We start from the raw sequence: 57671 nt of genomic DNA, 5'->3' as shown, positions 1-57671 counted from the left end.
CGGACCGACCACCGCCGTCGAACCCATCGCGGTCACCGGTCGGCCGATCCCGCCAGCCGCGTCACCGTGGAGGTGAGCCGGTCGAGATAACGGCGGGTGGCGCCGTCCCGGTCGATGACGGTGAGGAAGTCGCCGACGTCGAAGGCGTCGTCCACCGCGGGCTCTCCGCACACCCGCGCGCCGAGCCGCAGATAGCCGCGCAGCAGCGGCGGCAGCGCGGTTCCCGGGTGCGGCGCGATGTCGTCGAGCGCGATGCCGTCGACGCAGGGAGCCGTCAGCGGTTCAGTACGCCACCGCGCAAGATAGCTGGCGAGGAGTTGATCACGCACCGAACGCAATTCGGCGCCTCGCGCGGCTCCGAGGGTGCCGCGCAACGGAACCGACACCGAACCCATCACGTACCGCAGCCCGGTCAGGTCGAGGTAGCGCAGCACCGACGCCCACATCAGCGCCGTCACCGATCCACTGCGGTGCGCCGAATCCACGCACGCCCGGCCCATCTCGACTGTCCGCGCGGCGATCGGTGCCAGCCCTGCGACGTCGAACTCGGTGGCCGAGTACCAGCCGCCTGCGGCGACCGCCCGCACCGGTGTGAGCAGCCGCGCACAGCCGATCACGCCGTCGACGTCGTGACGAACGATCAGGTGCTGGGCGAAGTCGTCGAACCGGTCGGCGTCACGACCGCTGTCGTGGTCGCCGATGTGGTCGGAGAACCCCGGTTCCTCGCTGAAGACCCGGTACCGCAAGCGCTGGGCGGCGACGATGTCGTCCGGGTCCCCGGACAGCAGCACTCGCACCGGGCCCGCACCGAGCATCGGGATCGGCGTGTCGGCGGGCGCCGCCCCGATCGTGGTCATGACGTGCGTAGTTGTCATACCCGAATACAAGACCCGTGGCACGACGGCGCGGCGACGCACGCCTGTCGCGTCGGGGCGCGGCGGATGAACGTCTGCCGAGCGACTTCAGCCGACGATCATGTCCCGGAAACGGGAAAGTCCCCCACTCCGCGGTTGCGGGGCGGGGGACTTCACCGATCAGATCACTTGCGGGCGTTGACGGCCTCGGTGAGCTGCGGGGCGACGTTGAACAGGTCGCCGACCACACCGAAGTCGGAGATCTCGAAGATCGGGGCCTCTTCGTCCTTGTTGACGGCCACGATGGTCTTGGAGGTCTGCATGCCGGCGCGGTGCTGGATGGCGCCCGAGATGCCCAGGGCGATGTACAGCTGCGGCGACACGGTCTTGCCGGTCTGACCGACCTGGAACTGGCCCGGGTAGTAGCCGGAGTCCACGGCGGCACGCGAGGCGCCGACGGCGGCACCGAGCGAGTCGGCGAGGGCCTCGACGACGGAGAACTTCTCCGCCGAACCCACACCACGGCCACCGGAGACGACGATCGACGCCTCGGTCAGGTCCGGACGGTCGCCGCCCACGTTCGGCTCGGCCTTGACGATCTTGACGGCGTTCTCGGCCTGCTCGGGAACGTCGACGTTGACGACCTCGCCGGCACCGGCCTGCGCGACGGCGTCGACGGCACCCGGACGCAGCGAGAACACGGGAACCTCACCCTTGGCCTGCGCCTCGACGGTGAACGAGCCACCGAAGATCGAGTGCACACCCACGCCGCCTTCCTTGACGGCGATGACGTCGGCCAGCACACCCGAACCCAGGCGCACCGCGAGACGGCCGGCGATCTCCTTGCCGTCGGTGCTGCTGGCCACGATGATAGCGGCGGGCGAGGCCTGCTCGGCGATCGACGACAGGACGTCGACCTTCGGGCTGATCAGGAAGCCGGTGATCGCGTCGGACTCGGCGACGTAGATCTTCTCGGCGCCTGCCTCCTTGAGGGCGTCGACGACGCCCGCGGCGGCACCGGGGGCGGCAGCCACGACGGCCGACGGGCTGCCCAGTTCACGGGCGGCGGTGATGAGCTCGCCGGTGGCCTTCTTCAGGCCGCCCTCGGCGTCGAGCTCGGCGAGAACGAGTACTTCTGCCATGATTTCTTAACTCCTGGAATGAATGTCGTCGGTGTGGTCTGGATGAATACCGGTCGAGAAGAACTAGATGATCTTCTGCGAGACCAGGAATTCGACGACCTTGGTGCCGCCGTCGCCTTCGTCGACGACGCGCTCGCCGGCCTGCTTCGGAGGCTTCGGGGTGGACGAGAGGATCTCCGAACCGGCGTTCGCGGCGCCGACCTCATCGGCCTCCACCTCGATCTCGGCGAGGGTGACGACCGCGATTTCCTTCTTCTTGGCCGCCATGATGCCCTTGAAGGACGGGAAGCGGGCCTCGTTGATCTTCTCGTTGACGCTGACGATGGCAGGCAGCTCGCCCTCAAGGGTGAAGATGCCCTCGTCGGTCTCACGCTCACCGGTGACGCTCTCACCCTCGACCTTCAGCGACCGCAGCGAGGTCAGGTGCGGGAGTTCCAGGTATTCGGCGATCATGGCCGGAACAGCGCCGACGCGGCCGTCGGTGGCCTCGTTGCCGGCGATGACGAGCTCGACACCTTCGACGGTGCCCAGCGCGCGGGCCAGGGCGTAGGCGGTCTGGACGGCATCCGAGCCGTGCAGCGCGTCGTCCTGGATGTGGATGGCCTTGTCGGCACCCATCGACAGAGCCTTGCGGATCGCGTCGGTGGCGCTCGCGGGGCCCGCGGTCAGCACGGTGACCTCGCCGCCGTTGGCCTCTTTGATCTGCAGAGCGGCCTCGACGGCCTTCTCGTTGATCTCGTCGATCACGGGATCGATCGAGCGATCCAGCGAGAAGTCATCGCTGAGCTTGCGCTCGGAACCGCTGTCGGGAACCTGCTTGATCAGAACCACAATGTTTGTCATGGGTCTACGTCGACCTCCTGCGTCGGTGTCAGCAACTTACCGACGAGTAAGTTGCGTTTGGTCTCACCTACTTTAACGTGCTGGTCCAGCACACTGAACACCGACTTCGTCACACACGAGCGATTCGGCGATGTCTCGATACCGTATGGGGTTCGATAGGTTGGCCGGTCATACCTTAGTCTCGGTCAGGTGACCCTTCACAACGAATCGGCGGCACAGGCGGCGATCGAGCCGGAAACGCAGCTCGCGCTCACCGGCGAGCGCACCGTTCCCGGTATCGCCGAGGAGAACTACTGGTTCCGCCGGCACGAGATCGCCTACACCTCGATTCTCGCTGACTGCCGCGATAAGACGGTGCTGGAGGCCGGTTCCGGTGAGGGCTACGGCGCCGCGCTGCTGGCGACGGTCGCCGAATCCGTGACCTGCGTCGACTACGACACCTCCGCCGTCGAGCACACCCGCCGCCGCTACCCCGAGCTGATCGTGCACCAGGGCAACCTGATCGAGCTGCCGATCGCCGACGCGTCCGTCGACGTGGTGGTGAACTTCCAGGTCATCGAGCACCTGTGGGATCAGCCGCAGTTCATCGCCGAATGCCTGCGCGTGCTGCGGCCCGGCGGCAGGCTGCTGATCTCCACCCCCAACCGGATCACCTTCTCCCCCGGCCGCGACACCCCGCTCAACCCGTTCCACACCCGTGAACTCAACGCGGCTGAACTCACCGAACTGCTGGTCGACGGCGGTTTCGAGGTCGACACGATGTTCGGCGTGTACCACGGCGCAGCGATCCGCGAGCTCGACGCGAAGTGGGGCGGGTCGATCATCGACGCCCAGATCGAACGGTCGCTGGCCGGAGTGCCGTGGCCCGACGAGCTGGCCGCCGACGTCGCAGCGATCGCCACCGACGACTTCGACGTCCTGGACACCACGCGGGGCACCGGCGACATCGACGCCAGCCTCGACCTGTTCGCGGTGGCGGTGCGGCCCTGAGTACCGCACCCGCGAACACCACCGCCGAACAGGTTCCGGGCCAGTTCACCCTGGTGTTGCATTCGCATCTGCCGTGGCTGGCCAACCACGGCCGCTGGCCTGTCGGCGAGGAATGGCTGTACCAGTCCTGGGCGTCGTCGTATCTGACGGTGTTCGAGGTGCTGCGTGGCCTGGCCGCCGACGGCTACCGCGACCAGATGTCGCTCGGCATCACCCCGGTGCTCGCCGCCCAGCTCGACGACCCGCACTGCCTGTCGTCGATGTACGAGTGGCTCGCCGACTGGCAGCTGCGGTCGATGGAGGCCGCCGTCTCCCGCGACACGGACCGCCGCGCACTAGGGCACCGCGAGTTCCGGGCGTCGGCGCACGCCATGCGCGAGTTCGAGACACACTGGCGGCACGGCGGCAGCCCGCAGCTCCGCTCGCTCATCGACTCCGGCGTCATCGAACTCCTCGGTGGTCCGCTCGCGCACCCGTTCCAGCCGCTGCTCGATCCTCGGCTGCGCCGGTTCTCGCTGCGCGAGGGACTGGCCGACGCGCATGCCCGCTGGCGGTACGACCCGGCCGGCATCTGGGCACCCGAGTGCGCGTTCACCCCGGGCATGGAACGGGAGTACGCGGCGGCCGGTGTCGGGCATTTCATGGTCGACGGCCCGAGTCTGCACGGTGACACCGCCCTCGGCCGCCCGGTCGGCGACACCGTCGTGGTGGCGTTCGGCCGCGACCTGTCGGTCAGCTACCGGGTGTGGTCGCCCAAGTCCGGATATCCGGGTCACGCCGTGTACCGCGACTTTCACACCTACGACCACGAGACCGGCCTCAAACCGTCCCGGGTCACCGGACGCACGGTGCCGTCGGATCAGAAGAGGCCGTACGACCCGGCGCGCGTCGAGGCGGTGCTCGACAAACATGTCGACGATTTCGTCGGTCACGTCCGGGACCGGCTGATCGCCGAATCCGATCGCATCGGCCGGCCCGCACTCGTGGTGGCCGCCTTCGACACCGAGTTGTTCGGGCATTGGTGGCACGAGGGCCCGATGTGGCTCGACAAGGTGCTGCGCCGGCTGCCCGAAGTGGGCGTGAAGGTCGGTACCCTCGCCGGCGCCCGCCGCGACGGCTTCGTCGGGGAGCCGGTGGATCTGCCCGCCTCGTCGTGGGGTTCGGGCAAGGACTGGCGGGTGTGGAACGGCCCGCAGGTACAGCATCTGGTGCAGCTCAACGCCGAGGTCGTGGAGACCGCGCTGGAGACCGTCGACAAGCGACTGGCCGGTGCCGGCACCCGGGATCGGGTGGCCGATCAGATCGTCCGCGAAACGCTGATGACGGTGCAGTCGGACTGGCCGTTCATGGTGTCCAAGGACACCGCCGCCGCCTACGCCGTGGACCGCGCCCACAAACACGCCCACGCCACCCGCGAGATCTGCGACGCCGCGGCGCGTGGCCGCGAGGAGCAGGCCACACAGCTGGCCGCCAACTGGGCCAGGGCCGACAATCTGTTCGCCGGGATCGACGCTCGCCGGCTCGTCGCGGAATCGCTACTGTCGGGCGGGCCACTCGATCACGAACCGCTGATCGGGGATGCCGACGCCACCGCCGGCACGGACATTGATGGGGGGACTGCCACATGCGGATGTTGATGGTGTCGTGGGAGTATCCGCCGGTGATCGTCGGTGGGCTGGGCCGTCACGTCCACCACCTGGCGATCGACCTGGCCAAGCTGGGCCACGACGTCACCGTCATCACCCGCAGACCGTCGGGCACCGACTCCCTCACACATCCCACCAGCGACGAACGCGCCGACGGGGTGCGGGTGATCGCCGTCGCCGAGGACCCGCACGAGTTCCGATTCGGCACCGACATGATGTCGTGGACGCTGGCGATGGGCCATTCGTTCGTCCGTTCCGGTCTGCGCATTCTCGCCGGCGACCCGGAGACCGCCTGGTTGCCTGATGTGGTGCACGCCCACGACTGGCTGGTCGCCCATCCCGCGATCACGCTCGCCGAGTTCTTCGACGTGCCGCTGGTGGCCACCATCCACGCCACCGAGGCCGGCAGGCACAGCGGCTGGGTCAGCGGCTCCACCAACCGGCAGGTCCATTCGGTGGAATGGTGGCTGGCCAATGAGGCCGACGCCCTCATCACCTGCTCGGAGTCCATGCGCGACGAGGTGAACCGGCTGTTCGGGCCGGAGGAGATCCAGGTCATCCACAACGGCATCGACGTCGACACCTGGCCGTTCGCGCCGCGCCCGCCGACGTCGGGCCCGGCCGAACTGCTGTTCGCCGGGCGGCTCGAATACGAGAAGGGCGTGCAGGACCTGCTGGCCGCGCTGCCGCGGGTACGCCGCACCCATCCCGGCACCACCCTCACCATCGCGGGCACGGGTACCCAGCTCGAGTGGCTGATGGAGACCGCGCGCAAGCACAAGGTGACCCGGTCGGTGCGGTTCGTCGGCGCCCTCGACCACAACGCCTTGGTTACCGCGATGCAGCGGTGCGCCGCGATCGTCCTGCCCAGCCGCTACGAACCGTTCGGCATCGTCGCCCTCGAAGCCGCCGCCTGCGGCATCCCGCTGGTCGTCTCGACGGCGGGGGGCCTCGGCGAGGCCGTCGACGACGGCGTCACCGGCTTCACCTTCGAACCGGCCGACGTCGCGGGCATCGCGTCCGCGATCCGCACAACCCTCGACGACCCGACCGCCGCCGCCACCCGCGCCCGCCGCGCCCGCGACCGCCTCACCGAGGACTTCTCCTGGCGCGAGGTGGCCGAACGCACCGAAGGCGTCTACCTGGCCGCCAAACGCCGCGTCCGCCACGCCTACGGCCGCCCCACGATCATCGAACGCCCTCTCCCCGAACGCGATCCGGGGAAATAGGCTCCACTCGACGCCTACCCGCGACCCATGGACACTCGCGTAGTCCGGCATTGAGCCATAACGGCCCCGAAACCGTGCTGTCGTCATCCACGACAGGACAGATAGGCGCTGTAGTCTGCGGGCATGCGTAGTCCCATCTTTGACCAGAAATTCCAGGAGATCCGGTCCACCGAACGCTGGACGTTGCAGTCCGAGCGGATGCTGCGGGTGGGGTTCGGGCCCGACGCCCTCGCCGCCAAGGGCGCGATGGTGGCCTATCACGGCGTGATGGACTTCAAACACGAGGGCGCGGGCAGCGTGTCGAACTTCCTGAAGCGCGCCGTCACCAACGAGGGCGGCGGACTGATGCGGGTCAGCGGTCAGGGTGAGGTGTTCTTCGCCCGCAACGCCGCGCACGTGTTCACGATGGACCTCGAAGGCGACGCCATCACCATCAACACGTCCAGCCTGCTGGCGTTCGACGCGTCGCTGCAGTGGAAGATCACCACCATCGGCAATGCCGGCATGCTGGCCGGCGGACTGTTCAACCTGCAACTCGCCGGCCACGGCACCGTCGGCGTGACCAGCGAGGGTCCGCCGCTGATCCTGGACTGCACCCACCAGCCCACCTACGTCGACCCGCAGGCCGCGATCTGCTGGTCGGCCAACCTGACCCCCACCATCAAGAACGACTTCAAGATGGGTGCCCTCATCGGCCGCGGCTCGGGCGAGTCGTTCCAGCTCGCCTTCCACGGCCCGGGTTTCGTGGTCATCCAGCCCAGCGAGGGCAGGCCCGTCGTCGGCGCCTGACTGGTCACCCGGCCGGTCCCGAACCGGCCGCGGTTCCCGCTACCCTTCCGAGGCCGCCTTTGCCTCGGCGGCGGCCTTCTTGCGTTCGATGTCGGCGAGGGCGCGTTCGAGTTCGGCGCGCTGCTCGGCGTTGGCGTCCCAGGCGTCCTTGCGGTTCTTGACCACCTTGGCGGGGGCGCCGACGGCGATCGCGTAGTCCGGGATGACGCCCTTGACCACCGAATGCGCGCCGAGGACGCAGCCGCGGCCGACGATGGTGTTGCGCAGGATCGATACTTTGGTGGCCACCCAGGTGTCGGGGCCGATGCGGACCGGACCCTTCACGATGCCCTGATCCTTGATGGGGGTGTTGATGTCGTCGGTGACGTGGTCGAAGTCGCAGATGTAGCACCAGTCGGCGATGAGCGATGATCCGCCGAACTCGATGTCGATGTAGGCGTTGACGACGTTGTTGCAGCCGAACACCGCCTTGTCGCCGATGCGCAGGCTGCCCTCGTGGCAGCGGATCGAGTTGCCGTCGCCGATGTGTACCCAGCGGCCGATCTCCATCCGCGACATCTCGGGCGTCGCGTGGATCTCGACGTCCTTGCCGAGGAACACCATGCCGCGCAGCACCACGTGCGGGTTGGCGAGCCGGAACCGGGCCAGCCGGTAGTACCGCACCAGATACCAGGGTGTGTACGCCTTGTTGCGCAGCACCCAGCGCAGCGAGTCGAGGGTCAGGAACCGTACTTGGGCAGGGTCGCGGCGCCGCCCGGCCTTCCAGCGGGACCGGTAGGAGGCATTCCACATGGTGGTCATGAGGACAAACACTAACGGAGCGCGAAATCGCACACGATAGGCTCTTGAGGTTGGGTGCGAGCAGCACCCGGTGTCCGAGGTATGAGGTGATGGGAGCGGGATGGCTGCGAGAGTCCGGCGGCGGCGAATCGGAACAGGGTTCGCACTGTTGACGGCAGTCGTCACGCTGGTGGTGTCGGCCTGCTCCGACGGGCACACCGACGTCCGGTCGGTGTCGGCGTGGGGCTGGTCGAGCTACGGCGGCAACTCGTACAACTCCAACTTCGCCTCCCCGCAGATCCCCGACGACCTCGAACTGCGCTGGTCGCGCCCCACGGGTGGGCCGATCACGGCGCCGCTGTCGATCTCCGGCAACGGCAACATCGGGATCACCGCGACCACGGACAACGGCTGCAATCTGTTCATCTTCGACCCGCGTCAGGGCCGCAAGAACTACTGCAAACGCCTGCAGGACGGGGCCGCCACCAACACGCTGCTCGTCGACCAGTACGACCAGCCGTATGTCGGCGAGAAGGGCCTGTTCATCGCGTTCAACGCGGGCGGCGCGATCCGCTGGCGCGTCCCGACGATCGGGGTGCCGCGCTCGGCCCGCTTCGCCGACCGCGGTGTGGTGCTGGTGGCCACCACGCAGGGTCAGGTGTTGCTGCTCAATTCGCAGACCGGCGACCAGGTGGCCCCCGAGCTACGGCTGCGCGACGACGCCAACCTCGACGACCCCGGGTTCGGGTACGGCGATTGCGTCACCGACGGCCCGCAGTGCCCGGTTCCGGCACCGCCCGCGGTCGACGCCGGCCGCAGTCGCGCCTACCTCAACGTGTGGCCCGGTGGAGCACGCGAGTCGAAGCTCGTCGCGCTCGACTACGGCAAGCAGAACGGCGAACGCACCATCCGCGAGGCGTGGTCGGCGCCGGTGTCCGGCGGGATGATCGGACCACCCACCCTCTCCGCCGACGGCAACCGCGTCTACGCCGTCTCCAAGTCAGGCACGCTGCATGCCGTCGACACCGTCACCGGCAAGGACGTGTGGACGTACGAACTCGGCGAACACGGCTTCGCCACCCTCAGCGTCTCCCCCGGCGGATTCATCATCCCCACCGGTTCGGTCGGCGCTCCGCTGACGCTCCTGCGCGACACCGGCAATGCCGCCGAGCAGGTGTGGCAGCGCAAAGACCTGGCCGTCGTCAGCCTCTCGACGCTCACCGCGCAGGGCACCGCCTGGACCGTCGTCCGCGATCCGGGCAGGGATTCGCTGTCGCTGACCGAGGTGGCCGTCGACGACGGCAAGACCCTGAAGACGATCCCGATGCCGGGATCGACGGGCTTCGCCACCGGAGTCGCGGTGTCGGCGACGGGGCAGGTCGCCACCGCCACCCACATCGGCGAGGTCTACCTGTTCGACTCCGCCGCGAACCGCTACTGACCGGGCGTCAGCCGCTCGGTATCGGCACCGAGCGCAGGCGCGGGCCCGGTGCGGTAGTGCTCGCCGTCGAAGGCTGCGGGCAGCCCGGCCGCCAGATACTCGCCGATGCCCGGTTGATCGAGGACGGCGAACAGCGGATTGCCGGTCAGGTCGTTCACGGCGACCTCGGTGAAGTCGCGGTAGCGCTCCGACAGCACCGACGACGACGCCAGCGCCTGCTCGGCTTCGTCGGTGGTGTGGCGGGCGAACCAGGCCGCGAACAGCGGTGTGAGCACCCCGCGATGCAGGTACCGGTCACCGTCCTTGGCGAAGTCTGCGCCCAGGGATTTCTCGACGGCGGCGACCGCTTCGGTGGTCCCGGTGAGCGTCACCAGGTCCCGGAAGTGCCGTGGGGTGAGCGCCACCAGCATGAACCGCCCGCCGTCGGAGGTGACGAAGTCGGTGCCGTAGGTGCCGTACACGTCGTTGCCGGTGGCCGGGCGGGACTCGCCCTTGACCTGTGGTTCGGTCAGGTAGCCGAGTGTTCCGGCGATCGCGAGCGCGGTGTCCTCCAACGGCAGCGTGATCCGCGCCCCCTCCCCGGTCTGTTCGCGGCGACGGACCGCCGCGGTGATCGCGAGCGCCGCGTACAGGCCGCAGATCACGTCCCAGGCGGGCAGCACGTGATTGACCACCCCGGCGGGCTTGCCGTCACCATCGAGCGGTCCGGTGATCGAGGGAAAGCCGATGCCCGCGTTGACCGTATAGTCGACGCCCGGTGATCCGTCGGTGCGGCCGAGCAACTCCAGGGTGATCACATCGGGTCGCAGCGCGGCCAGGGTGTCGTGGCTCATCCAGGACCGGCCTCCGGCGTTGGTCACGAGAATGCCGCCGCCGGAACCGGATCCGGTCACCAGATCCCGCACCAGCTGCTGGCCCTCCGGCGAGCGCAGGTCGGCGGTCACCGATTTCTTGCCCCGGTTGAGTCCGGTCCAGTAGATGGAGTGCCCGTCGTCGGTGATGGGCCAGCGGTTGACGTCGGCGGCGCCGCCGACCGGGTCGACACGGATCACCTCGGCGCCGAGCTGGGCCAGGGTCATCCCGCACAGGGGTGAGGCGACAAAGCTGGAGACCTCCACCACGCGCAGCCCGTCAAGGGGACGCCCACTCATGCCATCACCGCCCGGAATCGCCAGTCCAGCACATCTCTTGTGCTGCCGTCGGATTCGCGCGCGAACACACGCGAGCGCAATGTCAGGACACCGCCGGATTCGCCGGCGACAGCGTCCTCGACGTGGAGTTCGCTGAACAGGGTGTCCCCCTCGTGGACGGGTCCGGTGTGATCGCACGAATCCCACGACGCGACGGTGACCAGATTCGGCAGGGCTCGGGTGGCCTGCGCGAGCGCGAGGCCGATGGTGTGGCCGCCGTAGACGAGACGCTTTCCGGCGATGTGCTGATCATGGTGTGTGGCAGCGATATTCAGCGTCAGGCGGGCCAGTTCCGGCGCACTGGACACCACATCACCGCTCGACAGGTACACATTCCCGGAGAGGTCGGTGCTGAAATGTTGTCCCGGTACCAGTTCCCGGTACCGTGCCAGGTCCCACGGCGGCAGCACGGGTTCGGGAGCATCGGCCGGGCCGACGGTCGTGAGGTCGTCCGCGTGCACCGTGCGGCCAGGGCCGGCGTCGGCCGACAGCGGGATCATCGCGCAGCGGTAGAAGTCGAGCACCACCGCCCCGTTCTGGTCGACGGTGACCATGTGCAGTGCGGCCAGGCCGGTGGGCGCCCGGCCGGGTTTGGCCGAGTTCTCCTTCAGCCCGACGACCTCCGCCGTGGTGGTGAGGGTGTCGCCGATCAGCGGATACCGCAGGAAGCGCAGGCCCCGGTAGAACAGATTCGCCTTCACATGATGGGTGACCAGCGTCGACTGCCCGATCGCGACATCGCAGACAAGACCGGGATGGGCGGGCGTACCGCCGCCGGTGACCTGCTGCGACAGTGCGGCATCGAGCGGCATCCGGAGGCGGTCCCCGAGGATCGCCTGGTGGGCCGCGGCCAGGCCGTCGGTCAGCGTGATCGACGGCGCACCGTCGAAGATCTGCCCGCGTGACAGGTCGTCGAAGTACGGCCCGCCTACCTGGATTGTCTTCTCACTCATCGTCTTCCATTCGATCGAATCGCCGTGCCGACGCCTCGTTTCGAGGCTCCAAGACTGCACCTCGACCGACGAGGGGCCGGGTTGCCACAAATGTACGGCCAATAGCGGCCGGCGTGGTAGCCACTGCTTGACAGATGGCCGAATCCGGCAACAATATGGCCGTACAAATCGAATGCGGCGTGAGGTGTCAGGTGAACGCAACGGAAGATCTCAACCCCGAGGAAGCACTGCTCGTCGAGACGGTGCGCGCGTTCATCGACCGCGACGTCAAACCCACCGTGCAGCAGGTCGAGCACGACAACCTCTACCCCGCGGCGTGGATCGAGCAGATGAAACAGCTCGGCATCTACGGCCTCGCGGTGCCCGAGGAGTACGGGGGCACACCGGTGTCGATGCCGTGCTACGCGCAGGTCACCCAGGAGCTGTCCCGGGGCTGGATGAGCCTGGCCGGGGCGATGGGCGGGCACACGGTGGTGGCCAAGCTACTCACCCTGTTCGGCACCGCCGAGCAGAAGCGAAAATACCTGCCGCGCATGGCCACCGGCGAGCTGCGCGCGACGATGGCACTGACCGAGCCGGGTGGCGGCTCGGACCTGCAGGCCATGTCGACGGTCGCCCGCGCCGACGGCGACGACCTGGTGATCAACGGGTCGAAGATGTGGATCTCCAACGCCCGCCGTTCCGGCCTCATCGCCCTGCTGTGCAAGACGGACCCGAAGGCGCAGCCACGGCATCGGGGTATCTCGATCGTGCTCGCCGAACACGGCCCCGGCCTGACCGTGTCCCGCGATCTGCCGAAGCTCGGCTACAAGGGTGTGGAGTCGTGCGAGTTGTCCTTCGACGACTACCGGGTGCCCGCAGCGGCGATCCTGGGCACCACCCCGGGAAAGGGCTTCGCGCAGATGATGAAAGGCCTGGAAACGGGCCGTATCCAGGTGGCCTGCCGCGCGCTCGGTGTGGCGACGGCAGCGCTGGAGGACTCGCTGCGGTACGTCCAGGTGCGCGAATCGTTCGGGCAGCCCATCTGGAAGCACCAGTCCGTCGGCAACTATCTGGCCGACATGGCCACCAAACTCAGCGCCGCTCGGCAGCTCACCTGGCATGCGGCACGCCGTTACGACAGCGGCGAACGCTGCGACATGGAAGCCGGTATGGCCAAGCTGTTCGCCTCCGAGGTGGCGATGGAGATCGCCCTCAACGCCGTCCGGATCCACGGCGGCTACGGCTATTCGACGGAGTTCGACGTCGAACGCTATTTCCGGGACGCTCCGCTGATGATCGTCGGTGAGGGCACCAACGAAATCCAGCGCACCGTGATCGCCGGGCAGCTGGTCGCCCGCGGCGGTATCTGAGGCTTCCCCGGTGAACGCACCGGAACCGTCCGAACCCGCGTACCGGTCGCTCGCCGCCGAATTGCGCGGCCGGATCGCGGCCGGACAGTATCCGGAGGGAGTGCGGCTGCCCACCGAGGCCGAGCTGGCCACCGAGTTCGGGTTGAGCCGGCAGACGGTGCGCCGGGCCTTCCTGGAGTTGGTCGGTGACGGTTCGGTGTACCGGATTCCCGGGCGCGGCACCTTCGCCCACGAGAACGCGGGACGCTATCTGCGCCAACTCGGTTCGATCGAGGATCTGATGAACCTGTCCGCCGACACCGAGATGCGGGTCGTCGAACCCCCTTCGCGCCGAGTCGATCTCGAGGCTGCGGGCCGGCTGCAGCTCGATACCGACGTCGTCTGGCGGATGCTGTTCACCCGATCCCACGACACCGTCCCCTTCGTGCTGACTACGGTGTGGTGGCCCGAACCCGTCGCCGAAGTGATCGCGGGACGGCCGGAGGTCGCCGCCGGTGCGGTCAGCGAACACACGATGATCGGCCTGCTCGAACCGCATCTGGCCGACCCGATCTCCGAATGTGTCCAGTCCATCACCGCCGCCACCGCCGACGACCGGGTCGCGACGGTGCTCGGCTGCCCGCCGGGGCACGCGGTGCTGCGGGTGGACCGGCTGTACAAGAACACCCACGGCCAGGGCGTCGAACTCGCGATCAGCTATTTTCTGCCCGAGCACTACACGTATCGGGTCACCCTCCGCAGGTCCGGACACAGCCCGACGTAGTCAGATTCACCCTGGATTCGGGCCGCGCACGCCAGGCTCACAGATGAAGCCGACACCTTTGCGGCCGATTCTGGTGAGCACCAACGACAACGACCGCGATCCCTTGGGCTTGAGACGTTTGCGCAGCACGTCGGGATCGACGTCCAGACCGCGGACCAGGATTTCGAGGGTGCCGCAGTCGAGTGCGTGCAGCGCCTTGCGTAATGCCTTGTCCGACACCGTGACCTGCTCGATGATGCGGAACCCCCGCCCGGCCTCCGGAACGGAATCACCGGTGAGGTAGGCGATCTGCGGGTCGAGCTGCCACAGCCCGTGCCGGTGCGCGCAATGCCGTACCAGCCCGGCCCGCACGATCGCGCCGTCCGGGTCGACGATCCACTCCCCCGGCTCGGCGGCCAGAACGTCGTCGGCTTCGTCGTCGGTGATCTCGTACCGCGACACCATGCCGTCGCCGTTGCGCAGGACGGTGGCCCGACGTAGCGCTCGCGTGCCCGGGCCCGACCACAGGCAGGTTTCCCGTACACCGCCGTCGAGGGAGGTCACCTGCACTTCGCCGTCGAAGCCGAACTCGTCGCGCAGGCTCTGATAGTCCAGTCCCGGAGCGCATTTCACGATCAGCGGGCGTCCGGCGTACACGGTGAACAGGTCCAGCAGCGGCGGGGTGAGCTGGTCGAGTCGGAACACCCGCCCCGACCCGGTGCGTCGCGCCGGGTCGGCGATGATCACATCCGCCGACGACGTGGGTGTGAGCGCATCGGCCCGCAGCAGCACCGTGGGCGCCGACAGCTCGACAGTCGTAGCATTGTGCCGGGCCATGGCGACCCGCACCGGGTCGATGTCGCTGCCGATCACCCCCGCGACACCGAGCCGCAGCGACAGCTCCATGACCTCGGCCCCGATCGAGCAGGTGACGTCGTGCACCACCGAATCGGGGTACCGCCGGATGATCTCCACGGCGCGCGTCTGCGCCACCGGCCACGCCGTCGCCTGCTGCACACCATCGTCGGTCAACAGCAGTTCGTCGGGGTGGCGCAGTTTGGCGCGCGCCTTACGCCGGCAGGTCACCGTCTCGATGAGTGCGGCGTCGAAAGGTGCGTAGCGGCCCCGCAATTCGCCGATATCGGCAATCATCGACGACCGGCTCAGTTCCAGATCCGACGCCGCCGCCAGCGCGCCACGGCCGGCGCCCGAACGCAGGAAGGCGACGTCGTCGGGGGTGAATGAATAGCCCAACGCGCCGCCTTTTCCGTGATCGAACGTCAGGCGTCTGACGGTTCGCCCGGCTTCACACCGGTCACCACCACGTTGTAGAAGAATTTCTGGGGAACGACCTTGCGCAGGACGTTCTCGTCCAGCCAGGTCATCTTCTTCCAGCCACCGAACGCGAAACCGGCCCAGCCCCAACCGAGTTTGTCGGCGGGCACGGCCGCCTCGAAGGTGCGCACGGGCCAGCCGAGCATGGCCGCGGCCAGCTCCTCGGTGGCCGTCTTGACCTCGGTTGCGCCGGCGCTGCGGGCGATGCCGGCGAGATCGTCGGGATCGAAGGTGTGGATGTCCACCACCGCCTCCAGGGCCGCGGCGCGCGAGGACTCGTCGAGCTCCTCCTGCGGACGTCGCCACGACTGCAGCGGGCCGAACTTGGTGATGTTGGTGGTGGCCCACCAGGTGGCGCGGCTCATCCAGCGGGCGTAGAAGTCACCGATGGTGGACGGTTCACCGGCGAACACGAACCGGCCGCCCGGCTTGAGCACCCGCAGTACCTCGCGCAGCGACAGCTCCACGTCCGGGATGTGGTGCAGCACAGCGTGTCCGACGACCAGGTCGAAGGTGTTGTCCTCGTAGGGGATCTTCTCGGCGTCGGCGACACGGCCGTCGACGTCCAGACCCAGGTTCTCGGCGTTGCGCAGCGCGACCTTGACCATGCCCGGAGACAGGTCAGTGACCGAACCCTTCTCAGCCACCCCGGACTGCATCAGGTTGAGCAAGAAAAACCCTGTGCCACAACCCAGTTCCATCGCCCGGCCGTACGGCAGCGGCGCGTCGGTTATTGCCGCATCGAAACGACCACGGGCATAATCGATGCAGCGCTCGTCGAAGCTGATCGACCACTTCTCGTCGTACGTTTCGGCTTCCCAGTCGTGGTAGAGCACCTGGGCGAGCTTGGTGTCCTTGAGCGCCGCCTGCACCTGCTCCTCGGTGGCGTGCGGATTGGGTTCGGGATCGATGGTGGGTTCGGTCGTCATCGTCTCAGCTTTCTTCATGGGTACTACGGAGTGTGTGGTGCCGGTCCCGGTAACCGGAATTGTCAGCGGCCGACGAACTCGGCCTTGCCGGGCCCGTTCTCGATGAACGAGGCCATACCGATGGACCGGTCCTCGGTGGTGAACAGGGTGGTGAACTGCTGTTCCTCGATCTTCAGGCCCGTCGCGAGGTCGGCTTCCAGGCCCTGGTCGATGGCGGCCTTCGCCGCCGCGAGCGCCACCGATGCGGCACCCGCGAACTGACCGGCCCACGTCAGGGCGGCGCTGTACACGTCGTCGGGTGCCACCACCTCATCGACCAGGCCGATCGCGAGGGCTTCCTTCGCGTCGACGAAGCGGCCGGTGTAGATCATGTCCTTGGCCCGCGACGGCCCGATCAGCCGGGCGAGCCGCTGGGTGCCGCCGCCACCGGGAATGATGCCGAGCAGGATCTCCGGCAGGCCCAGCTTGACGTTGTCGCCGGCGATACGACGGTCGGCGCTCAGCGCCACCTCCAGGCCACCGCCGAGTGCGTAACCGGTGATCGCGGCGACCGTCGGCTTGGGGATGGCCGCGACCGACCCGAGGTCGGCCTGCAACGGACCGGCGACCTTGACCATCTCGGCGTAGTCGAGGTCGTTCATCTCCTTGATGTCGGCACCGGCGGCCAGCACCTTCGGCCCGCCGTAGACGACGACGGCCTTGATATCGTCGCGCACCGTCGCCTCACGCGCCGCGGCGGCCAGCTCCGCCTGCACCTGCCGGTTCAGCGCATTCATCGGCGGACGGCTCAGCGCGATCGTGCCCACGCCGGGATGATCCGCAGAGGTTTCGAGGGTGACAAACTCGGCCATGGACACCGAGGCTACCGTTCCGGCGCCGTCAGGCAACCCTCGGGTTAGCCCACACTTGCCTTATCGAATGGCTTACGGGATCCGTCGGCACGGTTGACTCACTCACCTGCCGTGACCGCACCGGGCCACTACAGTGGGCCAGGTGGGCACACAGGCCGCTGATGCCGTCGAACTCGCGGTGGGCGAACGCACCGTCCGGCTGTCGAGTCCCGGGCGCGTCTACTTCTCCGAACGCGGCGATACCAAACTCGACCTCGCCCACTACTACCTGTCCGTCGGCGACGGCATCGTGCGGGCGCTGCGCGAACGGCCCTGCATGCTGCACCGCTTCCCCAAAGGCGTAGACGGCAAGAAGGTGCACCAGAAACGCATCCCCGCCGGCGCCCCGGACTGGCTGGAGACCGTGCAGTTGTGGTTCCCGCGGTACGGGCGCACCGCCGACGAACTGTGCGTCACCGAACTCGCATCCGTGATCTGGGCGGTGCAGATGTCGACGGTCGAGTTCCACCCGTGGAACTCCCGCCGCGCCGACCCCGAGGTCCCCGACGAATGGCGCATCGACCTCGACCCGATGCCCGGCTGCGACTGGGCCCGCATCCGCCGCGTCGCGCACGTCGTCGGCGAGGTTCTCGACGACCTCGGCATGCGCGGCTTCCCCAAGACCTCCGGCGGCCGCGGCATGCACATCTATGTCCGCATCTGCCCCGAGTGGGGTTTCGCCGACGTCCGCCGCGCCGCCCATGCGTTCGCCCTGGAGGTGGAGCGACGCGCGCCCGCCGACGTGACGACCGCGTGGTGGCGCAAGGACCGCGACCAGTCGGCGGTGTTCGTCGACTACAACCAGAACACCCGCGACCACACGATGGCCGCCGCCTACTCGGTGCGCGGCAACCCGCGCGGCACCGTCTCGACCCCCATCGCCTGGGACGAGATCGATGACGCCGAACCCGACGACTTCACCATCGCCACGGTGCCCGACCGCTTCGCCCGTCTCGGCGACCTGCACGCCGACATCGATGACATCTCCCACCGCATCGACGAACTCCTCGAGTGGGCCGACCGCGACAACCTCGACAGCTGATCAACCGGTTGATCAGCCCTCTGCTCGTCGCTTGCGCTCCTCGCACCTCAACCAGCGGTCACGTATCTGGGTCTTCCCCCAGCCGCATGAAGGCTGCGAGGTAGTCGTCGGCGCCGTCGAACTTCATGCCGTAGGGGTCGTCGAGTTCGTCCTCGCCCACCACCTCGACAACCCGCTCCGCGGCAAACGCGTCGGCGACGGTCGCGTGCCTGCTCAGCTCACGCAGCCGCGCCCACGTCGGCGGCAGCAGCGAATGCACGCCGCGCGACCAGGCGTCGAGGGCGTCGACGGGACGTGCCCACGCCGACGTCGACGCCTCGGAGGTGGAGCCGTCGGCCTCCTGGCCGTCGGGCAGTGCGGCCAGGAAGAAGTGGGTGCTGTAGCGCCGTTCCGATACCGGTGGGGTAATCCAATGTGCCAGTGGCGCAAGCCAATCGGCACGCAATGTCAAATTACGGCCGCGCATGAACGCGCCGAACGACAGGTCCTTGGCCACCAGCGCGGCCCGGTCCCCCGCCACCTGCTCGCGGGCGGGTACCCGGCCGTCGGCCCCAGTGGCCAGCAGCACACCGCATTCCTCGAACGTCTCCCGCACCGCCGCGACGACCAGCATCCGGGCGGCCACCGGATCGGCGCCGAACCGCTCCGCCCACCACGCCGCCTCCGGGCCGGACCAGTCGAGGCCGGTGTCGTCGGCGGCGTCGACACCACCGCCCGGGAACACCGTCATCCCGGCGGCGAACGCCATCTCTGGCACCCGCCGCAGCAGGAACACCTCCATGCCCGACGATCCGTCACGCACCAGGACCACGGTCGCGGCATCGCGTGGCGTGGCGATCACCTCCGGCAGCGGCAGCGTCTGCTTGCCGGCCTCGATGAGCCACCTATCAAGGGACTGTTCCTCACCCATGCGCGTTGACGGCGGTCAGCGCGACGCGTCGGACGGCAGCCGCCCGTCGAGTTCGACGAAGTACTTGTCCGAGTGCGGGAACCGCAGACCTGACATGGTGGCCGTGGTGGCGTCCGGCATGATCATCGAGATCTCGCGGGGCTCGGCGAGCAGCTCGGCGACGGTCTCGAAGCGGGCGATCTCCCGCAACTGCGACCAGGTCGGCGGCAACACGAAATGCTGCTTGTCGACCCACCGGTTCAGCGCCTCCCGCGCCGACAGCCAGCCCGCCACCGACACCTCCGACGTCTCGCCGTCGGCATGCTGCCCCTCGGGCAGCGCCGCGACGAAGAAGCGGGTGTCATAGCGCCGCTTCTCGATCACCGGAGCGATCCAATGTGCCAGTGGTGCAATGAGATCCGCCCGCAAAGTGAGTCCGTTGGCGGCGAGGAAACCGGCCAGGGACTCAGACTTGTCGACGAGCTGGGCCCGCGCATCGGCGAACACCCCGGGTTCGGGGAAGCGCCCGTCGGCGTCGGTGGCGAACAGCACCCCGCATTCCTCGAAGGTCTCGCGGACCGCTGCGCACACCAGCGCCTGCGCGACGGGTTCGGTGGCCCCGAAGGTCCGCGCCCACCAGTCCGCGTCGGGACCGCTCCACGAGATGTGCGCCTCGGCGTCACGGGCGTCGACACCACCGCCGGGGAACACGGTCATCCCGCCGGCGAACGCCATCGTCTTGACGCGCCGCTGCAGGAACACCTCCACGCCGTCGCCGCCGTCGCGGATCAGGACGACGGTGGACGCGTCTCGCGGCACCGCGGGCTGCGCCGGGATTACCGCACCTGTGTCGGGATCGACTGACTGCTCTGCCATGACCGCACCTCCTGCACTCGTCGCCCAGGTATCAGGAGACGTTCCCTCGACACTATCGGGCCGACCGATCGCCCGTTCGGTAGAGGTCGGCAAAAGGGTCCGACGTCAGGCCCGGCGGTGGCCGCCTGCCCGCCGGCTGCGGCGTGCGAAGAACCTGCCACCCGACTTCGACAGGGTGATCTGCTGCCGGAACGCCGTCGACAGATTCTTGCTCGTCAGCACCTCCGGCAGCAGACCCATCGCGATCACGCCGCCCTCGGACAGGATCAGCGCGTGGGTGAAGCCCTCGGGGATCTCCTCGACGTGGTGGGTGATGAGCACGGTGGCGGGGGCATCGGGGTCCTTCGCCAGAACCTCCAGCCGGGCGACGAGTTCCTCACGCCCGCCCAGGTCGAGTCCGGCGGCCGGTTCGTCGAGCAGCAGCAGTTCGGGGTCGGTCATCAACGCCCGCGCGATGATCACGCGTTTGCGCTCGCCTTCGGACAGGGTGCCGAACACCCTGTCGGCGAGGTGTTCGGCGCCCATCGACTCCAGCGACTCCACGGCCTGGTCTCGGTCGACGTCGTCGTAGCGCTCCTTCCACCGTCCGAGCACCGCATAGCCCGCCGACACGACCACGTCACTGACCACCTCGTTGTCCGGAACCCGTTCCAGCAGTGCGGGACTCGCGACCCCGATGCGGGTGGTCAGTTCGCGCAGCTCGACCCGGCCGAGTTTCTCGTTGAGCACGAACGCCTCGCCCGTGGTCGGATACAGCTCGCCCGCGGCCAGCCGCATCAAGGTGGTCTTGCCGGCTCCGTTGGGTCCGATGATCACCCAGCGCTCATCGAGTTCGACCTGCCAGGACACCGGGCCGACAAGATTTTTCCCGTCCCGGACCACGGACACATCCCGAAAGTCGATGAGCAGATCGGGATCCGATTCGGGGGTCGCGTCGGATTCGGCGGCAGCGGCGGCATAGGGCGAGGTCACGGTGTCCATGTTGCACTACCGCACCGTCCCGCGTACCCCGGCACGCGGAATATGTCGGGGCCGGTTCTCCTTGACCCCTATATGCCCGTTGATCTTTCGATTCTCGATCTTGCACAGGTGGGACGATCCGAAACCGTCGCGTCCAGTTTCGCCGCGAGTGTCGACCTCGCCCAGCGCGCCGAGCAGTGGGGCTACTCCCGCATCTGGTACGCCGAGCACCACAACATGTCGACGATCGCGTCGTCGGCGCCCGCCGTACTCGTCGCCCATGTGGCCGCCCACACCAACACCATCCGGCTCGGCGCGGGCGGTGTGATGCTGCCCAACCACGCCCCGCTCACCATCGCCGAACAGTTCGGGACGCTCGCCGAGCTGCACCCCGGCCGCATCGATCTGGGATTGGGCCGCGCCCCCGGCAGCGACCAGAAAACCTTCGCCGCGCTGCGCCGCACCATCGCCGACGCCGACCGCTTCCCCCAGGACGTCCTGGAATTGCAGGGCTACCTGACCGGGCAATCCCGCGTCGAGGGGGTCAGCGCGACGCCCGGCGCCGGCACCGACGTTCCCCTCTACATCCTGGGTTCGTCACTGTTCGGGGCGCAGATGGCCGCCGCTCTGGGCCTGCCCTACGCGTTCGCCTCGCACTTCGCCCCGCAGGCCCTGACGGATGCGGTGGCCCTGTACCGCAGCGAGTTCCGGCCGTCGGCGGTGCTCGCCGAACCGCATGTGATCGCCGGCGTCGGAGTGATCGCCGATGATGACCCCGATCGGGCGGCCGCCCAGTTGGAGGCGGCCAAACGGGCCCGTGTCAACGCACTGTTCAAGCGGGACCGCGCCTTCACCGACGAGGAATGCGACGCCATCCTGACGATGCCGCAAGGCCGCCAGATCGAGCAGATGATGACCTACTGCGGCGTGGGCACACCCACACAGGTGCGCGACTACCTCGACTGGTTCGCCGGTCACGCCGACGCCGACGAGCTGATCCTCGCCTCGTTCGCCCCCGATCGTGAGGTGTGGCGCAATACGTTCGCGCACCTGGCCCCGGTGGCGGCGCCGGTCGCCTGACGGCTCCCGCCTGATACCGCCTAGCGGAGCTCGGCGATCACGGTGACCGAGCCGGGCGCGATCTCGGTGAACCCGGCATCGCGCACGGCAACCGCCTCACCCCGGGCGTCCGCCGCCAGTAATCCGGCCCACCGCTCGGTGGTCGCCTGGCGCACCGCCAGCGGGCAGCCGTCGGCGCGCCAGCGCAGCGCCGACTCCCGGGTCATCAGCCGCACGGCCAGCATCGATCCGTGCCCCACCTGGGCGGCACACTTGCCGACGGTCATGTCCAGGTGGGGGCTGAGCCACAGCACCACACCGGACGGCGCGTCGGACGGCAGTTCGCCGGGTACGTCGGTGCCGCCGATCTGCAGCTTGCCGATCCTGCGGTCGATGTCGCCGACCCGGCCGGGAACGTACGCCCGGGCCTGCGCCTGGCCCTCCGTCGCGGTCACGCCCCACACCTGCTGGGCCGCCTCCCACTGCGCACCCCGCGCGCGCCGGGCGATCTTGCGGATCCGGGCATCACACCAGGCGTCCATCGGCACGACCCACGGGCCGTCGCCCTCGGTCCGCTCGTCCAGGCACAGTAGCGCCGCCGATCGGGCGGCGGCCGTCAGCAGGTCGGCGCGGTCCGGTGGCGTTGCCTTCTCGATGCGCAGCACCATCTGCATCGCGAGCACGTCGGCGGGGTCGGGCGGATCGTCGTGCCCACCGACATAGCGGGTCAGCCGGGTGTACGCGTCGGCGCTCATGCCGCTAGTCCAGCGGCACGCGGCGCAGCACACCGTCAGCGGCGTCGGCGGCCTCGATCTCGTCGCGGGTGATGCCGAGGATGAACAGCACGGCGTCGAGGAACGGGTGGCTCAGGGCGGCGTCGGCCACCTCCCGCAGCGCCGGTTTGGCGTTGAACGCGATGCCTTGCCCGGCGACGCTGAGCATGTCGATGTCGTTGGCTCCGTCGCCGACGGCCACGGTCTGCGCCATCGGGATACCCACCTGCTCGGCGAACGCCCGCAGCGCGCGGGCCTTGCCCTGCCGGTCGACCACCTCGCCGACCACCCGGCCGGTGAGTTTGCCGTCGGCGCCGATCTCCAGGGTGTTGGCCCGGACGAAGTCGAGTTCGAGCTCGTCCGCGAGGCCGTCGATGACCTGGCGGAATCCGCCCGACACCACGCCGCAGTGGTAGCCGAGGCGGTGCAGCGTGCGGATGGTGGTGCGGGCACCCGGCGTGAGTTCCAGCGACGCGGCCACCTCGTCGATCACCGAGGCGTCCAGACCGGCCAGTGCCGCGACCCGCTGGTTGAGGGATTCGGTGAAGTCGAGTTCGCCGCGCATCGCGGCCTCGGTGACGGCCGCGACCTCGGCCTCCCGGCCCGCCTTGGCGGCCAGCATCTCGATGACCTCGCCCTGGATGAGGGTGGAGTCGACGTCGAAGACGATGAGCCGCTTGGCGCGCCGCGCCAGACCGCCGCGTTCGACGGCGATGTCGATCTCGTGGCCGGAGGCCACCTCGGCGAGGGCCTTGCGCAGCGCGGCGTCGGAGGCGACGTCGTCGCGTCCGGCCACGCTCACCATCAGTTCCAGGCCGGTGAGCGGATAGTCGGCGATGCCGCGGATCGAATCGATGTTGCCGCCCTGGGCCGCCAGTGCGGACGCGACCGCCCGGAAGGCGCGCGCGGTGACCGGACTGCCCAGCAGTACCACCGCATGCGTGGACGGCCGTTTGCCGTCCGAACTGACGCCGACCTCGACGTGCACGTCGATGCCGACCGAATCCATGGCCTGCTCGACCACTTCCTGCACGTCCTGCGGGTCGCCGCTGCACGACACCAGCACCCCGAGGGTGAGCCGGCCGCGGATGACCACCTGCTCCACGTCGAGGAGACTCACCCGCTGGCCTGCCAGCGCCCCCATGAGCGTCGAGGTCACACCGGGCTTGTCGGGCCCGGTGACCGTGATCAGAACCGTTGTCTCATCGGAGGAATTGGCCACGAGAGGCAATCGTAGAGGGCACCGGACCCGAAACGCCAAGCGGCCCTCGCTGAGAGCGAGGGCCGCTTGGGCTGTGCTGTTGCGGGTATGGCGTCAGTGGCCGCCGCCGGGGCCGACGTGGGCCTCCGCCTTCATCCGCTCGATCATGTGCGGATAGTGCAGCTCGAACGCCGGGCGCTCGGAACGGATCCGCGGCAGCTCGGTGAAGTTGTGCCGCGGCGGCGGGCAGCTGGTGGCCCACTCGAGCGAGTTGCCGAAGCCCCACGGGTCGTCGACGGTGACGACCTCGCCGTAGCGGTAGCTGCGGAAGACGTTCCACAGGAACGGCAGGGTCGACAGGCCGAGGATGAACGCACCGACGGTGGAGACGATGTTCAGCTCGGTGAAGCCGTCGGACGGCAGGTAGTCGGCGTAGCGGCGCGGCATGCCCTCGTTACCCAGCCAGTGCTGCACCAGGAACGTGGTGTGGAAGCCGATGAAGGTGAGCCAGAAGTGCCAGCGGCCCAGGCCCTCGTCGAGCATGCGTCCGGTCATCTTGGGGAACCAGAAGTACACGCCGGCGTAGGTGGCGAACACGATGGTGCCGAAGAGCACGTAGTGGAAGTGCGCGACCACGAAGTACGAGTCGGACAGGTGGAAGTCCAGCGGCGGGCTGGCGAGCAGAACACCGGTCAGGCCACCGAAGAGGAAGGTCACGATGAAGCCGACGGAGAAGAGCATCGGCGACTCGAACGTCATGTTGCCCTTCCACATGGTGCCGATCCAGTTGAAGAACTTCACACCGGTCGGGACCGCGATCAGGAAGGTCATGAACGAGAAGAACGGCAGCAGGACGGCGCCGGTGACGTACATGTGGTGCGCCCACACGGCCACCGACAGGGCGGCGATCGACAGGGTCGCATACACCAGGCCGGAGTAGCCGAACAGCGGCTTGCGGGCGAACACCGGGAACACCTCGGACACGATGCCGAAGAACGGCAGGGCGATGACGTACACCTCGGGGTGACCGAAGAACCAGAACAGGTGCTGCCACAGGATGACGCCGCCGTTGGCCGGGTCGTACAGGTGGGCGCCGAACTGGCGGTCGACCTCAAGGCCGAGCAGGGCCGCGGTGAGCAGCGGGAACACCAGCAGGATCAGCACGCTGGTGACCAGGATGTTCCAGGTGAAGATCGGCATGCGGAACATGGTCATACCGGGGGCGCGCAGACACACCACGGTGGTGATCATGTTGACCGCACCGAGGATCGTGCCCAGACCACCGACACCCAGACCCATGATCCACAGGTCGGCGCCGACACCGGGCGAATGCAGGGCGTCGGTCAGCGGGGTGTACGCGGTCCAGCCGAAGTCGGCGGCACCACCAGGGGTGAGGAAGCCGGCGAGGGCGACGATCGCACCGAACAGGAACAGCCAGAAACCCATGGCGTTCAGGCGCGGGAAGGCGACGTCGGGCGAACCGATCTGCAGCGGCAGCACGAAGTTGGCGAAGCCGATCACGATCGGGGTGGCGTACAGCAGCAGCATGACCGTGCCGTGCATGGTGAACAGCTGGTTGAACTGTTCCGTCGACAGGAACTGCATGCCGGGATGCGCGAGCTCGCCGCGCATGAGCAGAGCCATCAGACCACCCACGAGGAAGAACGCGAAGCAGGTGGTGATGTACATCATGCCGATCAGCTTGTGATCGGTGGTGGTGATGAGCTTGTAGAAGAACGAGCCCTTGGGCTGATAGCGCTCCGGGAACGGACGCACTGGTGCCACTTGCGTGGCGGGCTGGTCTACCGCAGTCACAGATCCTCCTCTAGCGCGACCTTTTTTCGTGGGCGACGCACAATCGGCACCCCTAAGTCGGCACGTGACGTACCGAGCGCTTGTAGTGATCCTAAACCCTTCCGGGCGCCCTGACAGAGCGGGTCCTACGAACTGTCGTAATTGACCTCGAATTCGGTACATAGACGCTGGTCAGACCATTTGCGGGACCTTCGCCCCGAGTGTCCGGCGCGGCGTGTGCGCCCATTCCGGGACAGCCGGCGCCGAGCACCACGGACAGCCGCGGGCACCCGCCGATCGGCGTCCCGCGCGACGGGCGCGGGCCGGTTGCCGGTTTCCGAGCCGGACAACTAGGTTGATCGGGTGCGAAGCGGCTCCGGAACACCCCATCCCCGCCCCAGGCTCAGGCGTACGTCGATCGGTGCGGCACTGGCCGCGGCGATGCTGCTCCTGGGTGCGTGCGGCAACGAGGAGGAGGCGCTGACCACCCCGGACGGCTCCCCCGTCTCGACGCCGACCACACGCCTGGCCGAGGTCAACATCGTCGGTTCCGAACGCGACTACACCAAGACGTGCTTCGCACCCACCGCACCTGATGCGGGCACACCAGACGTCCGCCGGATCGTCGTCACCGATCCGCTGCTTCTCGATGACCTCTGCGCGCTGGGGATCGGCTCCAAGGTCACCGCGGTCACCGCGGGCAAGGGTTCGATTCCCCGCTATCTGGGGCCGCAACTGACCTCGGTCCCGACGATCGGCGAGACCCCTGACGCGGCGGCCGTCACCGCGGCAGACCCCGACATCGTGCTGACCACCCCGGCCACGGCCTCGCGAGCCGCCGGGTTCACGGGCGTCCGGACGGTCACCGTCGATCCCACCGCCGATCCCGCGAAGAACTGGGCGGAGCGGTACCGGTCCGTCGCCGGTGCCCTCAACCGGTCCGCGGCCGCGACCGACCTGCTGGCCCGGTTCACCAGGGAGACGGCACGGACCGGCAAACGCAAGGACGCCGCCCACACCGAGGTCTCCCTCGTCCGCTTCTCCGCCGACGGCCAGTCGGTCGAGGGCACCGACTCGTTCGCCGCGCAGGTGCTGGCCACGATCGGCGTACAGCGGCCGGTCACCCAGCGCGAGCCCGGCACCACCGAGCTGACCGACGGCAACCTCACCACCGCCGACGCCGACCTCATCTACGTCAGCTACCGCGACGCCGGTGATGTGACCGGCCCGGACATCAAGAACAGCGGTTCGTTCAAGCACGCGCGGACCGTCCTGGAGAGCGACCGCTGGCTCGACATGGGCGCACCCACGTGGAAGCGGGTACTGGCCGTCGACGACACCGTCTGGTTCTCCACGTCCGGCCTGGCCGCGGCCTGGCTCGTGCTCAACGACGTCAAGGGATCGTTGGACTCCAACTCCTGAGCGCCCGTTACGGGAATCCCTACCGAAAGGTTTTCAATAACTGGTTCGGGTCGCTACCATCGACCACATGATCCACACACTGCCCGACGAGTACCGGGACCTGCTCGAACGTCCGCTCATCGGGATCCTCGCCACGGTGTCGCCCGACGGGCGGCCCAGCCTGCAGCCGATGCGGTTCACCTGGGACGGCGCCCACATCCGGATGAGCCAGACCATCCCGCGCCGCAAGTTCGTGCCACTACAGGCCAACCCCAACTATTCGTTCATCATCACCGACTCCGACAACCCGGCCCGCGTCCTGGAGATCACCGGCTGGCTCGTCACCGTCGGCGGCGACCCCGAGGGCGACTTCTACCGGGAGCTCGGCCGGCGTTACGGCAACCCCGACGAGCCTGTGCCCGCCGACGTCGACGACCGCGTCGTGCTGATCCTCGACGCCCAGCACTTCATCCCCAAGACGGCGCCGACCGCACCGTCGGCCACCCACGCGAGCTGACACCCGGCCCGGTGTCACCGGCGGCCGATAGAGTGTTCGACTATCGCCACCACAGCTGACACGCACCACCCGCTCGGCCTCCACGCCCTCTGGCGTCCGGGGGCCGGTCTGTCGTTGTGGCACGGCGCCGACCGCCCTGATCCTGCGCTGCCCGAACCGATCGCGGCGCTGCTGGCGGGTCGCCGGTTCAGTACGCGGGTGGCGGTCATCGGGGCCGACGGCCGCCGGGACTTCGCCGCGACCGCGACGCTCGGCGTCACCGCGGCGGTGGTGTTCCTCGACGCGACCCGGTCGCTGTCCACGCATCCGGAGCTCGCCTGGTACCGCCACCTGCTCGACGGGGTGCGGCGCCTGGTCGCCGCCGGATGTGTCACTCCGGCCGTCTCCTCCGCGGACGGTGCGGCGCTGGTGCGCTGGCAGCCGGTGACCACTCCGTTGTGGCGGAGCTGGTCCGCGGTGATGTGGGGCGCCGCACCCGACGTGATCGCCGGCAACAACGCGGATCCGCGGGCGGCCGTCGACGACCTGGTCGCCGAACTCACCGACCACCTGTGCCGGGCCCGGCTGACGACGGTCGGGTCGGGTGCGCACCGCTTCGGCTTCATCGACGCACTGCTGCCCGGCGCACCCGGCGATGCGGTGCCGACCAGCCGGGCCGGCGCGGCGTCGGCGGCGTGGCTGGCCTGGCAGAACAGCGCCGGCGGTGACGAGACCTCCGTGGTGTTCCGGCTGCACGAACCCGACGAGTCCGACGAACTCCCCGGCCCCGGGGCCGGGTCGCTGTGGCGTTTCCAGGTGTGTCTGCGGAGTGTCGAGGGAGATCTGGAACCGGTGGTGCCACACCGTCTCGATCCGGCCGACCTCGACCGCGTCACCACCGACCTCGCCAACGCCGTCACCGCGTTCGGGCCGCTACGCCAGGCGCTACCGGACCGCACCACCCTGGACTACCTGCTCACCACCGACACCGTCGCCGAACTTTTCGCGGACGGCGTGTCCGCTCTGGGGCAGGCGGGTTTCGCGGTGCTGTTGCCGCGGACCATCGCCGACGTCCGGCCCGCGTTGTCGCTCACCGGCCGGCCGGTGGTGGGCAGCCCCCGCCGCAATGCGATGGTCGGGCTCGGCGCGGTGCGGGACTTCCAATGGCGGCTGGCGCTGGGCACCGGCGGCGACGCGGTCACCCTGACCGACGCCGATATCGACGAGTTGGCCAGGCAGAAAGGCGATCTGGTCAGGGTACGCGGCATCTGGATGCGGGCCGACGGTGCCGCACTCACCCGGGCGGCGGGTTTCATCGCCGCCCAGCGTGTCGCCGCCGCGGCCGGTACCGCACCCGATATGGGTGAGTTGCTCGATCTGGTGACCGGCGACGAGGAACGTACCGGCGTCCCGGTCACCGCGGTGTCGGGCATGTCGTGGCTCGATGACATCGCCGACGCCGGTTCGCTTCGCCCACCGGCACTTCCGAACGCCGAACTGGCTGATGCCTCGCTGCGCCCCTACCAGCAGCGTGGTTTCGAATGGCTGACCCACCTCGCCGGGCTCGGGGTCGGTGCGGTGCTGGCCGACGACATGGGCCTGGGCAAGACCGTCCAGGTGATCGCGGTCCTCGCCGACGAACACCGGCGACACCCCGGTGACGCGGAAGCATTGCCGACGCTGGTGGTCTGCCCCATGTCGGTCATCGGCAACTGGCAACGCGAAATCGCCCGCTTCGCACCCGAACTCACCGTCACGATGCACCACGGCCAACAACGTCCGGCGGGCAGTCGATTCACCGAGCACCACCGCGACACCGACGTGGTGATCACCACCTTTGCCACCGCCACCCGCGACCGCGCACTGCTCGCCGGACACTCATGGCGGCGCATCGTCGTCGACGAGGCACAGCACGTCAAGAACGTGAACACCGCGGCCGCCAAGGCGATCCGCACCATCCCCACCGAACACCGGATCGCGCTCACCGGCACCCCGGTGGAGAACCGGCTCGAAGATCTGCGCGCGATCATCGATTTCGTGAATCCGGGACTGCTCGGGTCGGCGTCGGTGTTCCGCGCCCGGTTCGCCGAACCGATCGAACGCGACCGTGATCCGGCGGCGCTGCGGCACCTGACCAGACTGACCCGGCCGTTCATCCTGCGCCGCGAAAAGACCGACCCGGCAATTATTTCCGACCTCCCTGCCAAGGACGAGCTGACGGTGCGGGCCAATCTGACCGTCGAGCAGGCCGCGCTGTACCGGGCCGTGGTCGATGAATTGATGGAGGCGCTCAAGGACAAGGAGCAGCGGGTGCTGCGCAGGCGCACCGTGCTGGCCGCGCTGACCCGGCTCAAACAGATCTGTAATCACCCTGCCCACTACCTGGGCGACGGCTCCCCCATCACCCGGCGGAGCGGGCACCGCTCCGGCAAGGTCGAACTGCTCGCCGATATCGCGACAACCCTTGTCGACGAGGGCGATCGGGCGCTGGTGTTCACCCAGTTCGCGACGTTCGGCGAGATGCTGGCGGGCTGGCTGGGCGGGCTGCTCAGCACCGACGTCCCGCTCCTGCACGGCGGCGTGTCACGCACCGACCGCGACGCGATGGTGACGCGTTTCCAGTCCGACGACGGCCCGCCGGTCCTGGTGGCCACCTTGAAGGCCGGCGGCACCGGTCTCAACCTGACCGCCGCCAATCATGTGATCCACGTGGACCGCTGGTGGAATCCGGCCGTCGAGGACCAGGCCACCGACCGCGCCTTCCGCATCGGGCAACAACGCGATGTGCACGTCCGGCGGTTCGTGTGCGTGGGCACCCTGGAGGAGCGGATCGACGACATGATCCACAGCAAACGCGAACTGTCCGCGCTCACCGTGTCGACCGGGGAAAGCTGGCTCGGGGACTTCGGCAATGACGAACTGTACGAACTGTTCGCGCTGCGCGACGAGGCGGTGGGCGAATGAGCCCGCGCGGCGGCAGCCGGAAGGCGACCCGCGGCTACGGGGTGACCCCGTGGTCGCGGGCGCTGTGCGACGTGGTGGAGGGCCGCGTCACCGGACCGGTGGATTCCCGGCGTATCACCAAGGCCCGCAGCTACTTCCGCGATCGGAACGTCAGGCAGCTCTCGATCGGCAGCGGCCGGGTCACCGCCCTGGTCGACGGCAGTCAGCTCGAACCGTTTGAAGTCACCCTCACCGTCCGACCCGTCCACGCACCCACGGTCACATCGCTGCTGCGCTCACAGAACGCCGTCGACGACCTGCTCGCCCTGACGCGAGGAACCCAGCCGAAGGCCCTCGGCGAACTCGTCCTGCCGACCGAGGCCGCCGACATCGCATCCTCGTGCACCTGCCCCGACGAGACGGTCCGCTGTATCCACGTCCTCGCCGTCACCTACGAGGTTGCCGCCGAGATCGACAAACACGCCACCACCCTGCTCACCGTCATGGGTACCGACCTCCCGGAACTGCTGTCAGCAGTCGAATCCCTCAGTATCGGATCCCTCAGCGTCGAATCCCTCAGCGGCAGCGCATCGGCCGAGGAGACCGGCATGCCGTCCGCTCCTCTGGCTCCGTCCGCCGCGCCGGCACTGCCGCCGCTGCCGAATCCACCACGGATGAACCCGATCCTGGACCTGGACATCAAGACCCTGCACGCCGCACTGCGTGCCTCCGGCATCCCCGCCGGCGACGTCGGCGAGGCCGTCGACCAGCTCGCCGAACTCTACGACGTCCTCCTCGAGTGAGAATGTCCGCAACCACTCGCGAAAGTGGTTGCGGACATTGCTATCTCACCTCATCCTGACGGTCAGGCCGATTCGACCTCCGGATCGACATTGTTGGTGGTGATGATCTCCTTCGCGACCACCGCCTCCGACTTCGCCCCGCCTCGCCCGTTGACCAGGCCGGTGACGTCGATCCCCGAGTCCTCGAGGGTCGAGATGACCCCGGCGATCGTCTGCGGCGAGATCCCGAGCAGACCGCTGAGCGAGGACTTGGCCTCCGACGATCCGCCGATGATCGAGATCTTGTCGATGTTGCCGAGTTGCTCGGCAGACTTGCCGGTGGCGTCGACGAGCGCCTTGAGCACCGCGGGCAGGATCTCCATCCGGACCGCCTGCTCGCTGAAGGCGTTGAGCGAGTCGGCGATCTGCCGCTTACCGGTGGCCTCGGCCTCCAGCTTCGCCTTCAGACCGTCTGCCTCGGCCTGCTGCTCGGCGCGCAGGGCTTCGGCGGCGAGCTTACGGGCGTCGGCCTCGGCGGTGCGGTTGGCAAGCATGCCGTCGGCCTGCGCCTGTGCCTCCGACCGTTGGGCATCGGCGGCGAGCTTACGGGCATCGGCACTGGCCGAACCCGCCTGCCGGGCGGCTTCGGCCTCGGCCTGCGCACGCAGGATGGCGGCCTGACGCTCACCTTCGGCACGCGCCACCGCTGCCTGCCGTTCGGCCTCGGCGGGCGCGATCACGTCCGCTTCCAGCGAGGCCTGCGACTGCAGGGTTCGTTTGCGCTCCACCTCGGTGCGGGCCTCGACGCGGGCGGCCTCGGCCTCTTCCCTGGCGATGCCGACGGCCTTCGCGGACCGGGCCTGCGCGAGCGGTCCGGCCTGGTCGGCTTCGGCGTTCTCGGCTTCGGTCTGTGCCCGCAGCCGGGCCAGTTCGACATCCCGACGCTGATTGGCGGTCGCGATGGCGGTGTCGGCCTCGGCCTGTGCCGTCGAACCCTCCTGGCGTGCTTTGGCGGAGAAGATCTGCGAGTCACGTTCGGCTTCGGCGGTACCGACGGCGGCATCGCGCTTCACCTCGGCGATACGCCGCTGACCCAGCGATTCGAGGTAGCCGTTGCGGTCGGAGATGCCGGCGATCTTGAGGACGTCGACCTCCATGCCGATGCGGGCCAGGTCGCCACCGGCTTCCTCGACGACGCTGCGGGCCAGGGTGTCGCGGTTGGAGTTGAGGTCCTCGACTGTCATCGTCGCGGTGATGCCGCGGAGGCTGCCGGCGAGGATCTCGTTGATCTGGCGCTGCAGTTCGTTGCTGTCGGAGGTGAGGAATCGCTGCACGGCGGTCTGCACCGCCTCGTCCGCGGACCCGATCCGCACCAGACCCACGGCCTCGACGTTGACCGGAACACCGTTGTTGGACAATGCGTTCTGCAGGTTGATGTTCACGTTGAACGGTTCGAGCGACATGACGTCGACACGTTCGATGCCCGGAATCCGGAAGCGGGCACCGCCCCGGACCACCTTGGGCGCGCCACGGCCGGTGAACACCGCGACCTCGTTGGGTGGGACTTTGATGTAGTTCCGGACGTAGATCACCGGAATGAGAATGAACACCACGATCGCTACGACGGCGATCACTGCGATGATCGTAATCATATGCACCCCGTTTCCCTCTGTGTTGTGTTGTCAGGTCTTGTTGCCGCGCCGGGACGTGCGTCAGTCCAGCGCCGGAATCGCCACCACCCGAACGTATTCAGCGTCGAGGTCGCAGATGTATACCTGCGTCCCCGCGGCCAGGGTGGACGGTTCCTCACTTCGCGCCTTGAGCCGGACCCGCGCACCGTCGGGATCGACGATGGTGATCTCACCCCATCCGTCGGGGGCGATCGGGAGTTCGACGCGGCCGGTCATACCCAGGTACGACGCCCGCCCGAAGTGTGAATTCGATTGTTGCCGAAGCATGTACGGAAGCAGCAGGCCGCGGAAGATGCCGACGAGCACAACCGCGGCGCCCGCGCCGACGCCGATCGAGACGCCCGTAGGCAGGCCGACGAAGTCGGCGCCGAGTCCACCGGCTCCGAATCCGAACAGTCCGATCGCCAGCGTGGTCAGGCTCATGAACGGCAGGCCACCGTCGTCGCCGATCTCCCCGATTTCGCCGATCTCCCCGGCGAACAGCGCGGCAAGAAGGGCGAGCAGACCGACTGCGAATATCACTCCGAATACGACCGTCACCCATTGCCCCTTCCGTGTGTCCGCATCGTGACCCCCGCACGATAAGCGGAATGCGCCTCGCCCTGCACGCTTCGCGTAGCTCAAATAGTCGACGCGGCACCCTTGTGACCAGGCGAGTATTACTTAATAATACACAATGTGAGAGGAGAATGCTATGGCCCGGAACACATCCATCACACTGGGTGACCACTACAACACCTTCGTCCACGACCTCGTGGAGTCCGGCCGCTACGGCTCGGCCAGCGACGTCATCCGCGCCGGCCTACGGCTGCTGGAGGAGCACGAACAGCGGATGGCGGCCCTCGTGAGGGCAGCCGAAGACCAATCGGCCAACCCTGAGTCGTAGCGGCGACTACGCTTGCGGTCATGCCCGACATGAAGGCCGTCAAAAGGGCGCTGGTGCATCCCATGCAGCGGCGCCTGATCAATCCGCTGGGTCGCAAAGTGTCGCCGACGCTGCTGGAGACAACCGGCCGTAAGTCCGGACAGCCGCGCGTCACGGCTGTCGGCGGCAGGATGATCGACGGCGCGTTCTGGCTGGTGTCCGAGCACGGCGAGCATTCCGACTACGTCAAGAACATCAAGGCCGATCCCGCGGTCCGGGTGCGCCTGAAAGGCACCTGGCACACCGGCATCGCCCAGCTGCTACCCGACGACGACCCCCGCGCACGCCTCCAGCAACTCCCCGGCGGCAACAGCGCCGTGGTCCGGCTCGTCGGCACCGATCTCCTCAGCATCCGCATCGACCTGACCTGATGTCGCGCGTAGCAAACTGCGTCCCGCGTAGTGGATATTGCGATATCCAGTACGCAGGACGCAGTTTCAGACGCGGGAACGATGCGGGTTAGAAGTCCCAGTCTTCGTCTTCGGTGTTGACGGCCTTGCCGATGACGTAGGAGCTGCCCGAACCGGAGAAGAAGTCGTGGTTCTCGTCGGCGTTGGGTGACAGGGCCGACAGGATCGCCGGGTTCACGTCGGTCTCGTCCTTCGGGAACATCGCCTCGTAGCCGAGGTTCATCAGCGCCTTGTTGGCGTTGTAGCGCAGGAACTTCTTGACATCCTCGGTCAGGCCGACATCGTCGTACAGCGCCTCGGTGTAGTCGGATTCGTTGTCGTACAGCTCGAAGAGCAACTCGAAGGTGTAGTCCTTGAGTTCCTGCCGGCGCTCGGCGGTCTGGGTTTCCAGGCCGCGCTGGTACTTGTAGCCGATGTAGTAGCCGTGCACGGCCTCGTCACGGATGATGAGGCGGATGACGTCGGCGGTGTTGGTGAGCTTGGCCCGGCTCGACCAGTACATCGGCAGGTAGAAGCCGGAGTAGAACAGGAACGACTCGAGCAGTGTCGAGGCCACCTTGCGCTTGAGCGGATCGTCGCCACGGTAGTAGTCCATGACGATACGAGCCTTGCGCTGCAGGTGCTCGTTCTCCTCCGACCAGCGGAACGCCTCGTCGATCTCCTTGGTGGAGCACAACGTTGAGAAGATCGAGCTGTAGCTCTTGGCGTGCACCGACTCCATGAACGCGATGTTGGTGAGCACCGCCTCCTCGTGCGGGGTCACCGCATCGGGGATCAGCGACACGGCGCCGACGGTGCCCTGGATGGTGTCGAGCAGCGTCAGACCGGTGAACACCCGCATCGTGAGCTGCTTCTCGTACTCGGTGAGCGTGTGCCACGACGGGATGTCATTGGACACCGGCACCTTTTCCGGCAGCCAGAAGTTGCCGGTGAGCCGGTCCCAGACCTCGGCGTCCTTCTCGTCGGGAACACGGTTCCAGTTGATCGCCGATACCCGGCTCACCAGTTTGATGGGTGCGCCGTCGGCGGGGCTGTGACTCTCGGTGGTGGTCATCGGATTCTCCTGAGATAAGCGGGCCTGATGGATGAATTCCGTTGTCCCGTCACAACATGCAGCTGACGCAACCCTCCACCTCCGTTCCCTCGATGGCGAGCTGGCGCAGGCGGATGTAGTAGAGCGTCTTGATTCCCTTGCGCCAGGCGTAGATCTGCGCCTTGTTGACGTCGCGGGTGGTGGCGGTGTCCTTGAAGAACAGGGTCAGGCTCAGACCCTGGTCGACGTGCTGCGTGGCTGCGGCATAGGTGTCGATGATCTTCTCGTAGCCGATCTCGTACGCGTCCTGGTAGTACTCCAGGTTGTCGTTGGTCATGTACGGCGCCGGGTAGTACACACGGCCGATCTTGCCCTCTTTGCGGATCTCGATCTTGGCCGCCACGGGGTGGATCGAACTGGTCGAGTGGTTGATGTAGCTGATCGACCCGGTGGGCGGCACCGCCTGCAGGTTCTGGTTGTAGATGCCGTCACGCTGCACGTCGGCCTTGAGCTCGCGCCAGTCGTCCTGGTTGGGGATGTGAATACCGGCCTGCCCGAACAGATCCCGGACCTTCTGAGTCTGCGGTTCCCACGACTTGTTCACATACTTGTCGAAGAACTCCCCCGAGGCGTAGGCCGACTTCTCGAACCCACCGAACGCCCGGCCGCGTTCCCGGGCGATCTTGTTGGACGCCCGCAGCGCGTGATACAGCACCGTATAGAAGTAGATGTCCGTGAAATCGACACCCTCTTCGCTGCCATAGAACACCCGCTCACGCGCCAGGTAGCCGTGCAGATTCATCTGACCGAGGCCGATGGCGTGAGACTCGTTGTTGCCCTTCTCGATCGACGGCACCGAGGTGATCGCGGTCTGATCACTCACCGCAGTCAGACCACGGATCGAGGTCTCGATGGTCTGCCCGAAATCGGGCGAATCCATCGTCTTGGCGATGTTGAGCGAACCCAGGTTGCACGAGATGTCCTTGCCCACTTCGGCGTACGAGAGATCGTCGTTGTACGTCGACGGGGTGGACACCTGCAGGATCTCCGAGCACAGGTTGGAGTGGGTGATCTTGCCGTCGATCGGGTTGGCCCGGTTCACCGTGTCCTCGAACATGATGTACGGGTAGCCCGACTCGAACTGCAGCTCGGCGAGGGTCTGGAAGAATTCGCGGGCCTTGATCTTGGTCTTGCGAATCCGCTTGTCGTTCACCATCTCGTGGTATTTGTCGGTCACGTTCACGTCGGCGAACGGCACCCCGTAGACGCGTTCGACGTCGTACGGGCTGAACAGGTACATGTCGTCATTGGCCTTGGCCAACTCGAAGGTGATGTCGGGGATCACCACACCCAGCGACAGCGTCTTGATGCGGATCTTCTCGTCGGCGTTCTCCCGCTTGGTGTCGAGGAAGCGGTAGATGTCCGGGTGGTGGGCATGCAGGTACACCGCACCCGCACCCTGCCGGGCGCCGAGCTGGTTGGCGTAGGAGAACGAATCCTCCAGCAGCTTCATGATCGGAATGACACCCGAGGACTGGTTCTCGATCTTCTTGATCGGCGCGCCGTGCTCCCGCACATTGCTCAGCAGCAGCGCCACACCGCCGCCGCGCTTGGACAGCTGCAGCGCCGAGTTGATGGACCGCCCAATCGATTCCATGTTGTCCTCGATGCGCAGCAGGAAGCAACTCACCGGCTCACCGCGCTGCTTCTTGCCCGAGTTGAGGAACGTGGGCGTGGCCGGCTGGAACCTGCCCTCGATGATCTCGTCGACGAGGTTGCGGGCGAGCACGGTGTCGCCGGCGGCCAGCGTCAGCGCCACCATGCAGACGCGGTCCTCGAAACGCTCCAGGTAACGCTTGCCGTCGAACGTCTTGAGCGTGTAGCTGGTGTAGTACTTGAACGCGCCCAGGAATGTCGGGAAGCGGAACTTCTTGGCGTAGGCCTGCTTGAACAGGTCCTTGACGAATTCCTTGTCGTACTGCTCGAGTACCTCGGGCTCGTAATAGTTCTCCTCCACGAGATAGTCGAGCTTCTCATCGAGATCGTGGAAGAACACCGTGTTCTGGTTGACGTGCTGCAGGAAGTACTGCCGCGCCGCCTCCCGGTCCCGGTCGAACTGGATGTTGCCGTCCCTGTCGTACAGGTTGAGCATCGCGTTGAGGGCGTGATAGTCGAGCTCGCCCGGCTCGTGCCCGGACGGGCCGGCGTGCACACCGGACTGGCTGGCCGACGTGACGTTGTCGGTGACGGATGCGGTTGGCGACACGGTTACTCCTGGTGACACGACGGATACGTCTGGGACGAAATTCAGGGGCGGACTGGAAACAGGCTGGTGTTCAGGACAATCGGTAGGCGGGCGGGGTCAGGCCGGTGCGTGCTGCGCGTCTATTCCGGCGGCGAACTCCGCCAGTCCGGCACGGACCCGGTCGACATCGTCGGCGGTGCCCATCAGTTCGAATCGATACAGGTACGGTACACCGCATTTGCGTGAGATCACGTCACCGGCGAGGCAGAATTCCTCACCGAAGTTGGTGTTTCCCGCCGCGATCACACCGCGCAGCAACGACCGGTTGCGCTCGTCGTTCAGGAAGCGGATCACCTGCTTGGGCACATAGCCGCCACCCGTCGCGGACGACACCTTGCCGCCGCCGTAGGTGGGGCTGATGAGCACATACGGCTCATCGACGGTGATCGCTGCGTGCCGGTCGTTGACCGGGATGCGGATCGCACGCGTGTCGAGCTTGGTGACGAAGCGGTGGGTGTTCTCCGATACCGACGAGAAGTACACGATGAGCGGCATCTCGTGGCTGGGCATCTCTGCACCTTCCAACTGAGGTTCTGGCCAACTGAGGTTCTGGCCAACTGGGGTTTCTGGCCAACTGGGGTTCTGGCCAACTGGGGTTCTGGGCCACCTCAAGATTCCGGACGATGGGCGTGCCGGGACGCCGCACCCCACGCGGGGCGGACCTTCATGGATTCCGGCTGCCGGTTCCTGATGAACCAGGCCCGGGAGAATTCGACTTCCCCATCGCATTCTTCCCATCGGCCCGGCGCATCCCCCGGCCTACCCTGCTGAGCCCTGGACCACCAACCTTTTCCGGTGGCGGAGATCAGGCGGCGTTGGTGGCGAGTGCCTTGATGCGATCGGGACGGAATCCCGACCAGTGCTCGTCACCGGACACGACGACGGGTGCCTGGAGGTAACCGAGCGCCATGACGTAGTCACGGGCGGCGTCGTCCTTGCTGATGTCGACGATCTCGTACGACAGACCGGCCTTGTCGAGGGCCTTGTAGGTTGCGTTGCACTGCACACATGCCGGCTTGGTGTAGACGGTGATAGCCATCGAATCTCCCTCATGATCTGACTGCTCTGCTGTCTCTGACGGTGCTCTGCATACGTCTCGGACGGTGCTTCGAGGCTGCCCACACGGAGCCCCTCCCCAGCGTGAAGTCCGCGGCCTACGAGGCCGTGAAGCCCCATACGCGACGTCAAACCTCATGCGTGTGATCAGCGATCTTCCGAACGCTTGCCATTCCGCCCCGCCGGTTCCACAAACACTACACCTAGTGGGTGGGGTTTGCCCACACCACTAGACCTTGGGAATCACATTGGTGAAAGTCGCAGGTAGAAGCGGTACGCGATCCTAAATTCCCAGGTCATCCGGAGTGTCGCGGCGGACGCCCGGCCGCCCGCGCCGGACTCGCGGCCCCGAAACACCCCTACAGACGACAGCGCACACAGACAACAGCGCACACAGACGACAAGGGCCGCGTTCGATCGTCGATCACGACGACGGAACGCGGCCATGCCACCAGACGGTCATCGGGCGACTCGTCCGAATGCGAGGGCGGGCGCCTAGACGGCGGCGACCACCTCGTCGGCGAGGCGGCTCACCGCACCCACGACCTGCTCGACGACCTCGGGGGCCGACACGCCCTGCTCACCGAGCTTGGACGAGTTGATGCCGACCTCGACCTCTTCGACGACCTGGCCACCGGCGATGCCGACGGACTTGCGGGTCTCGGTGCGCGACCAGGTGCCCGCGTACTGACCGAGGGCGGCGCCGATCACGCCGACCGGCTTGCCCTTGATGGCACCGGTCCCGTACGGGCGTGAGAGCCAGTCGATCGCGTTCTTCAGCGCGGCCGGGATGCTGCCGTTGTGCTCGGGGGTCACGATGAGCACCGCGTCGGCGTCGGCCACAGCGGTCCGCAGCCCGGCGACCTTGGCGTGGACCTCACCGGCGGCCGGGTTCACCGACGGGTCGGTGTCCTCGTTGTAGAACGGCAGCGCGCCGAGATCGGCGATCACGCTCACCTCGACACCCTCGGGCGCGTTGTCGGCGGCCACATGGGCGAGTTGCCGGTTGACCGACGCCTCGCGCAGGCTGCCGACGAGTGCGACTACCTTGGCGGGCCGTGCCGAACCGGTTCCGTTCGTTTCCTGCGACATGATGGTGTCCCTTCCTGAAGTACTTCGCCACTTGAAGAATCTCAACCGGACCAGGGTCCGTTATATTCCCGGCAAATGCAACAGATAGGCTCAGAGGCGTGACAAATGACGTGGAGGCGGAGAACCCGGGGCCGGACGGCACCGGGCCGGACAACGCCGACCACATCACGGCCGGTCGCATCTTCCCAGTTCACACGCCATTCCTGCCGATTTCTCGGCACCCGGCCAACCTGGCCGGAGGCGAGCCCGAACGCGCCGACGCCGCCCGCAACAGGAAACTGCTGCTGGCCGCTGCACAGCGCCTGATCAAGACCCAACCCGTGTCATCGCTCACGATGGAGGCGGTCGCGCACGAGGCCGGCGTGGGCAAGGGCACCGTGTTCCGGCGCTTCGGCAGCCGCACCGGTCTGATGATCGCCCTCCTCGACCACTCGGAGACCGAGTTGCAGCAGGGATTCCTCACCGGTCCGCCGCCGCTGGGTCCGGGCGCACCTGCGCTGGACCGGCTGATCGCCTACGGCCGCACCCGGCTCGACATGACGGTCACCCACCTCGACATCCTGCTGGAGGCCGACAACGCGGGTGGCCGCTTCCTGAGCCACCCCGCATGGGCCACGTCGACGACGCATGTGGGATATCTGCTCCGCATGCTCGACCTCGGGCCACGGGTCGACGTGCTCTCGGTCGCCATCCAGACCCCGCTCAACGCCGCATCCGTAGCCCACCTGCGCAACGTCGTCGGCCTCGACACCGGGACGATCGCCGAGCAGTGGGAGACCATGGTCCGGACGCTCGTGGCCGGCGCACACAACCCGAACTGAGGCGAACACGACTTGAGCCGGGCCCTTGGTCCCCCAGGTCGCCTCCGGCCCTCGCTCGCGATGCGAGTCCGACTCCCCCGCCTTACGCTGATCCACAGAACAGTACAGAACAGCGGAGCATCGAAAAGGAGACGGGCACACGGTGAAAGCTATCGTCGTCGGCGCCGGAATGGGTGGCCTCACAGCGGCAATCGCCCTCAAACAGATAGGGATCGAGGTCGAGGTCTACGAACGGGTCACCGAGAACAAGCCGGTGGGTGCGGCGATCTCGTTGTGGTCCAACGGAGTCAAGTGCCTCAATCACCTCGGACTGGAGGCGGAGGCGGCGGCGCTGGGCGGCATCGTCGACACGATGAGCTATGTCGACGCGTATTCCGGCGAGACTATGTGCCGGTTCAGCATGCAGCCGCTGATCGACGAGGTGGGCCAGCGGCCCTACCCGATGGCGCGTGCCGAACTGCAACTGATGCTGATGAACGCCTACGGCTTCGACGGCATCGCCTTCGGCAAGAAGATGGTGTCGATGGACCAGGACGATCAGGGTGTCACCGTGGCCTTCGCCGACGGATCCACCACCACAGGCGATTTCATGATCGGCGCCGACGGCGCCAATTCCCTTACCCGCGAATATGTTCTGGGCGGTCCGGTCTCCCGGCGCTATGCCGGGTACGTGAACTTCAACGGCCTGGTCGCCGTCGACGAGGAGATCGGCCCCGCCACCGAATGGACCACTTACGTGGGTGACAACCGCCGGGTGTCGGTGATGCCGGTGGCCGGCGATCGCTTCTACTTCTTCTGCGACGTGCCGATGCCGCAAGACGTTCCGTACGACAAGGGCACCGCGCGTGAGGTTCTCACCAAGGAGTTCGCGGACTGGGCGCCCGGCGTGCGCAAACTCATCGCCACCCTCGATCCCGCCACCACCAATCGCGTCGAGATCCTCGACCTCGACCCGTTCCACACCTGGGTCAAGGGCCGTATCGCGGTTCTCGGCGACGCCGCCCACAACACCACCCCCGATATCGGGCAGGGCGGCTGTTCGGCGATGGAGGACGCGATCAGCCTGCAGGCCGCGTTCATCGAACATCCCGGTGACATAGGTGCGGCCCTGGCCGCGTACGAGTCGGCCCGCACCGAACGCGCCGGCGATCTGGTGCTGCGGGCGCGTAAACGCTGTGAGGTGACCCACGGCAAGGATCCGGAGAAGACCGCCGCCTGGTACGCCGAACTCCGCGAGGAGGACGGCAGCAACATCCTGCGCGGCATCGTCGGCAATATCGCCGGCGGTCCCCTCACCTGAGTCCCCGCCCCGATCTGGTTCAGTCCAGATCCCGTTCAGCCCTGACCCACGCCGTCGTGCGCCACCAGGGCCGCGGATCTGGTGAGGGTGGGGCCGGCCGGCAGCAGGGAAACGATCGGCCACGGCACCGGCACGGGGTCCTGGGTCAGCCCCAGCACATTCGCCGTCTGCTGATCGGCGACGCCGTACCGCACCCCCGAATCACCGATGTAGTAGCGCGACTCCGCTCGCGGACTGCGTGTTTCGGCACCGGTGACGATCACCGGCTCACCGCTGCCTGGCCGCAGGTAGACGCTGTCGACGGCGGGTCCGCCGCCGTCGGCGCCCGCGACCGACACCGGTGCCGCACCGTCGGGGACGGGCAGGGCCGAGGAGAGCAGCAGGCTCATCGCACCCGGTGTCGCCCCGCTCGCCGGCGACCATGACTGGCAGGCGACGGGCCGGTTCTCCACCGAAGCCACGGTCGGCACCGTTGCCGGGAAGTCGCCGACGGCCAGTTCAGACGTGGTGGGCAGCGCGGCGATCCGGGCGGGAGTCACCGTGGTGACCGCTCCCGATCCTCGCGCGTCCGCGGTCCGCAGGATCTCTGCGGCCACCCGCCCCACCTTCTGCACCGCGCGGGGAAGCACGACGTAGTAGCTCACGGTGTCGTCGACGGCGACGGTCCGCACCACCGACCCGACCGTGACACCCGGTTCGCTGAGCACCCCCTTACGTCCCCTGCCGGGAATCGGGGGCACGGCGATCGGCGGCGCCTCCGGCAGCAGCGCCAGCAGGCCGGAGCTGACCGGCCTCGGCTCGATCCCGTCGAGCCGCAGCACCGACCGGACCTCGACGGAGTTCAGGTCGACCTCGGCGCGCACCGCCGTCCCGTCTCCGTTTGGCCGGTAGACGAGAAAGGTCTTGTCCGTGTGCGAGATCAACAGAGCCGTCTGCGGCGACGCTGGTGCGGCCGTCCCGGGATCCGGCGGCGGTGCCGCGATCACACTGAGCCGCACCGTCCCGCCGCCCGACGACGATTCGACCTGGTCACACACCGTCCACACGCGGGCACCCGCCGCCGGACCGGGCAGTGCCGACGGTGCGCCCGGAATGCCCAGCAACGGTCCGCGCGGGTAGGACGTGAGTTTCTTGTCGGCGACCGACCGCGGCGAATCGGATCTTCCGGTGATCAGGCGCGCCGACGCCAGGTTCAGCACCGGGTGCAGTCGCTCCGAGACCACCACATACAGTGCGCCACTGTTCTTTCCGACGACGATCACCGAATCGCCGATGGCCCCCTGGGGTCGGATCATCCCCCAGATGGCGCAACCGGCGAGGATCACCACCGCAAGCACCGCGCCGACCGCGAGCGCGTTGGTCTGCGAACGCATCGGATCGTCGATCATCCGGACGTCCCGGCGCACCAGTGCGTGCTCGAGCCTGCGGATCATGAACCGATACCCGTTGACCTGCGCTCGCGTGGTCAGCTGCCTCGCCACCGCGTCCTCCCCCCACAGTCGGAACTCCCCCGCGCCCGTCCGGATACCGGTGGGGTATCCACAGCCGCCGGCACGGACCCCTTTGCCGCCGGTGGGCGCCGTAGTAGCGTATCGGAGCGACGACGGCCGGGCGAGACCGTCATGCACAGCTGATGACCTCACCCCCGGCCGCTTCCGCACCAAAGGGGGTTGCGTGACCAAGAACCGAACAGTGCCGCCATCGGATTCCCGTTCCGGGATCGGATATGTGATCGCCGTCCAGGTGGCCGCGGGGATCGTGCTGGCCGTGTGGACGGTCACCTCCGGCGCACCGGCGGCGGTGGCCGGCGTACTCGCGGCGACGTTGATCGCGGGCTGGTGGTGCGGCACCCACATCCGGGCGATCCGGTCGTCCTGGACCCGGATCATGTTCGGCATCAACGGGTCCCGCGGCTCACACCTTCGGGAGCCGGTCGGCTTCACCGATATCCCCGCCGCGGGCGGTCCGTTGACCGACACGCTCGTGGTCAGCGGTGCACAGCCCCACGAGGCACCGGGCATCGGTGTACCGATGCCATCGGGGGTGCTGGTGACCACGATCCGGGTCCGGCCACCGTCCCCGGCCGTGCGCTACCTGGACCGGACGGGACGCGACAGCGGGCCCGGAGCCGAACTGTCGCTGGCCCCGGAGCCGCTGGCCGCATGCCTGGCCCAGTTCGATATCGCCCTGCACTCGATCGACATCGTGGTCCATACCCGGACCGAGGACGTGACCGGTCCGGTATCACGTTCGTACGCAAATACTTTGGGACCCATCAGGTCGAGTCCACGGACCAGTACCTATGTGCTCATCCGGCTCGACCCGCGCGACTGCCCGGAGGCGATCACGCGCCGCGGCGGCGGCGCCGAGGGCACCGCACGGGCCCTGGCGGTGGCCACCCGGCGGGTCGCCGCCAGGATCACCGAACAGGGCCTGGCCGCCGATATCCTCGCCGCCGACGACGCGTCGGCGGTGCTGCGGGAATTGGCCGCGGCACAGGATCCGGCAACGCTACGCGAATCCTGGGATCACGTGCGTTCGGGTCCGCTGCGGTACCGGACGTTTCCACTTCACCGCGGAGGTGCGGCCGAACGGTACGCCGCCATCGATACCGCCACCCACCCCGCCGCGCACCCCGCGGGCGACCGACCCACGGAATCCCGGGACGGTGACTCACCGGGCACCGTCTCGACGACGACCGTCGTCGGTCTCACCGGAACCGCCGACGCGCCCTGCGTGCGGGCGGTGACCCGGGTGATCGGCACCGAGCCGGCCACCGGGCGCGGCGACGGCCCGACGGACACTCATGCGTTGTGCGGACACCAGGCCGACGCGTTGCTGACCGGCCTGCCACACCCCCGGTCGCACTCCGCCTGGCGCCACATCACCCCGGTCCGGGGTTCGGCCGCCCGGCAGCTGGTACAGCGAATATCCTTGCCGTGCAGTGGCTCAGGCCAGTTGCTCGGTGCCGATGCGCAGAACAGGCCGGTGGCGCTCACCCTCGCCGGGCCCGGGGTGTCCCGGGTCGTCATCGACGCCCTATGGCCACTGGCCGCGCAGATCGTGCTGCGGGCCATCGCCACCGGCGCCCAGGTGGTGGTGCACAGCGCCGATCCCCGCCGCTGGGACCCCATGCTGACCGCCGTCGATGACCCGGACCGGCTCGGTCTCGCACCGGTCGAGCACTCCGCCGAGCGCCCGCGAGTGGAGGTCTACGACGGCCTCACCCCACCAGCGGATTCAGCCGGTGTCACGATCTTTCACCTCGCGGCGGGCGGCGAGGCCGCCACCAGACCCGCAGACGCGCCCGCATCCACGGTGTTCATCAGGCAGGACCGTCACGACCAGCGCACCTTCAGCGTCGACACCCACACCGGGACCACAAGGATTTCCGTTGTGGCCGTTGATGATGAGTGGGTGATCATCAACGGACGGCCGGCAGCGCCGGCCCCTGGGCCGCACCGGCCACCCGTGCCACCGGCCCCGCCCGCTCCCCCGGTACCGCCTGCGGCCGGGAGCCCTACCCCGTCGCCGCCTCCGCGCGTTCCGGTACCGTCCCCGCCTGCGCGCTGACCGGCACCAGCACCCGGCAGAACGTCGCCCGCGACGACGCGGCACGCACGACGACGTCCGGGTCACCGTCGGCGAACCACAGCGCCGTCCCCGACCGAACAGTCACCGACTCCCCCGTGGCCGTGCGTACCTCGATGGCCCCGCCGAGCACGGCGAGCATCTGCGGTCCGGGCATATCGAACGAAATCGATTGCGACAGATGTAGTCCCGTGCCGTCGAGCTCCACCTGAGAGAGCCGGAACTCCGCCGCCGGGGTGAGGTAGATGCGTTCGGCACCCAGGGTGCGCACCGTCGGATGCAGGTCGGCCACCGGTATCGGGGTGAAGTCGAGCACGCGCAGCAGCTCGGGCACGTCGATGTGTTTGGGGGTCAGGCCGCCCCGCAGCACATTGTCGGAGTTGGCCATGATCTCGATGGCCGTGCCGTGCAGATAGGCGTGCAGGTTGCCCGCGGGCAGGTACATGCCCTCACCGGGGCTCAGCCGCACACGATTCAGCAACAACGACGCCAGCACTCCCGGGTCCCCCGGATACATCTCGCCGAGCTCGAGAAGGGTCCGCAGTTCGTCACCGAATTCCGTTGCACCCGACCCGAGTACCGCGACGGCACCCTCGAGGACAGCCGGCACCAGCGCCATGATCGCCTTCTCGGGCAGGGTCAGCCAGGTGGTGAACACCGCCCGCAGCCCGTCGCAGTCGGCCTGACCGGCGAGCAGTCCCAGATAGGGATCGAGCGCAGGTACCTGCAACTCGCGGAGCAGTTCGAGGGTCCGGTCAGGCATCCGGAAACCGGCGAGCGCGTCGAACTCGGTCAGCGCCACCACGAGTTCGGGCTTGTGCCACGGATCGCGGTAGTTGCGCTCAGGCGCGTCGAGCGCGAGTCCAAGGGCGTTCTCGCGGGCGAAACCCTCACTCGCCTGGGCAAGGCTCGGGTGCGCCTGCAGCGACAGCGGTTCTTCGGCGGCGAGGACCTTCAGCAGGAACGGCAACCGCTCGCCGAACACGCCGACCGACGCGGCACCGAGCTCATGAGCCGGGTCGGCCTGGATCACCGTCAGCAGGTCGGTATCGGCGGAGTCCGGGTCGCCGGCGCCCTCCACCGATCGCACGCATCGCGCCGGAGCCGCCGGGTGGGCACCGAACCACAGCTCGGCCTCCGGATGTGCCGACGGGACCTGCTGCCCGCGCAGCGATGCGATGGCAGTCCGCGACCCCCACGCGTAGGGACGGACCACCCCTTCGAGTCGTTCCATTCAGCTTCCCCTGATCAACCGCAGATACACCGCGGCCATATCTACGCGCAGCAACGTCAGCAGCAGCGCCTCCAGATCGGCGGGCCGGTCGCCGCCGGAGTCCGTCGCCGAACCCGGCATGATGGGCTGATCCGCTTCTCCGCCAACGGATCCGATCACTATCATCGCCTCGCCCAATGCCCCCGCCCAGCGCCGCACCTGCCATTCGCGACGCGGCACGCCCAGCACGAGGACGGTCACGGCCGCCGGAGCCGGCCCGTCGATGAACGGGTCGTGAAACAGTGAGTCCGCGGGTGCGCCCGCATCAGAGCCGGCGCGATCGCGCACCAGGGTCGCGGCGCCGGCGACATCGGTGGCGGCGCACACGACGCCGGCGACCGCCAGCACCGCTGCGGCAGCCTGCCCTGCGGTCACGACAGCTGCCGGGGTGTCGCCACACACCACGACCGAGGCGTCCACCATCCGCGAGGCCAGCAGTTTGGCCTGGTTGTGAAACGACTCCCGAGATACGTGATTGGCGGCCGCCTCGGCATCGAGCGCGTCGGCGATACCGTCGAGACCGGGTGCGACCCCGGTGAAACGAACCGAGGACAACCCGGTGACCACCGCCACGACGACGGCGACGAACCCGCCGAACCCGAAGCGCCGGTCGACCTGAATCCGGGGCGACAGGTCGATGCCCGTTCCGCCCAGCGCATCACGCAGCGGTCCCTCCAGCGGTGCCCCGACCACGACCTCCGCGCGGCGCCGCGCCGCACGGGCCGCCGCATCGGCGAGCATCATGTCACCCGCGTCGTCGCCGAGGATCACCACCACATCCAGTGGCCCGACCCATCCGGGCAGAGCGGGCACGCATACGAGCGGAACATCGGTATATGCGGCGAGTACCGCCACCGCGAGATCCGCGGCGGCCGCCGCGGCGCGGTGGGAACCCGACACGATCACGACGCTGCGCGGTCGGAGTTCGGACAGTGGGCTCAGGACGCCCTCGCGAACCGCCTCGGCCACCGCGCGCACCTGCGCACCCGCCCTCGCCACCGACTGCAATAGTCCATCGACGTCACGAGCCACCAGCTCCTCGACATCATCCAGATCCGGCATACCGGTGCGCATGACTAACACCCTAGTGGCCCGCGGCGAAAAATCCCGTACCCGATCCGGTGATCCCTGCCCCCTTCGCGGCGGCCTCGGGAATCCGGCGGCAGCATGGGCGCGACGGCGGTTCAGTCGACAGGATCGGGCAACACGCGAAGATGCCCGCGACGGCCTGGCCGCGGCTTGACCGGCGGCATGGGCTGGGCGACGGCGTCACCTCGTGCCGGGCGCTCATAGGCACTCTCTCCCGGCAGCCGCGGCGAGAATCCGGCCCGCCGATGCCTGCCCAGCCGGGCCTCGTCGAGGCCGTCGAACCCGGCGAGACCCGACCTGCCGCCCACTTCCCGTACCGCCTCGGCCAGCGCCGTCAGCTCGTAATCCTCGGCGACGGGCGCCGAAAAGCCCCGCTCACTGCGCAGCATCTCCCACCCACGGGGCACGGTGATCCGCAGTGCGTGGTCTTCGCACAGGTCCCAAGAGTGTGGTTCGTCCGTGGTCGCCAACGGCCCCACCACCGCGGTCGACTCGGCGTACACGAACGTCAATGTCGCCACGGCAGGCCGCGAGCAACCGGGCCTGCAGCACTGTCGGGGAAGTTTCACCCCACGAGATTATCGTGCCGGGGCGCTTACCGATACCTCTGACACGCGCCAACGCGAACCGTTGAACCGATCGGTTGATCACGATCCGATGTCGCCCAAGGCGGCGGCATCGGCCTCTCCCGACGCACCGATCCCAACCCGGCGGCCGGTCGGCACTACACTCACGCCATGCGCACCGATCCGCGGCGCCGGAACCAGCCGGCCGGCGACCTCACCCGGCGGGGAATCTCCCGCGCGGCGCGGGACAGGCGCGGCCGCGGCCTCCGCGCACCCCTGCTCCCGCAGTCCGTCCCCGCACACACCAGCCGGTCCGACGACTTCGACCGCAACGCGCTGGAGGCCTTCGCCGACATCGATCAGCGCTGGCACGACCGCATCGCCGACCTCGACATCGCGGTCGACGAGATCCCCCGGATGCTACCGACGGACCCGGACTCGGTGCAGTGGCCCGAGGAGGTCACCGCCGACGGCGCCGTGCCGCTGGCCAGGCTCATCCCGGCGGGGATCGACGTCCACGGCCGGCCCACGCGCGCCCAGATCATCCTCTTCCGGCGACCGCTGGAGATGCGCGCCAAACGCGGCGCCGACCTGCTCGAACTCATCCACGAGGTCCTCGTCCAACAGGTGGCCACGCACCTCGGCGTAGACGAGGACACCATCGACAACGGACCCGGATAGTCACCGGCTCGGTCGTCCCGACCAACAGCCTCGGTATAAACAGACAGCCTGGGCACAAAACAGACTGCCGCCGGAGCGATGTGGTCGCTCCGGCGGCAGCGTGTTGGGAAACGATCAGACGATACCGCGTTTGATGCGGCGGCGCTCCCTTTCGGACAAACCACCCCAAATACCGAACCGTTCGTCGTTGCCCAATGCGTACTCAAGGCACTCTGCCTGCACTTCGCACCCGTGGCAGATCCGCTTGGCCTCACGAGTCGATCCTCCCTTTTCGGGAAAGAACGCCTCGGGGTCGGTCTGCGCACACAGTGCGCGGTCCTGCCACTGGTGTTCGACCTCATCGAACAGGCTGTCAAAGTCGTTGGCCACCAACGACAAATGACGCACACCTGCCTCGCCGCGTCCACCATCCGTTTCATTACCGTTAGCCTGCGTGCTACCCAGCTCCCGGGCTTCAAGGTCTTCACGCGGATTCTCGATCGAGTGGTCAGAAGTCATCTCGGAGCTCCTCCCTCGTGAAAGTTGTTGCCGGCGACTCGCCGATTACTGTCAATACTCAAACCCTCAGAACGGCGACAACCATCGCCGAACCGGTCACCCGACACCGTCGGCGACCACGCCCGGCCACCAGCCGGGCTCATCTGAACTATCCTTCGTGTCATCACTCACCCCGAATAAGTACTTCACGTCGGCAGAAATCGAACATCCGATCGAACCTTGTGGCATCCAAGGACTCTCGACCAAGATTCTCGATCTCAAATCACAAATGACACTGTTGTGATTACACACGGCCCTCAGCGGTCCGGTCAAGTCAGAATCGAAGATCCATCGATATCGATCCGTTCCCCATCCCCGCGGTTCCGCGATCACCGCCCGCGCGTGGCGCAACAGCGACCGCATCGTGCAAAGATGCCGACTCACCAAGGACTTCGACACTACACACGCGTGACCTCTTCCGTCGGGTGTACGGAAATACTGCCCGCGCTTGTCATCCGATGGGACCACCCGAACGACGAGATCGCCCGCACACGGGCCGGCACGGTACGCATGGGGCGGCACCGGGCGGACGACCGACGGCGGCCAGGGCGTGTCTCCCATATCCACTGTGCGGTGTCGGCCGTCGAGACCGCGCAAAGGGATATGGGAGACATGCCCTAGACTCGTTGCGGTGAAAGTGACCGTGCTCGCCGGTGGTGTCGGCGGCGCCAGATTCCTCCTCGGTGTCCGCGAGCTCCTCGGCCCGACCCCGTTCCCTCCGCCGCTGAATGAATCGGGCGATCGCGTGGACGGACGGGGTGACCATGAGATCACCGCCGTCGTCAATGTGGGCGACGACGTCCGGATGCACGGCGTGCGGATCTGCCCCGACCTCGACACCTGCATGTACACCCTCGGCGGCGGTATCGACACCGACCGCGGCTGGGGCCGTTCGGACGAAACCTGGCATGCCAAAGAGGAATTGGCCGCCTACGGCGCCGATCCCGACTGGTTCGGCCTCGGCGACCGCGATCTGGCCACGCACCTGATCCGCACCCAGATGCTCGACGCGGGCTACCGCCTCTCCGATGTCACGGCCGCGCTGTGCAGGCGCTGGCAGCCCGGCGTCCGGTTGCTGCCGGCTACCGACAACCGCTGCGAAACCCACGTCAAGATCACCAAACCCGGTGGGGCGGAAGACGAATTCGTCGCCATTCATTTCGAGGAATGGTGGGTGCGGCACCGGGCGCAGCTGCCGGCGCACGGTTTCGTACAGATCGGTGCCGACCGGGCCACCGCCGCTCCCGGCGTCCTCGAGGCGATAGCGGACGCCGACGTCGTCCTGCTGGCACCGAGCAATCCGGTGGTGAGCATCGGATCGATCCTGGCCGTGCCGGGGATCCGCGGCGCGCTGCGGACCACCGAGGCACCGGTCGTCGGGGTGTCCCCGGTCATCGACAACAAACCACTGCGCGGCATGGCCGACGAATGCCTGACCGCGATCGGCGTGGAGACATCAGCGGAAGCCATTGCGGCACACTACGGTCCGCGTAGCGGCAACGGTATCCTCGACGGCTGGCTGATCGCCGAGGGAGACCGGGCCCCGGTCGAGGGCATCGCCGTCGGCACCGCACCGCTGCTGATGACCGATCCGGCCACCACCGCACAGATGGTCGCCGACGCCTGCGCCCTCGTCGGTGTGGACACACCGCCTGTGGGACAGGCCCGATGATCAGCGACCACGCCTCGGGTGCACCGATCGAGATCTATCCGGTCACCGGTCTCGGTGAGTTCGGTCCCGGTTCCGACATCGCCGGCGAGATCATCGGCGCGGCAGAACGATCCGGCGGACCGGGGCTGCGCGACGGCGACGTGCTGGTGGTGACCAGCAAGATCTTCTCCAAGACAGAGGGCCGGATGGTACCGGCGCCGACGGGAGCCGAGGAGCGAGACCAGCTGCGCCGCAAGCTGATCAGCGACGAAACCGTCCGCATCCTGGCGCGTAAGAACGCCACCTGGATCACCGAGAACCGCAACGGCCTGGTGCAGGCGGCGGCTGGTGTCGACGGATCCAATGTGGCCCGAGATCAGATCGCCCTGCTACCACTGGATCCCGATGCCAGCGCCGCCGGATTGCGCCGGCGCATCACCGAATTGTACGGCCGCACAGTCGCGGTCATCGTCACCGACACCATGGGCCGGGCCTGGCGGACCGGACAGACCGACGTGGCCATCGGCGCGGCCGGTATCGCGGTCTCACACGGCTACGACGGCTCGGTCGACGGGTACGGGAATCCGTTGATCGTCACCGACATCGCGGTCGCCGACGAGATCGCCGCCGCGGCGGACCTGGCCAAGGGCAAACTCGGCGGTGTGCCCGCGGCGATCGTCCGCGGCCTGCGCGTCGTCGACGACGGCACCACCGCCCGCGATCTGGTCCGGCCGGTCGAGGAGGATCTGTTCCGCCTCGGCACCGAGGAATCGATCCGGCAGGGCCACATCGAGGCGCTGCGCACCCGCCGGTCCGTCCGCACCTTCGACTCCCGCGAGGTGGAGCCGGAGCTGCTGCACGAGGCCTTCGCCGATGCCCTGACCGCGCCCGCCCCGCATCACACCCACCCGGTGCGGTTCGTGTGGCTGCGTGATCCGGCGCGCCGAACGCGGCTGCTCACGACCATGACCGAACGCTGGCGGGCCGACCTCCAGTCTGATTCCAAGACAACCGAATCCATCGACAAGCGGCTGGGCAGGGGTCAGATCCTCTACGACGCACCGCAAGTGGTGATCCCCTTCCTCGTCGCCGAGGGTGCGCACACCTACCCGGATGCCCGCCGGAACGCGTGTGAGCACACCATGTTCACCGTCGCCGCGGGTGGGGCGGTGAACGCTCTGCTCGTCGCGCTGTCGGCACGTGGAGTCGGCAGTTGCTGGATCGGTTCGACCATCTTCGCCGCCGACACGGTGCGGGAGGTGCTCGACCTCGACGGCCGGTGGGAACCGTTGGGTGCGGTGGCGATCGGCTACCCCACCGCGGGCGCGGGCCTGCGCCCGCCCGCCGACACGGACGGACTGGTTCTGGAACTATGAGCACCGCCGAAGGCCACGAAAGCACTCCGCTGCACCGCTCGGCCGTCGCCGCGCTGCGCTTCTGGCAGGCACCGGACGAGGCGCAGAACGCATTGCGTCACACCTATCTCGCGTTCCTCGACGCCACCCCGGACGCCTGCCTGCGCCGATCCGCGCCGGGTCACCTCACCGCTTCGGTCATCCTGCTCGACGCCACCTACAGCCAGGTGCTGCTGACCCTGCATCCGCGGGTGGGTAAATGGATTCAGCTCGGCGGGCACTGCGAACCCGGCGACGCGAGCATCGCCGACGCCGCCCTGCGCGAGGGCCGTGAGGAATCCGGGATCGCCGAACTCGACCTGAGCGCCGGTATCGCGGGGCTGCACACCCACCCCATCACCTGCTCGCTGGGCGTGCCCACCCGGCACCTGGACGTCCGGTTCGTCGCGGTCACCCCCCGCCAACCCGACGATGCGCTTCCGGAGATCGTCCGCAGCGACGAGTCCGTCGACCTGGCGTGGTGGCCGGTCGACGCGCTCCCCGACGAGCACGGCGTGGATCTGCCCGACCTGATCGCCCAGGCGCGTCTCGCACTGCGGCGCGCGGGTTGCCTCGGCTGATCGGACCGTCAGGCTGGTCGGTCCGTCAGGCTGACCGCACAGTCAGCCGTCTGTTCCGCCGACCGTGATGCCCTTGCCGACGGCCACGACGCCGCCGGAGCTCACCGAATACTGCGCGCGGTCGGCGTCGAGGTCGACACCGATCTCCTGACCGTCGGCGATCACCACGTTCTTGTCGAGGATGGCCCGGCGCACCACAGCGCCCTTACCGACACGCACGCCGGGCATCAGCACACTGTCCTCGACCACCGCTCCGGCCTCGACCACCACATCCGAGGAGAGCACCGAGCGGGTGACGGTGGCACCGGAGATGATGCAGCCGGCACCCACCACCGAGTTCTCGGCGTGGCCGCCCTGAACGAACTTGGCGGGCGGCAGGTTCAGGCTCTCGCCGCGGATGGGCCAGCGCCGGTTGTACAGGTTGAACACCGGATGCACCGACACCAGGTCCATGTGGGCGTCGTAGAACGCGTCGAGTGTACCGACGTCACGCCAGTAGCCCTTGTCCCGTTCGGTCGCGCCGGGGACCTCGTTGTCCTTGAAGTCGTAGACGTAGGCGGCATCCTTGGCCACGAACGCCGGGATGATGTCGCCGCCCATGTCGTGATCGGAGTCGGAGTCGGCGGCGTCGGCCCGCAGCGCCGACACCAGCGCCTCGGTGGTGAACACGTAGTTGCCCATCGAGGCGAACGTGACGTCCGGGTCGTCGGGGGTGCCGGGCGGGTCCTTGGGCTTCTCCAGGAACCTGGTGATCTTCCCCGACGCGTCGGCGTCGATACACCCGAACGCGAACGCCTCCGAACGGGGCACCCGGATCCCGGCGACCGTGACGTCGGCGCCGCTGCGGATATGTGCCTGCACCATCTGCGCGGGGTCCATCCGGTACACGTGATCGGCACCGAAAACCACGATGTACTCGGGCTTCTCGTCGGTGATCAGATTCATCGACTGGAATATGGCGTCGGCGCTGCCGGTGTACCAGCGCGGCCCGAGCCGCTGCTGCGCCGGCACCGGCGTGATGTACTCGCCATGAAAGCCCGAACTCCACCAGGTCTGCGAGATGTGCCGGTCGAGGGAGTGCGACTTGTATTGCGTCAGTACGCAAATCCGTTCGTAGCCGGCGTTTACCAGATTCGACAGCACAAAGTCGATGAGGCGATAGGCACCGCCGAACGGCACCGCCGGTTTGGCACGGTCCATCGTCAGTGGGTACAGGCGCTTGCCCTCGCCGCCGGCGAGGACGATACCGAGCACGTGCGGCTGTGATCTCACCCTCTCAACTTAACCGCCAACGGTGGCCGGGGCCATACGAACGAGCGGGTAACAGTCCTGAAACTCTCCGACGTTCCGCCGCTTTCACCACGGCCGGCGCCCGGTCCCGGCTATTTGCCGCATTGTGTGGCGGCGCGGGGACCGGAGCACTAGCGTCATGCGCATGCGGGTTGCGATGATGACGCGTGAATATCCTCCCGAGGTCTATGGCGGTGCCGGCGTGCACGTCACCGAACTCGTCAGACACCTCGGCGCACTGGCCACGGTCGACGTTCACTGCATGGGCGCCGAACGTCCCACGGCCACGGTCTACCAGCCGGACCCGGGGCTGGCCGGAGCCAATGCCGCCATCACCACCCTGTCCGCGGATCTGCGGATGGCCGTGGGCGCCGCCGGCGCCGACGTGGTGCACTCGCACACCTGGTACACCGGGCTCGCCGGGCACCTCGCGGCGCAGCTGCACGGTGTGCCGCACATCCTCACCGCCCACTCCCTCGAACCGATGCGGCCGTGGAAGGCCGAGCAACTCGGCGGCGGATACCGGGTCTCCAGCTGGGCCGAACGCAACGCCGTCGAATACGCGGACGCCGTCATCGCGGTCAGTTCAGGGATGGCGGCCGACGTGTGCAGCACCTACCCGCGGCTGGACCCCGACCGTGTTCACGTGGTGCGCAACGGCATCGACACCGAGTCGTGGTACCCGGTCGACGACCCGTACGGCCCCGACTCGACGCTCACCGCGCTGGGTATCGACCCGGATCGCCCGATCGTCGCGTTCGTCGGCCGCATCACCCGGCAGAAGGGGGTGGCGCACCTGGTGGCCGCGGCCCACCACTTCGATCCGTCGATCCAGCTGGTGCTCTGCGCCGGGGCGCCCGACACCCCGGAGATCGGTGCCGAGATCGAGTCATCGGTGGCCGCGCTGTCATCGGCACGCGCGGGCGTGCACTGGGTCCGGGACATGCTGCCGCTCCCCCGGATCAGGGAAATCCTCACGGCTGCAAGTGTTTTTGTGTGCCCCTCGGTGTACGAACCGCTCGGCATCGTCAATCTTGAGGCGATGGCGTGTCAGACCGCGGTGGTGGCCTCGGCCGTCGGCGGCATCCCCGAGGTGGTCCGCGACACCGTCACCGGCCTCCTCGTGCCGTACGACCCGGCCGACACCGCCGCTTTCGAACGGGGCCTCGCCGACGCCGTCAACGCCGTGGTAGCTGACCCGGCCACAGGCGCGGCGATGGGCAAAGCCGGACGCGATCGCGCCGCCGCGGAGTTCTCCTGGGCCACCATCGCCGAACAGACCCTCGAGGTCTACCGGTCAACCCTGCGGTAGGAACGCCGTCACCCGCACCGCGATGGTGACCGGCACCGTCGGCCGGTCACCGGCCATTGCCCGCGCCGCCGCGGCGATATCGGCCTCACCGCGGTGAAAGGCCGTGGGCCCCATCGCCACGAGGTCCGTCACCAGCGACTCCGGCGCATCGATCGTGTAACGCACCGACCCCGCCGCAGGCGCACCGAAATGCGTGGCCATGTCCGCATCGAGCCGGGCGTCCTTGTCCTCGGCGATGCGCAGCATTCCCATCGGCGCGGCGAGTTCGGCGAGATGCCCCGGCTCGGGGGTCACCGTCACCACCACCCCGCCGGCCCGCAGGATCCGGGCGAACTCCGGTACGTTGCGCGGCGAGAACACCGAGAGCACCGCGGTCACGGCCGCCGACCGGATCGGCAGCCCCGACCACGCGTCCGCGACCACCGCCGCGGTACGGGGATGCGATCGCGCCGTGGCCCTGGCACAGAACTTGGACAGATCGAGGCCGATGCCGCGGGCCCCCGGCATCGCGTCGAGAACCCCGGCGAGATAGTGACCTGTGCCCGATCCGACGTCGGCGACCACGGGGCCTTCGTCCCGGTCGGCGGCCGACTCCCACACCGTCCGCGCCACCGCGTCGACGACGGGTGCGAACGCGTGCGCCGCATGCACGCGGCCCCGCGCCGCGACCATCTCGGAGGTGTCCGAACGCAGCTTGCGGGCGCGACCGTCGAGGAGCGAGACGTACCCCTGCCGGGCCACATCGAAAGAGTGCGCCGCATCGCATACCAGCGATCGGCGGTCCGGATCGGCGCTGAGCTGCCCGAAGGAAACGCCCCCGGGCCGGTCGGCCACCGCACCGCCGGAACCGGCGGCGCAGACAGGACAGCGCAACACGTCGGCCACCGCGACGAGCGCGGGCCGGACGGCGGCGGGTGTCAGCCGGTGACCCCGCGCAGTTCCTCGCCGAGCGCGCTGGCCTCGTCCGGCGTCAGCTCGACGACGAGGCGTCCGCCACCCTCGATGGGAATCCTGACAACGATTCCACGCCCTTCCTTGGCCGCCTCGAGAGGCCCATCCCCAGTACGTGGCTTCATCGCCGCCATTCCCGAACTCCCTTCAGAGCAACTGCCTGGCTCACATAATACGTGCCGCGCCGGACACACCCGCCGATGACGTGCCCGTTCGGCGCAGCACAACCAGCACAGGGATCCATGTTACCCATCAGTACGGTCCGGTGATCCGGCACCGTCGGGTGTCCTCCCCGGGTCGGCCGGAACGCCCGCGTCGAGGTGCCCGGGATCACCACCGTCCGGTGTGTGCTCACGTGCCTGCAACCGGACGACCACCGACCGCAACTCGTCGAGTTCACGGGCCACCTTCTCCAGCGCCCAGTCCACCTCGTCCTGGCGATAACCGCGCACCGCCTGCGCAAAGGTCAGCGACCGCACGTCGTCGCCGGTCACGCCCGCGCGCGGCAGCCGCGTGAGCGTCGTGCCGGGTTCCAGTGGCGGCAGATCCTCGCCGCGGCCGAACACGAACCAGACCACGGCGAAGACCACCACCACGACGAGCGCCATCACCAGCAGATAGATCAGGATTGTCTGCACGGGTCCATAGTGGCACGGTGTGCCCGGCAGCCGGTTTCCGCTCCGGACGCACCCGCTGCCCCGTCGGGGTGGTGAGGCCGCCCTACGAGGCGATCTCCTCGTCGCCCGAGGCTTCCGGGCGGATGGTGTTCATCGGCGGACGGTCCTCCAGGTACACCTCGGT

Annotated in this window: 55 protein-coding genes and 1 pseudogene (2 of these 56 cut by a window edge); 23 read left to right on the top strand and 33 right to left on the bottom strand. The window is 68.0% G+C overall.

What is annotated here, in order from left to right; all coding sequences use genetic code 11:
- The 4 genes from GOAMR_RS20650 to GOAMR_RS20635 all read right to left on the bottom strand — a co-directional run.
- On the bottom strand, nt 1–27 hold the beginning of the coding sequence (locus GOAMR_RS20650; protein ID WP_005192529.1) for a lysophospholipid acyltransferase family protein. Its footprint begins 882 nt before the window's first position; the window shows 27 of its 909 coding nt (coding positions 1–27); it begins with the start codon at nt 25–27; the stop codon falls past the left edge of the window.
- A gap of 5 nt (nt 28–32) precedes the next feature.
- Nucleotides 33–857, bottom strand: a complete 825-nt coding sequence (locus GOAMR_RS20645) for a GNAT family N-acetyltransferase (RefSeq protein ID WP_005192528.1) — start codon at nt 855–857, stop codon at nt 33–35.
- A 182-nt stretch (nt 858–1039) separates the two neighbouring features.
- The gene (locus tag GOAMR_RS20640; protein ID WP_005192527.1) at nt 1040–1996 is read right to left on the bottom strand and encodes an electron transfer flavoprotein subunit alpha/FixB family protein; all 957 of its coding nucleotides are present in this window, start codon (nt 1994–1996) and stop codon (nt 1040–1042) included.
- 63 nt (nt 1997–2059) lie between these two features.
- A complete protein-coding gene (locus GOAMR_RS20635) occupies nt 2060–2839 on the bottom strand; it encodes an electron transfer flavoprotein subunit beta/FixA family protein (RefSeq protein ID WP_005192526.1) in 780 nt (259 codons plus the stop codon).
- A 189-nt stretch (nt 2840–3028) separates the two neighbouring features.
- Here GOAMR_RS20635 and GOAMR_RS20630 point away from each other — a divergent pair, with 189 nt between their 5' ends.
- The 4 genes from GOAMR_RS20630 (at nt 3029) to GOAMR_RS20615 (ending at nt 7493) form a co-directional block, all read left to right on the top strand.
- Nucleotides 3029–3829, top strand: a complete 801-nt coding sequence (locus tag GOAMR_RS20630; RefSeq protein ID WP_005192525.1) for a class I SAM-dependent methyltransferase — start codon at nt 3029–3031, stop codon at nt 3827–3829.
- 53 nt (nt 3830–3882) lie between these two features.
- Nucleotides 3883–5466: a 1,4-alpha-glucan branching protein domain-containing protein gene (locus GOAMR_RS20625; RefSeq protein ID WP_005192524.1), complete on the top strand. Its 1584-nt coding sequence runs from the start codon at nt 3883–3885 to the stop codon at nt 5464–5466.
- Entirely contained in the window at nt 5454–6704 is a 1251-nt protein-coding gene (locus tag GOAMR_RS20620) for a glycosyltransferase family 4 protein (RefSeq protein ID WP_040515947.1), read from the top strand. The genes GOAMR_RS20625 and GOAMR_RS20620 overlap by 13 nt, the downstream gene beginning before the upstream one ends.
- A 123-nt stretch (nt 6705–6827) precedes the next feature.
- The gene (locus tag GOAMR_RS20615; protein ID WP_005192522.1) at nt 6828–7493 is read left to right on the top strand and encodes an AIM24 family protein; all 666 of its coding nucleotides are present in this window, start codon (nt 6828–6830) and stop codon (nt 7491–7493) included.
- 39 nt (nt 7494–7532) lie between these two features.
- Here GOAMR_RS20615 and GOAMR_RS20610 read toward each other — a convergent pair whose 3' ends face one another.
- A complete protein-coding gene (locus GOAMR_RS20610) occupies nt 7533–8294 on the bottom strand; it encodes an acyltransferase (RefSeq protein ID WP_005192521.1) in 762 nt (253 codons plus the stop codon).
- Between the two features lie 100 nt (nt 8295–8394).
- Here GOAMR_RS20610 and GOAMR_RS20605 point away from each other — a divergent pair, with 100 nt between their 5' ends.
- Nucleotides 8395–9714 carry an outer membrane protein assembly factor BamB family protein gene (locus tag GOAMR_RS20605; RefSeq protein ID WP_005192520.1) on the top strand — a complete coding sequence of 440 codons (1320 nt, stop codon included), beginning with the start codon at nt 8395–8397 and terminating at the stop codon, nt 9712–9714.
- Here GOAMR_RS20605 and GOAMR_RS20600 read toward each other — a convergent pair.
- A complete protein-coding gene (locus tag GOAMR_RS20600; protein ID WP_005192519.1) occupies nt 9708–10865 on the bottom strand; it encodes a CoA transferase in 1158 nt (385 codons plus the stop codon). The two genes, GOAMR_RS20605 and GOAMR_RS20600, sit on opposite strands and share 7 nt — an antisense overlap.
- Nucleotides 10862–11857: a MaoC family dehydratase gene (locus GOAMR_RS20595; protein WP_005192518.1), complete on the bottom strand. Its 996-nt coding sequence runs from the start codon at nt 11855–11857 to the stop codon at nt 10862–10864. The genes GOAMR_RS20600 and GOAMR_RS20595 overlap by 4 nt, the downstream gene beginning before the upstream one ends.
- A gap of 155 nt (nt 11858–12012) precedes the next feature.
- Between GOAMR_RS20595 and GOAMR_RS20590 the strand changes: the two genes are divergently transcribed.
- Together GOAMR_RS20590 and GOAMR_RS20585 are read left to right on the top strand one after the other, a co-directional pair.
- The gene (locus GOAMR_RS20590) at nt 12013–13209 is read left to right on the top strand and encodes an acyl-CoA dehydrogenase family protein (protein WP_050942831.1); all 1197 of its coding nucleotides are present in this window, start codon (nt 12013–12015) and stop codon (nt 13207–13209) included.
- A gap of 10 nt (nt 13210–13219) precedes the next feature.
- A complete protein-coding gene (locus GOAMR_RS20585; protein ID WP_005192516.1) occupies nt 13220–13972 on the top strand; it encodes a GntR family transcriptional regulator in 753 nt (250 codons plus the stop codon).
- Between the two features lie 6 nt (nt 13973–13978).
- On the opposite strand, the gene GOAMR_RS20580 is transcribed toward GOAMR_RS20585, so the two are convergent.
- The 3 genes from GOAMR_RS20580 to GOAMR_RS20570 all read right to left on the bottom strand — a co-directional run bounded on the left by GOAMR_RS20580 (nt 13979) and on the right by GOAMR_RS20570 (nt 17066).
- Entirely contained in the window at nt 13979–15205 is a 1227-nt protein-coding gene (locus GOAMR_RS20580; RefSeq protein WP_005192512.1) for a class I SAM-dependent methyltransferase, read from the bottom strand.
- 26 nt (nt 15206–15231) lie between these two features.
- Nucleotides 15232–16215: a class I SAM-dependent methyltransferase gene (locus GOAMR_RS20575; RefSeq protein ID WP_005192511.1), complete on the bottom strand. Its 984-nt coding sequence runs from the start codon at nt 16213–16215 to the stop codon at nt 15232–15234.
- 62 nt (nt 16216–16277) lie between these two features.
- On the bottom strand, nt 16278–17066 hold the full coding sequence (locus GOAMR_RS20570; RefSeq protein ID WP_005192510.1) for an enoyl-CoA hydratase-related protein: 789 nt from the start codon (nt 17064–17066) through the stop codon (nt 16278–16280).
- A gap of 133 nt (nt 17067–17199) precedes the next feature.
- Here GOAMR_RS20570 and ligD point away from each other — a divergent pair, with 133 nt between their 5' ends.
- Complete coding sequence (ligD, locus tag GOAMR_RS20565) at nt 17200–18147, top strand: non-homologous end-joining DNA ligase (RefSeq protein WP_005192509.1); 948 nt, start codon at nt 17200–17202, stop codon at nt 18145–18147.
- A 58-nt stretch (nt 18148–18205) separates the two neighbouring features.
- On the opposite strand, the gene GOAMR_RS20560 is transcribed toward ligD, so the two are convergent.
- The 3 genes from GOAMR_RS20560 to GOAMR_RS20550 form a co-directional block, all read right to left on the bottom strand.
- Nucleotides 18206–19057 (bottom strand): NUDIX hydrolase, encoded by an 852-nt coding sequence (locus tag GOAMR_RS20560; protein ID WP_005192508.1) that lies wholly within the window; start codon nt 19055–19057, stop codon nt 18206–18208.
- A gap of 15 nt (nt 19058–19072) precedes the next feature.
- Nucleotides 19073–19912: an NUDIX hydrolase gene (locus GOAMR_RS20555; protein ID WP_005192507.1), complete on the bottom strand. Its 840-nt coding sequence runs from the start codon at nt 19910–19912 to the stop codon at nt 19073–19075.
- 105 nt (nt 19913–20017) lie between these two features.
- A complete protein-coding gene (locus GOAMR_RS20550) occupies nt 20018–20893 on the bottom strand; it encodes an ABC transporter ATP-binding protein (RefSeq protein ID WP_005192506.1) in 876 nt (291 codons plus the stop codon).
- A gap of 72 nt (nt 20894–20965) precedes the next feature.
- Here GOAMR_RS20550 and GOAMR_RS20545 point away from each other — a divergent pair, with 72 nt between their 5' ends.
- A complete protein-coding gene (locus GOAMR_RS20545; protein WP_005192505.1) occupies nt 20966–21952 on the top strand; it encodes an LLM class flavin-dependent oxidoreductase in 987 nt (328 codons plus the stop codon).
- Nucleotides 21953–21972: 20 nt separating this feature from the next.
- Here GOAMR_RS20545 and GOAMR_RS20540 read toward each other — a convergent pair whose 3' ends face one another.
- From GOAMR_RS20540 to ctaD, 3 genes are all read right to left on the bottom strand, one after another.
- Nucleotides 21973–22686, bottom strand: coding sequence for a peptidyl-tRNA hydrolase (locus GOAMR_RS20540; protein ID WP_005192502.1), 714 nt, complete (start codon nt 22684–22686; stop codon nt 21973–21975).
- A gap of 4 nt (nt 22687–22690) precedes the next feature.
- Entirely contained in the window at nt 22691–23926 is a 1236-nt protein-coding gene (gene serB / locus GOAMR_RS20535; protein WP_005192500.1) for a phosphoserine phosphatase SerB, read from the bottom strand.
- Between the two features lie 93 nt (nt 23927–24019).
- Nucleotides 24020–25720: an aa3-type cytochrome oxidase subunit I gene (ctaD, locus tag GOAMR_RS20530; protein ID WP_040515943.1), complete on the bottom strand. Its 1701-nt coding sequence runs from the start codon at nt 25718–25720 to the stop codon at nt 24020–24022.
- A gap of 342 nt (nt 25721–26062) precedes the next feature.
- On the opposite strand from ctaD, the gene GOAMR_RS20525 reads away from it, so the two are divergent.
- The 4 genes from GOAMR_RS20525 (at nt 26063) to GOAMR_RS20510 (ending at nt 31342) form a co-directional block, all read left to right on the top strand.
- Nucleotides 26063–27121 carry an ABC transporter substrate-binding protein gene (locus GOAMR_RS20525; RefSeq protein ID WP_373278789.1) on the top strand — a complete coding sequence of 353 codons (1059 nt, stop codon included), beginning with the start codon at nt 26063–26065 and terminating at the stop codon, nt 27119–27121.
- A 67-nt stretch (nt 27122–27188) separates the two neighbouring features.
- Nucleotides 27189–27617, top strand: a complete 429-nt coding sequence (locus tag GOAMR_RS20520; RefSeq protein ID WP_005192478.1) for a pyridoxamine 5'-phosphate oxidase family protein — start codon at nt 27189–27191, stop codon at nt 27615–27617.
- 114 nt (nt 27618–27731) lie between these two features.
- Nucleotides 27732–30560 carry a DEAD/DEAH box helicase gene (locus tag GOAMR_RS20515; protein ID WP_005192477.1) on the top strand — a complete coding sequence of 943 codons (2829 nt, stop codon included), beginning with the start codon at nt 27732–27734 and terminating at the stop codon, nt 30558–30560.
- Nucleotides 30557–31342, top strand: coding sequence for an SWIM zinc finger family protein (locus tag GOAMR_RS20510; protein WP_005192476.1), 786 nt, complete (start codon nt 30557–30559; stop codon nt 31340–31342). The genes GOAMR_RS20515 and GOAMR_RS20510 overlap by 4 nt, the downstream gene beginning before the upstream one ends.
- A gap of 62 nt (nt 31343–31404) precedes the next feature.
- Here the strand turns inward: GOAMR_RS20510 and GOAMR_RS20505 are convergent, their stop codons facing one another.
- Together GOAMR_RS20505 and GOAMR_RS20500 are read right to left on the bottom strand one after the other, a co-directional pair.
- On the bottom strand, nt 31405–32979 hold the full coding sequence (locus GOAMR_RS20505; protein WP_005192475.1) for a flotillin family protein: 1575 nt from the start codon (nt 32977–32979) through the stop codon (nt 31405–31407).
- 54 nt (nt 32980–33033) lie between these two features.
- Complete coding sequence (locus GOAMR_RS20500; RefSeq protein WP_005192474.1) at nt 33034–33552, bottom strand: NfeD family protein; 519 nt, start codon at nt 33550–33552, stop codon at nt 33034–33036.
- Nucleotides 33553–33706: 154 nt separating this feature from the next.
- Between GOAMR_RS20500 and GOAMR_RS20495 the strand changes: the two genes are divergently transcribed.
- Together GOAMR_RS20495 and GOAMR_RS20490 are read left to right on the top strand one after the other, a co-directional pair.
- Entirely contained in the window at nt 33707–33898 is a 192-nt protein-coding gene (locus GOAMR_RS20495; protein WP_005192473.1) for a type II toxin-antitoxin system ParD family antitoxin, read from the top strand.
- A 20-nt stretch (nt 33899–33918) separates the two neighbouring features.
- On the top strand, nt 33919–34308 hold the full coding sequence (locus GOAMR_RS20490; RefSeq protein WP_005192472.1) for a nitroreductase/quinone reductase family protein: 390 nt from the start codon (nt 33919–33921) through the stop codon (nt 34306–34308).
- A gap of 88 nt (nt 34309–34396) precedes the next feature.
- On the opposite strand, the gene nrdF is transcribed toward GOAMR_RS20490, so the two are convergent.
- The 5 genes from nrdF to GOAMR_RS20465 all read right to left on the bottom strand — a co-directional run bounded on the left by nrdF (nt 34397) and on the right by GOAMR_RS20465 (nt 39833).
- Nucleotides 34397–35401 (bottom strand): class 1b ribonucleoside-diphosphate reductase subunit beta, encoded by a 1005-nt coding sequence (nrdF, locus tag GOAMR_RS20485; protein WP_005192471.1) that lies wholly within the window; start codon nt 35399–35401, stop codon nt 34397–34399.
- Between the two features lie 49 nt (nt 35402–35450).
- Entirely contained in the window at nt 35451–37646 is a 2196-nt protein-coding gene (nrdE, locus tag GOAMR_RS20480; RefSeq protein ID WP_005192470.1) for a class 1b ribonucleoside-diphosphate reductase subunit alpha, read from the bottom strand.
- Nucleotides 37647–37742: 96 nt separating this feature from the next.
- A complete protein-coding gene (gene nrdI / locus GOAMR_RS20475; RefSeq protein ID WP_005192469.1) occupies nt 37743–38195 on the bottom strand; it encodes a class Ib ribonucleoside-diphosphate reductase assembly flavoprotein NrdI in 453 nt (150 codons plus the stop codon).
- A gap of 295 nt (nt 38196–38490) precedes the next feature.
- On the bottom strand, nt 38491–38724 hold the full coding sequence (gene nrdH, locus GOAMR_RS20470; RefSeq protein ID WP_005192468.1) for a glutaredoxin-like protein NrdH: 234 nt from the start codon (nt 38722–38724) through the stop codon (nt 38491–38493).
- A gap of 512 nt (nt 38725–39236) precedes the next feature.
- Nucleotides 39237–39833 carry an NADPH-dependent FMN reductase gene (locus tag GOAMR_RS20465; protein ID WP_005192467.1) on the bottom strand — a complete coding sequence of 199 codons (597 nt, stop codon included), beginning with the start codon at nt 39831–39833 and terminating at the stop codon, nt 39237–39239.
- 203 nt (nt 39834–40036) lie between these two features.
- Here GOAMR_RS20465 and GOAMR_RS20460 point away from each other — a divergent pair, with 203 nt between their 5' ends.
- Both GOAMR_RS20460 and hpxO read left to right on the top strand, forming a co-directional pair.
- A complete protein-coding gene (locus GOAMR_RS20460; RefSeq protein WP_040515973.1) occupies nt 40037–40654 on the top strand; it encodes a TetR/AcrR family transcriptional regulator in 618 nt (205 codons plus the stop codon).
- A 142-nt stretch (nt 40655–40796) separates the two neighbouring features.
- Nucleotides 40797–41954, top strand: coding sequence for an FAD-dependent urate hydroxylase HpxO (gene hpxO, locus GOAMR_RS20455; RefSeq protein ID WP_005192463.1), 1158 nt, complete (start codon nt 40797–40799; stop codon nt 41952–41954).
- A 35-nt stretch (nt 41955–41989) separates the two neighbouring features.
- On the opposite strand, the gene eccB is transcribed toward hpxO, so the two are convergent.
- Nucleotides 41990–43435 (bottom strand): type VII secretion protein EccB, encoded by a 1446-nt coding sequence (gene eccB / locus GOAMR_RS20450; protein ID WP_040515940.1) that lies wholly within the window; start codon nt 43433–43435, stop codon nt 41990–41992.
- A 193-nt stretch (nt 43436–43628) separates the two neighbouring features.
- Between eccB and eccE the strand changes: the two genes are divergently transcribed.
- A complete protein-coding gene (gene eccE, locus GOAMR_RS24900; protein WP_170319197.1) occupies nt 43629–45527 on the top strand; it encodes a type VII secretion protein EccE in 1899 nt (632 codons plus the stop codon).
- Here eccE and manA read toward each other — a convergent pair.
- From manA to GOAMR_RS20430, 3 genes are all read right to left on the bottom strand, one after another.
- A complete protein-coding gene (gene manA, locus GOAMR_RS20440) occupies nt 45475–46779 on the bottom strand; it encodes a mannose-6-phosphate isomerase, class I (RefSeq protein ID WP_005192457.1) in 1305 nt (434 codons plus the stop codon). The genes eccE and manA overlap by 53 nt on opposite strands.
- The gene (locus GOAMR_RS20435) at nt 46780–47892 is read right to left on the bottom strand and encodes a hypothetical protein (protein WP_005192455.1); all 1113 of its coding nucleotides are present in this window, start codon (nt 47890–47892) and stop codon (nt 46780–46782) included.
- Between the two features lie 110 nt (nt 47893–48002).
- Nucleotides 48003–48476, bottom strand: coding sequence for a DUF3499 domain-containing protein (locus GOAMR_RS20430; protein WP_083837041.1), 474 nt, complete (start codon nt 48474–48476; stop codon nt 48003–48005).
- Nucleotides 48477–48644: 168 nt separating this feature from the next.
- Here GOAMR_RS20430 and GOAMR_RS20425 point away from each other — a divergent pair, with 168 nt between their 5' ends.
- A complete protein-coding gene (locus GOAMR_RS20425; protein ID WP_005192451.1) occupies nt 48645–49154 on the top strand; it encodes a metallopeptidase family protein in 510 nt (169 codons plus the stop codon).
- A 114-nt stretch (nt 49155–49268) separates the two neighbouring features.
- Here the strand turns inward: GOAMR_RS20425 and GOAMR_RS20420 are convergent, their stop codons facing one another.
- Nucleotides 49269–49532, bottom strand: coding sequence for a WhiB family transcriptional regulator (locus GOAMR_RS20420; RefSeq protein WP_040515937.1), 264 nt, complete (start codon nt 49530–49532; stop codon nt 49269–49271).
- A 790-nt stretch (nt 49533–50322) separates the two neighbouring features.
- Here GOAMR_RS20420 and cofD point away from each other — a divergent pair.
- From cofD to GOAMR_RS20405, 3 genes are read left to right on the top strand one after another with little or no spacing between them, the layout of a single operon-like run.
- A complete protein-coding gene (gene cofD / locus GOAMR_RS20415; protein WP_040515936.1) occupies nt 50323–51363 on the top strand; it encodes a 2-phospho-L-lactate transferase in 1041 nt (346 codons plus the stop codon).
- Entirely contained in the window at nt 51360–52718 is a 1359-nt protein-coding gene (locus tag GOAMR_RS20410) for a coenzyme F420-0:L-glutamate ligase (protein WP_005192446.1), read from the top strand. The genes cofD and GOAMR_RS20410 overlap by 4 nt, the downstream gene beginning before the upstream one ends.
- Nucleotides 52715–53317, top strand: a complete 603-nt coding sequence (locus GOAMR_RS20405; RefSeq protein ID WP_005192444.1) for an NUDIX hydrolase — start codon at nt 52715–52717, stop codon at nt 53315–53317. Before GOAMR_RS20410 ends, GOAMR_RS20405 begins: the two co-directional genes overlap by 4 nt.
- Nucleotides 53318–53359: 42 nt before the next feature.
- Here the strand turns inward: GOAMR_RS20405 and glgC are convergent, their stop codons facing one another.
- Entirely contained in the window at nt 53360–54589 is a 1230-nt protein-coding gene (gene glgC, locus GOAMR_RS20400; protein WP_040515934.1) for a glucose-1-phosphate adenylyltransferase, read from the bottom strand.
- 163 nt (nt 54590–54752) lie between these two features.
- Here glgC and glgA point away from each other — a divergent pair, with 163 nt between their 5' ends.
- A complete protein-coding gene (gene glgA, locus GOAMR_RS20395; RefSeq protein WP_211599648.1) occupies nt 54753–55919 on the top strand; it encodes a glycogen synthase in 1167 nt (388 codons plus the stop codon).
- Here glgA and GOAMR_RS20390 read toward each other — a convergent pair.
- The 4 genes and pseudogenes from GOAMR_RS20390 to GOAMR_RS20380 all read right to left on the bottom strand — a co-directional run.
- A complete protein-coding gene (locus GOAMR_RS20390; RefSeq protein ID WP_005192438.1) occupies nt 55905–56804 on the bottom strand; it encodes a putative RNA methyltransferase in 900 nt (299 codons plus the stop codon). The genes glgA and GOAMR_RS20390 overlap by 15 nt on opposite strands.
- Before the next feature lie 32 nt (nt 56805–56836).
- Nucleotides 56837–57004, bottom strand: coding sequence for a DUF3117 domain-containing protein (locus GOAMR_RS24370; protein WP_005192435.1), 168 nt, complete (start codon nt 57002–57004; stop codon nt 56837–56839).
- Between the two features lie 111 nt (nt 57005–57115).
- The gene (locus tag GOAMR_RS20385) at nt 57116–57508 is read right to left on the bottom strand and encodes a DivIVA domain-containing protein (protein ID WP_005192433.1); all 393 of its coding nucleotides are present in this window, start codon (nt 57506–57508) and stop codon (nt 57116–57118) included.
- An 82-nt stretch (nt 57509–57590) separates the two neighbouring features.
- Nucleotides 57591–57671, bottom strand: a pseudogene (locus GOAMR_RS20380) (glucosyl-3-phosphoglycerate synthase) (it continues 968 nt past the right edge of the window).

Origin of the sequence: Gordonia amarae NBRC 15530, from assembly GCF_000241345.1 — a bacterium.
GTDB classification, from domain to species: Bacteria; Actinomycetota; Actinomycetes; order Mycobacteriales; family Mycobacteriaceae; genus Gordonia; species Gordonia amarae.
Note: the sequence above shows the minus strand (reverse complement) of the source record. Positions and strands in the feature narration are given on the sequence as shown.

Excerpts from the sequence above, each read along its gene's own strand:
- GOAMR_RS20640 (WP_005192527.1), bottom strand. The coding sequence starts at position 1,996 with ATGGCAGAAGTACTCGTTCTCGCCGAGCTCGACGCCGAGGGCGGCCTG.
- nrdI (WP_005192469.1), bottom strand. The coding sequence starts at position 38,195 with ATGCCCAGCCACGAGATGCCGCTCATCGTGTACTTCTCGTCGGTATCG.
- GOAMR_RS20510 (WP_005192476.1), top strand. The coding sequence starts at position 30,557 with ATGAGCCCGCGCGGCGGCAGCCGGAAGGCGACCCGCGGCTACGGGGTG.
- GOAMR_RS20645 (WP_005192528.1), bottom strand. The coding sequence starts at position 857 with ATGACCACGATCGGGGCGGCGCCCGCCGACACGCCGATCCCGATGCTC.
- GOAMR_RS20550 (WP_005192506.1), bottom strand. The coding sequence starts at position 20,893 with ATGGACACCGTGACCTCGCCCTATGCCGCCGCTGCCGCCGAATCCGAC.
- GOAMR_RS20620 (WP_040515947.1), top strand. The coding sequence starts at position 5,454 with ATGCGGATGTTGATGGTGTCGTGGGAGTATCCGCCGGTGATCGTCGGT.
- GOAMR_RS20465 (WP_005192467.1), bottom strand. The coding sequence starts at position 39,833 with ATGTCGCAGGAAACGAACGGAACCGGTTCGGCACGGCCCGCCAAGGTA.
- GOAMR_RS20605 (WP_005192520.1), top strand. The coding sequence starts at position 8,395 with ATGGCTGCGAGAGTCCGGCGGCGGCGAATCGGAACAGGGTTCGCACTG.
- GOAMR_RS20575 (WP_005192511.1), bottom strand. The coding sequence starts at position 16,215 with ATGACGACCGAACCCACCATCGATCCCGAACCCAATCCGCACGCCACC.
- GOAMR_RS20615 (WP_005192522.1), top strand. The coding sequence starts at position 6,828 with ATGCGTAGTCCCATCTTTGACCAGAAATTCCAGGAGATCCGGTCCACC.
- GOAMR_RS20495 (WP_005192473.1), top strand. The coding sequence starts at position 33,707 with ATGGCCCGGAACACATCCATCACACTGGGTGACCACTACAACACCTTC.
- GOAMR_RS20610 (WP_005192521.1), bottom strand. The coding sequence starts at position 8,294 with ATGACCACCATGTGGAATGCCTCCTACCGGTCCCGCTGGAAGGCCGGG.
- GOAMR_RS20435 (WP_005192455.1), bottom strand. The coding sequence starts at position 47,892 with ATGCGCACCGGTATGCCGGATCTGGATGATGTCGAGGAGCTGGTGGCT.
- GOAMR_RS20595 (WP_005192518.1), bottom strand. The coding sequence starts at position 11,857 with ATGAGTGAGAAGACAATCCAGGTAGGCGGGCCGTACTTCGACGACCTG.
- GOAMR_RS20410 (WP_005192446.1), top strand. The coding sequence starts at position 51,360 with ATGATCAGCGACCACGCCTCGGGTGCACCGATCGAGATCTATCCGGTC.
- GOAMR_RS20590 (WP_050942831.1), top strand. The coding sequence starts at position 12,013 with ATGGCCGTACAAATCGAATGCGGCGTGAGGTGTCAGGTGAACGCAACG.
- GOAMR_RS20560 (WP_005192508.1), bottom strand. The coding sequence starts at position 19,057 with ATGGGTGAGGAACAGTCCCTTGATAGGTGGCTCATCGAGGCCGGCAAG.
- GOAMR_RS20545 (WP_005192505.1), top strand. The coding sequence starts at position 20,966 with ATGCCCGTTGATCTTTCGATTCTCGATCTTGCACAGGTGGGACGATCC.
- GOAMR_RS20520 (WP_005192478.1), top strand. The coding sequence starts at position 27,189 with ATGATCCACACACTGCCCGACGAGTACCGGGACCTGCTCGAACGTCCG.
- nrdH (WP_005192468.1), bottom strand. The coding sequence starts at position 38,724 with ATGGCTATCACCGTCTACACCAAGCCGGCATGTGTGCAGTGCAACGCA.
- GOAMR_RS20570 (WP_005192510.1), bottom strand. The coding sequence starts at position 17,066 with ATGGCCGAGTTTGTCACCCTCGAAACCTCTGCGGATCATCCCGGCGTG.
- GOAMR_RS20490 (WP_005192472.1), top strand. The coding sequence starts at position 33,919 with ATGCCCGACATGAAGGCCGTCAAAAGGGCGCTGGTGCATCCCATGCAG.
- GOAMR_RS20600 (WP_005192519.1), bottom strand. The coding sequence starts at position 10,865 with ATGAGTGGGCGTCCCCTTGACGGGCTGCGCGTGGTGGAGGTCTCCAGC.
- glgA (WP_211599648.1), top strand. The coding sequence starts at position 54,753 with ATGCGGGTTGCGATGATGACGCGTGAATATCCTCCCGAGGTCTATGGC.
- GOAMR_RS20555 (WP_005192507.1), bottom strand. The coding sequence starts at position 19,912 with ATGGCAGAGCAGTCAGTCGATCCCGACACAGGTGCGGTAATCCCGGCG.
- GOAMR_RS20540 (WP_005192502.1), bottom strand. The coding sequence starts at position 22,686 with ATGAGCGCCGACGCGTACACCCGGCTGACCCGCTATGTCGGTGGGCAC.
- GOAMR_RS20635 (WP_005192526.1), bottom strand. The coding sequence starts at position 2,839 with ATGACAAACATTGTGGTTCTGATCAAGCAGGTTCCCGACAGCGGTTCC.
- manA (WP_005192457.1), bottom strand. The coding sequence starts at position 46,779 with ATGGAACGACTCGAAGGGGTGGTCCGTCCCTACGCGTGGGGGTCGCGG.
- GOAMR_RS24370 (WP_005192435.1), bottom strand. The coding sequence starts at position 57,004 with ATGGCGGCGATGAAGCCACGTACTGGGGATGGGCCTCTCGAGGCGGCC.
- GOAMR_RS20405 (WP_005192444.1), top strand. The coding sequence starts at position 52,715 with ATGAGCACCGCCGAAGGCCACGAAAGCACTCCGCTGCACCGCTCGGCC.
- nrdF (WP_005192471.1), bottom strand. The coding sequence starts at position 35,401 with ATGACCACCACCGAGAGTCACAGCCCCGCCGACGGCGCACCCATCAAA.
- GOAMR_RS20425 (WP_005192451.1), top strand. The coding sequence starts at position 48,645 with ATGCGCACCGATCCGCGGCGCCGGAACCAGCCGGCCGGCGACCTCACC.